The organism is Sphingomonas sp. GW821-FHT02B09 (genome assembly GCF_059421875.1).
Window position 1 is genome coordinate 1 of sequence record NZ_JBWKVV010000005.1, and the last position, 56,111, is coordinate 56,111.

Annotated in this window: 55 protein-coding genes, 4 pseudogenes and 1 riboswitch (1 of these 60 running past the window's edge); of the genes and pseudogenes, 35 read left to right on the forward strand and 24 right to left on the reverse strand. The window is 63.3% G+C overall.

All coding sequences use genetic code 11. The features are described 5' to 3' along the window. The first annotated feature begins 622 nt into the window (after nucleotides 1–622). The 3 genes from AC07U4_RS18100 (at nucleotide 623) to AC07U4_RS18110 (ending at nucleotide 2,467) form a co-directional block, all read left to right on the forward strand. On the forward strand, nucleotides 623–976 hold the full coding sequence (locus tag AC07U4_RS18100; RefSeq protein WP_495196379.1) for a hypothetical protein: 354 nt from the start codon (nucleotides 623–625) through the stop codon (nucleotides 974–976). 332 nt (nucleotides 977–1,308) lie between these two features. Beyond that, nucleotides 1,309–1,563: a hypothetical protein gene (locus AC07U4_RS18105; protein WP_066667205.1), complete on the forward strand. Its 255-nt coding sequence runs from the start codon at nucleotides 1,309–1,311 to the stop codon at nucleotides 1,561–1,563. Between the two features lie 322 nt (nucleotides 1,564–1,885). Further along, nucleotides 1,886–2,467 (forward strand): hypothetical protein, encoded by a 582-nt coding sequence (locus AC07U4_RS18110; RefSeq protein WP_495196380.1) that lies wholly within the window; start codon nucleotides 1,886–1,888, stop codon nucleotides 2,465–2,467. Between the two features lie 183 nt (nucleotides 2,468–2,650). On the opposite strand, the gene AC07U4_RS18115 is transcribed toward AC07U4_RS18110, so the two are convergent. Next, nucleotides 2,651–2,869 (reverse strand): hypothetical protein, encoded by a 219-nt coding sequence (locus tag AC07U4_RS18115; RefSeq protein WP_495196381.1) that lies wholly within the window; start codon nucleotides 2,867–2,869, stop codon nucleotides 2,651–2,653. A 526-nt stretch (nucleotides 2,870–3,395) separates the two neighbouring features. Here AC07U4_RS18115 and AC07U4_RS18120 point away from each other — a divergent pair. The 11 genes from AC07U4_RS18120 (at nucleotide 3,396) to AC07U4_RS18170 (ending at nucleotide 15,528) form a co-directional block, all read left to right on the forward strand. Next, entirely contained in the window at nucleotides 3,396–3,689 is a 294-nt protein-coding gene (locus AC07U4_RS18120) for a hypothetical protein (protein WP_495196382.1), read from the forward strand. Beyond that, nucleotides 3,676–6,006, forward strand: a complete 2,331-nt coding sequence (locus AC07U4_RS18125) for a type IV secretion system DNA-binding domain-containing protein (RefSeq protein WP_495196383.1) — start codon at nucleotides 3,676–3,678, stop codon at nucleotides 6,004–6,006. The genes AC07U4_RS18120 and AC07U4_RS18125 overlap by 14 nt, the downstream gene beginning before the upstream one ends. Before the next feature lie 2 nt (nucleotides 6,007–6,008). Beyond that, nucleotides 6,009–9,269: a MobF family relaxase gene (mobF, locus tag AC07U4_RS18130; RefSeq protein ID WP_495196384.1), complete on the forward strand. Its 3,261-nt coding sequence runs from the start codon at nucleotides 6,009–6,011 to the stop codon at nucleotides 9,267–9,269. Between the two features lie 8 nt (nucleotides 9,270–9,277). Continuing rightward, nucleotides 9,278–10,036: a type IV secretion system DNA-binding domain-containing protein gene (locus AC07U4_RS18135; RefSeq protein ID WP_495196385.1), complete on the forward strand. Its 759-nt coding sequence runs from the start codon at nucleotides 9,278–9,280 to the stop codon at nucleotides 10,034–10,036. Further along, nucleotides 10,033–11,172, forward strand: a complete 1,140-nt coding sequence (locus AC07U4_RS18140; RefSeq protein WP_495196386.1) for a nuclease-related domain-containing protein — start codon at nucleotides 10,033–10,035, stop codon at nucleotides 11,170–11,172. The genes AC07U4_RS18135 and AC07U4_RS18140 overlap by 4 nt, the downstream gene beginning before the upstream one ends. Next, entirely contained in the window at nucleotides 11,159–11,506 is a 348-nt protein-coding gene (locus tag AC07U4_RS18145) for a hypothetical protein (protein WP_495196387.1), read from the forward strand. The genes AC07U4_RS18140 and AC07U4_RS18145 overlap by 14 nt, the downstream gene beginning before the upstream one ends. A 111-nt stretch (nucleotides 11,507–11,617) precedes the next feature. Beyond that, nucleotides 11,618–12,439: a CsgG/HfaB family protein gene (locus tag AC07U4_RS18150; protein ID WP_495196388.1), complete on the forward strand. Its 822-nt coding sequence runs from the start codon at nucleotides 11,618–11,620 to the stop codon at nucleotides 12,437–12,439. 498 nt (nucleotides 12,440–12,937) lie between these two features. Next, entirely contained in the window at nucleotides 12,938–13,273 is a 336-nt protein-coding gene (locus AC07U4_RS18155) for a hypothetical protein (RefSeq protein WP_495196389.1), read from the forward strand. 917 nt (nucleotides 13,274–14,190) lie between these two features. Then, the gene (parA, locus tag AC07U4_RS18160) at nucleotides 14,191–14,880 is read left to right on the forward strand and encodes a ParA family partition ATPase (protein WP_495196390.1); all 690 of its coding nucleotides are present in this window, start codon (nucleotides 14,191–14,193) and stop codon (nucleotides 14,878–14,880) included. After that, complete coding sequence (locus AC07U4_RS18165) at nucleotides 14,877–15,191, forward strand: ribbon-helix-helix domain-containing protein (RefSeq protein WP_495196391.1); 315 nt, start codon at nucleotides 14,877–14,879, stop codon at nucleotides 15,189–15,191. The genes parA and AC07U4_RS18165 overlap by 4 nt, the downstream gene beginning before the upstream one ends. A 52-nt stretch (nucleotides 15,192–15,243) precedes the next feature. After that, a complete protein-coding gene (locus tag AC07U4_RS18170; RefSeq protein ID WP_495196392.1) occupies nucleotides 15,244–15,528 on the forward strand; it encodes a hypothetical protein in 285 nt (94 codons plus the stop codon). A gap of 74 nt (nucleotides 15,529–15,602) precedes the next feature. Here the strand turns inward: AC07U4_RS18170 and AC07U4_RS18175 are convergent, their stop codons facing one another. Together AC07U4_RS18175 and AC07U4_RS18180 are read right to left on the reverse strand one after the other, a co-directional pair. Beyond that, complete coding sequence (locus AC07U4_RS18175) at nucleotides 15,603–15,878, reverse strand: hypothetical protein (RefSeq protein ID WP_495196393.1); 276 nt, start codon at nucleotides 15,876–15,878, stop codon at nucleotides 15,603–15,605. Between the two features lie 342 nt (nucleotides 15,879–16,220). Next, nucleotides 16,221–16,865, reverse strand: a complete 645-nt coding sequence (locus tag AC07U4_RS18180) for a recombinase family protein (RefSeq protein ID WP_495196394.1) — start codon at nucleotides 16,863–16,865, stop codon at nucleotides 16,221–16,223. Nucleotides 16,866–17,134: 269 nt separating this feature from the next. On the opposite strand from AC07U4_RS18180, the gene AC07U4_RS18185 reads away from it, so the two are divergent. Both AC07U4_RS18185 and AC07U4_RS18190 read left to right on the forward strand, forming a co-directional pair. Continuing rightward, complete coding sequence (locus AC07U4_RS18185) at nucleotides 17,135–17,380, forward strand: AbrB/MazE/SpoVT family DNA-binding domain-containing protein (protein ID WP_055818096.1); 246 nt, start codon at nucleotides 17,135–17,137, stop codon at nucleotides 17,378–17,380. Further along, entirely contained in the window at nucleotides 17,377–17,763 is a 387-nt protein-coding gene (locus tag AC07U4_RS18190; RefSeq protein ID WP_055817303.1) for a type II toxin-antitoxin system VapC family toxin, read from the forward strand. The genes AC07U4_RS18185 and AC07U4_RS18190 overlap by 4 nt, the downstream gene beginning before the upstream one ends. A gap of 384 nt (nucleotides 17,764–18,147) precedes the next feature. Here AC07U4_RS18190 and AC07U4_RS18195 read toward each other — a convergent pair whose 3' ends face one another. The 3 genes from AC07U4_RS18195 to AC07U4_RS18205 all read right to left on the reverse strand — a co-directional run bounded on the left by AC07U4_RS18195 (nucleotide 18,148) and on the right by AC07U4_RS18205 (nucleotide 20,626). Then, a complete protein-coding gene (locus tag AC07U4_RS18195) occupies nucleotides 18,148–18,657 on the reverse strand; it encodes a sulfite exporter TauE/SafE family protein (protein ID WP_197977994.1) in 510 nt (169 codons plus the stop codon). 216 nt (nucleotides 18,658–18,873) lie between these two features. Next, nucleotides 18,874–19,146: a putative PII-like signaling protein gene (locus AC07U4_RS18200; protein ID WP_235513449.1), complete on the reverse strand. Its 273-nt coding sequence runs from the start codon at nucleotides 19,144–19,146 to the stop codon at nucleotides 18,874–18,876. Nucleotides 19,147–19,270: 124 nt separating this feature from the next. Further along, a complete protein-coding gene (locus tag AC07U4_RS18205; RefSeq protein WP_055817299.1) occupies nucleotides 19,271–20,626 on the reverse strand; it encodes a voltage-gated chloride channel family protein in 1,356 nt (451 codons plus the stop codon). Between the two features lie 23 nt (nucleotides 20,627–20,649). Then, a riboswitch (Fluoride riboswitch) is annotated at nucleotides 20,650–20,726 on the reverse strand. 163 nt (nucleotides 20,727–20,889) lie between these two features. Between AC07U4_RS18205 and AC07U4_RS18210 the strand changes: the two genes are divergently transcribed. The 4 genes from AC07U4_RS18210 to AC07U4_RS18225 are packed head-to-tail and all read left to right on the forward strand — an operon-like array spanning nucleotide 20,890 to nucleotide 23,974. Further along, entirely contained in the window at nucleotides 20,890–21,255 is a 366-nt protein-coding gene (locus AC07U4_RS18210) for a DUF305 domain-containing protein (protein WP_235528336.1), read from the forward strand. A 37-nt stretch (nucleotides 21,256–21,292) separates the two neighbouring features. Next, on the forward strand, nucleotides 21,293–22,696 hold the full coding sequence (locus tag AC07U4_RS18215; protein WP_354302106.1) for a YncE family protein: 1,404 nt from the start codon (nucleotides 21,293–21,295) through the stop codon (nucleotides 22,694–22,696). A gap of 1 nt (nucleotide 22,697) precedes the next feature. Then, nucleotides 22,698–23,207: an RNA polymerase sigma factor gene (locus AC07U4_RS18220; protein WP_055817293.1), complete on the forward strand. Its 510-nt coding sequence runs from the start codon at nucleotides 22,698–22,700 to the stop codon at nucleotides 23,205–23,207. Beyond that, nucleotides 23,204–23,974 carry an anti-sigma factor family protein gene (locus AC07U4_RS18225; protein WP_055817290.1) on the forward strand — a complete coding sequence of 257 codons (771 nt, stop codon included), beginning with the start codon at nucleotides 23,204–23,206 and terminating at the stop codon, nucleotides 23,972–23,974. The genes AC07U4_RS18220 and AC07U4_RS18225 overlap by 4 nt, the downstream gene beginning before the upstream one ends. A gap of 51 nt (nucleotides 23,975–24,025) precedes the next feature. On the opposite strand, the gene AC07U4_RS18230 is transcribed toward AC07U4_RS18225, so the two are convergent. Further along, nucleotides 24,026–24,538: an MgtC/SapB family protein gene (locus tag AC07U4_RS18230; RefSeq protein WP_056626649.1), complete on the reverse strand. Its 513-nt coding sequence runs from the start codon at nucleotides 24,536–24,538 to the stop codon at nucleotides 24,026–24,028. Further along, nucleotides 24,535–25,602, reverse strand: a complete 1,068-nt coding sequence (locus AC07U4_RS18235; protein ID WP_055817283.1) for a sulfite oxidase — start codon at nucleotides 25,600–25,602, stop codon at nucleotides 24,535–24,537. The genes AC07U4_RS18230 and AC07U4_RS18235 overlap by 4 nt, the downstream gene beginning before the upstream one ends. A 146-nt stretch (nucleotides 25,603–25,748) precedes the next feature. Between AC07U4_RS18235 and AC07U4_RS18240 the strand changes: the two genes are divergently transcribed. The 5 genes from AC07U4_RS18240 (at nucleotide 25,749) to AC07U4_RS18260 (ending at nucleotide 31,043) form a co-directional block, all read left to right on the forward strand. Beyond that, nucleotides 25,749–26,621 carry a LysR family transcriptional regulator gene (locus AC07U4_RS18240; protein ID WP_056626652.1) on the forward strand — a complete coding sequence of 291 codons (873 nt, stop codon included), beginning with the start codon at nucleotides 25,749–25,751 and terminating at the stop codon, nucleotides 26,619–26,621. Continuing rightward, nucleotides 26,618–27,769 (forward strand): TDT family transporter, encoded by a 1,152-nt coding sequence (locus AC07U4_RS18245; RefSeq protein ID WP_495196395.1) that lies wholly within the window; start codon nucleotides 26,618–26,620, stop codon nucleotides 27,767–27,769. Before AC07U4_RS18240 ends, AC07U4_RS18245 begins: the two co-directional genes overlap by 4 nt. 89 nt (nucleotides 27,770–27,858) lie before the next feature. Next, nucleotides 27,859–29,094, forward strand: a complete 1,236-nt coding sequence (locus AC07U4_RS18250) for a molybdopterin-dependent oxidoreductase (RefSeq protein WP_495196396.1) — start codon at nucleotides 27,859–27,861, stop codon at nucleotides 29,092–29,094. Nucleotides 29,095–29,106: 12 nt separating this feature from the next. Continuing rightward, nucleotides 29,107–29,589: a c-type cytochrome gene (locus tag AC07U4_RS18255; protein ID WP_055817270.1), complete on the forward strand. Its 483-nt coding sequence runs from the start codon at nucleotides 29,107–29,109 to the stop codon at nucleotides 29,587–29,589. Between the two features lie 110 nt (nucleotides 29,590–29,699). Then, the gene (locus tag AC07U4_RS18260; protein ID WP_495196397.1) at nucleotides 29,700–31,043 is read left to right on the forward strand and encodes a transposase; all 1,344 of its coding nucleotides are present in this window, start codon (nucleotides 29,700–29,702) and stop codon (nucleotides 31,041–31,043) included. A 154-nt stretch (nucleotides 31,044–31,197) separates the two neighbouring features. Here AC07U4_RS18260 and AC07U4_RS18265 read toward each other — a convergent pair whose 3' ends face one another. Further along, nucleotides 31,198–32,175, reverse strand: a complete 978-nt coding sequence (locus AC07U4_RS18265; protein ID WP_495196398.1) for a DUF6607 family protein — start codon at nucleotides 32,173–32,175, stop codon at nucleotides 31,198–31,200. Nucleotides 32,176–32,186: 11 nt separating this feature from the next. Beyond that, nucleotides 32,187–34,499 carry a TonB-dependent hemoglobin/transferrin/lactoferrin family receptor gene (locus AC07U4_RS18270; protein WP_495196399.1) on the reverse strand — a complete coding sequence of 771 codons (2,313 nt, stop codon included), beginning with the start codon at nucleotides 34,497–34,499 and terminating at the stop codon, nucleotides 32,187–32,189. A 77-nt stretch (nucleotides 34,500–34,576) separates the two neighbouring features. On the opposite strand from AC07U4_RS18270, the gene AC07U4_RS18275 reads away from it, so the two are divergent. From AC07U4_RS18275 to AC07U4_RS18285, 3 genes are read left to right on the forward strand one after another with little or no spacing between them, the layout of a single operon-like run. Further along, a complete protein-coding gene (locus tag AC07U4_RS18275) occupies nucleotides 34,577–35,380 on the forward strand; it encodes a DUF4198 domain-containing protein (RefSeq protein ID WP_495196400.1) in 804 nt (267 codons plus the stop codon). Nucleotides 35,381–35,389: 9 nt separating this feature from the next. Beyond that, nucleotides 35,390–35,854, forward strand: coding sequence for a hypothetical protein (locus tag AC07U4_RS18280; protein WP_495196401.1), 465 nt, complete (start codon nucleotides 35,390–35,392; stop codon nucleotides 35,852–35,854). A gap of 5 nt (nucleotides 35,855–35,859) precedes the next feature. Beyond that, entirely contained in the window at nucleotides 35,860–36,273 is a 414-nt protein-coding gene (locus AC07U4_RS18285) for a hypothetical protein (RefSeq protein WP_495196402.1), read from the forward strand. On the opposite strand, the gene mobF (AC07U4_RS18290) is transcribed toward AC07U4_RS18285, so the two are convergent. From mobF (AC07U4_RS18290) to AC07U4_RS18330, 9 genes are all read right to left on the reverse strand, one after another. Then, a complete protein-coding gene (mobF, locus tag AC07U4_RS18290; protein WP_495196403.1) occupies nucleotides 36,274–39,042 on the reverse strand; it encodes a MobF family relaxase in 2,769 nt (922 codons plus the stop codon). Next, nucleotides 39,043–40,740 (reverse strand): type IV secretion system DNA-binding domain-containing protein, encoded by a 1,698-nt coding sequence (locus AC07U4_RS18295; protein ID WP_495196404.1) that lies wholly within the window; start codon nucleotides 40,738–40,740, stop codon nucleotides 39,043–39,045. It lies immediately after the preceding gene. 235 nt (nucleotides 40,741–40,975) lie between these two features. Further along, nucleotides 40,976–41,203, reverse strand: a complete 228-nt coding sequence (locus AC07U4_RS18300) for a hypothetical protein (RefSeq protein WP_495196405.1) — start codon at nucleotides 41,201–41,203, stop codon at nucleotides 40,976–40,978. Nucleotides 41,204–41,253: 50 nt separating this feature from the next. Beyond that, entirely contained in the window at nucleotides 41,254–41,787 is a 534-nt protein-coding gene (locus AC07U4_RS18305) for an SHOCT domain-containing protein (protein WP_495196406.1), read from the reverse strand. Between the two features lie 234 nt (nucleotides 41,788–42,021). Continuing rightward, complete coding sequence (locus AC07U4_RS18310) at nucleotides 42,022–42,309, reverse strand: hypothetical protein (RefSeq protein ID WP_495196407.1); 288 nt, start codon at nucleotides 42,307–42,309, stop codon at nucleotides 42,022–42,024. A 109-nt stretch (nucleotides 42,310–42,418) separates the two neighbouring features. Continuing rightward, entirely contained in the window at nucleotides 42,419–42,745 is a 327-nt protein-coding gene (locus AC07U4_RS18315; protein WP_495196408.1) for an EexN family lipoprotein, read from the reverse strand. Between the two features lie 411 nt (nucleotides 42,746–43,156). Beyond that, nucleotides 43,157–43,561 carry a hypothetical protein gene (locus tag AC07U4_RS18320; protein ID WP_495196409.1) on the reverse strand — a complete coding sequence of 135 codons (405 nt, stop codon included), beginning with the start codon at nucleotides 43,559–43,561 and terminating at the stop codon, nucleotides 43,157–43,159. 57 nt (nucleotides 43,562–43,618) lie between these two features. Beyond that, nucleotides 43,619–44,353 carry a hypothetical protein gene (locus tag AC07U4_RS18325; protein WP_495196410.1) on the reverse strand — a complete coding sequence of 245 codons (735 nt, stop codon included), beginning with the start codon at nucleotides 44,351–44,353 and terminating at the stop codon, nucleotides 43,619–43,621. 47 nt (nucleotides 44,354–44,400) lie between these two features. Then, entirely contained in the window at nucleotides 44,401–44,799 is a 399-nt protein-coding gene (locus tag AC07U4_RS18330) for a hypothetical protein (protein ID WP_495196411.1), read from the reverse strand. A gap of 264 nt (nucleotides 44,800–45,063) precedes the next feature. On the opposite strand from AC07U4_RS18330, the gene AC07U4_RS18335 reads away from it, so the two are divergent. The 3 genes from AC07U4_RS18335 to AC07U4_RS18345 all read left to right on the forward strand — a co-directional run bounded on the left by AC07U4_RS18335 (nucleotide 45,064) and on the right by AC07U4_RS18345 (nucleotide 47,344). Further along, a complete protein-coding gene (locus AC07U4_RS18335) occupies nucleotides 45,064–45,360 on the forward strand; it encodes a hypothetical protein (protein ID WP_495196412.1) in 297 nt (98 codons plus the stop codon). Then, nucleotides 45,357–46,364, forward strand: coding sequence for a hypothetical protein (locus AC07U4_RS18340; protein WP_495196413.1), 1,008 nt, complete (start codon nucleotides 45,357–45,359; stop codon nucleotides 46,362–46,364). The genes AC07U4_RS18335 and AC07U4_RS18340 overlap by 4 nt, the downstream gene beginning before the upstream one ends. Before the next feature lie 680 nt (nucleotides 46,365–47,044). After that, nucleotides 47,045–47,344: a hypothetical protein gene (locus AC07U4_RS18345; protein WP_495196414.1), complete on the forward strand. Its 300-nt coding sequence runs from the start codon at nucleotides 47,045–47,047 to the stop codon at nucleotides 47,342–47,344. 759 nt (nucleotides 47,345–48,103) lie between these two features. Here AC07U4_RS18345 and AC07U4_RS18350 read toward each other — a convergent pair. From AC07U4_RS18350 to AC07U4_RS18360, 3 genes and pseudogenes are all read right to left on the reverse strand, one after another. Further along, nucleotides 48,104–48,421: a hypothetical protein gene (locus AC07U4_RS18350; protein WP_495196415.1), complete on the reverse strand. Its 318-nt coding sequence runs from the start codon at nucleotides 48,419–48,421 to the stop codon at nucleotides 48,104–48,106. After that, nucleotides 48,418–49,095 carry a ParA family protein gene (locus AC07U4_RS18355; protein ID WP_495196416.1) on the reverse strand — a complete coding sequence of 226 codons (678 nt, stop codon included), beginning with the start codon at nucleotides 49,093–49,095 and terminating at the stop codon, nucleotides 48,418–48,420. Before AC07U4_RS18355 ends, AC07U4_RS18350 begins: the two co-directional genes overlap by 4 nt. A gap of 329 nt (nucleotides 49,096–49,424) precedes the next feature. Then, nucleotides 49,425–49,549 (reverse strand): annotated as a pseudogene (locus AC07U4_RS18360) (IS5/IS1182 family transposase); the annotation flags it as partial. Between the two features lie 56 nt (nucleotides 49,550–49,605). Between AC07U4_RS18360 and AC07U4_RS18365 the strand changes: the two are divergent. Beyond that, a pseudogene (locus AC07U4_RS18365) lies at nucleotides 49,606–50,379 on the forward strand (IS481 family transposase); the annotation flags it as partial. Nucleotides 50,380–50,438: 59 nt separating this feature from the next. On the opposite strand, the pseudogene AC07U4_RS18370 reads toward AC07U4_RS18365, so the two are convergent. Continuing rightward, nucleotides 50,439–53,402, reverse strand: a pseudogene (locus AC07U4_RS18370) (Tn3 family transposase). A 136-nt stretch (nucleotides 53,403–53,538) separates the two neighbouring features. Between AC07U4_RS18370 and AC07U4_RS18375 the strand changes: the two are divergent. The 3 genes and pseudogenes from AC07U4_RS18375 to AC07U4_RS18385 all read left to right on the forward strand — a co-directional run. Further along, entirely contained in the window at nucleotides 53,539–54,117 is a 579-nt protein-coding gene (locus AC07U4_RS18375; protein ID WP_495196417.1) for a recombinase family protein, read from the forward strand. 3 nt (nucleotides 54,118–54,120) lie between these two features. Continuing rightward, complete coding sequence (locus tag AC07U4_RS18380) at nucleotides 54,121–54,903, forward strand: DUF4019 domain-containing protein (RefSeq protein WP_495196418.1); 783 nt, start codon at nucleotides 54,121–54,123, stop codon at nucleotides 54,901–54,903. Nucleotides 54,904–54,957: 54 nt separating this feature from the next. Beyond that, nucleotides 54,958–55,145 (forward strand): annotated as a pseudogene (locus AC07U4_RS18385) (IS481 family transposase); the annotation flags it as partial. Nucleotides 55,146–55,355: 210 nt separating this feature from the next. Here the strand turns inward: AC07U4_RS18385 and AC07U4_RS18390 are convergent. Continuing rightward, nucleotides 55,356–56,111, reverse strand: the 3' portion of a protein-coding gene (locus AC07U4_RS18390) for a cyclic nucleotide-binding domain-containing protein (RefSeq protein WP_495196419.1). It continues 69 nt past the right edge of the window; 756 of the gene's 825 nt are visible here — the last part of the coding sequence; its start codon lies beyond the right edge, outside the window; the stop codon is at nucleotides 55,356–55,358.

Genomic DNA, 56,111 nt, shown 5'->3' on the forward strand with positions numbered 1-56,111 from the left:
TCTTCCCCCCTTTCTTTTTGTGGGGAAACCCCTACGTTCCCCCCCACGCCAGGTGACCGGGCGCGCGCTGCCTGAGGCACGGCCCCGTCGGGCCGCACCTGGTCAGCGCGCGCCCGGTCACCTTCCCCCTTCCGGTATGGCGCTGCCGCAGGTTCGCGGGAGCGGCGGTGATCGCGCCGACCCGGCTCGCCCAGCGGTGAGGGAGGACGGAGTAGAGCGAGATAGCTCGATGTTGGAGGCAGGCAGGTTTGGTGGTTTTCGCGGGGAACGAGCGGGTAGCTGACGATCGCACGATTGGCGTTCCCTTCGGGCCTGAAACCCCTGCCCCGGCACCCCGCTCGCTCGCATCGGTCCGGCCCTTCGGCCTCCCCTTGCTACGCCTCGGCCGGGGAAGCACCAGTGCGGGCATCGAGCCCGCCCCGGCGCTGCTGCCGCGGAGGAATTTGTCTCTCTGTAGTCCCATCGTGGCGGCCGGGGCGACAGGCCTCAAGGACGGCGGGGCCCCACCATTTTGCTTCGCAAAATCGTGACCCCCACCGCCGCTGACGCGGCCGCTACGCGGTCCTTGACCCCTGCCACCCCGACCACCGGGAGGACTTCGTCATCGACGAAGGAGGTTCACGTGCACAACGTCTTGGAAATCTACGGCTACGACCCTGACCCGTTCGGTATCGACCGGATGGACGACGCGCAGCTGAGCAGCCGCGCGCAGTGCCTCACCACCGAGATCGGATCGCTGAAACGTCGGCTCGAGCGCTTCGAGGATTTCCTCGACCGGGTTGATCTGGATGCGCTCGGAAAGGCAACCGTTGAGGAAATGATCGACCGTGCAGGCGGCGATGACTGGCGGTTGCGCGAGGCAGGCGTCGAGCTGGACGACATCGAGCGCTCGCTCTCATGCAGGCAGGCGGCGCAAGCAGAGTCCGACCGCATGGAGGCATGGAGCGACACCAGCGACTGGCTTTGGGACGACTGAGGGGGCCACGCGCCCCCCTTTTCATCGCGCCCGCCGCCCGGCTCGCTCGCATCGGTCCGGCCCTTCGGCCTCCCCTCGCTACGCCTCGGCCGGCGAAGCACCAGTGCGGGCATCGAGCCCGCCCCGGCGCTGCTGCCGCGGGGGGGAACTCTCTCTCAAGTCGTCCCAGTCTGTCGGCCGGTGCGGCGAGCCTCAAGGACGGCGGGGCCCCACCATTTTGCTTTGCAAAATCGTGACCCCCACCGCCGCTGACGCGGCCGCTACGCGGTCCTTGACCCTCACCACCCCGACCGACGGGTGATCTCCGTCATGAAGACAAAGGAGGAACGGTTATGCAGGTTCTGTTGTTTCGTGCTCTGAAGGACGCTAATGTCGAGGATGACAAAGCGGCTGCGGTAGTCGCGGCGATCGAGGAGCACGTGGACGTGGCAGTCGGTCAGGCAAACAAGGCACTTGAGGCGAAGCTCACGGGCATCGACAGCAAGATCGAGACGACGCGGTCGACGCTGACCATCTGGTTCGGCGTGCAAACAGCCCTGCTCGCACTGCTCGGCGCTGCCGCCATCTGGAGCAACTTTCTCAAATAGAAGGGCGGGAGGCTGGACGCTCTCCGTCCCGTCAAAACAAAGGGCCGCTCGGTGATCCGGGCGGCCTTTTTGCTGCTTGCGATCGGCGCATGACCTAGCCGCCTCGCTCGCATCGGAGCGGCCCCGTCGGGCCGCCCTTGCTACGCCTCGGCCGGGGAAGCGCCAGCGCGGGCATCGAGCCCGCCCTGGCGCTGCTGACGCGCCCAATAGCCAAGCGCCAGCACCCTCACCGACCCTTTGCTCGCACCTAGTTTCAAGGGTCCGGAATCATCGCCGGAGAGGAGGGAGAAAGGGAGACGCGGTTTCAACGAAGGAGGTCGAGATGACCATCACGTTCCGCGTCGACGACGGACACAATATCCTGTCCCCCTCACCTGCCGTCATCACCCCCGACCAGCTCGGCGCACTGCGCGATCTACTCGCCGAGCATAACGCCCGGACCGGGGCTCCAATGGTCATGCCGATCCACGGCGAACCAGTCTGCGGGTCGTTCGAGATCGAAGCCCGTGTTTGCCCGCTGGCGCTCGCTTCGATCGCCCGCTGCTTCGACCACGATCCGGCCGTCATTGCGGTGATCGACGAAGCACAGTTTCGCGGTCGGCGCGTCCGCATTTGGCAGGAGGAACCGACCGGCGACATCCGGCTCGGCCTTGGCCTCAATCCCGATGGCGCTCCGGAATTGGAGCTCGCCAGCGGAAACGCTTTCGCCCTCCTCGCGAGCCTTGGACTGGACGAGGAGTCGTGCGGGACGATCCCGATGTCGCAGCTTCGGCAAAGGCTCATGGATCCACGCATTCGCCGACGGCTCGATGAGGACCCGCACATGTCCGGCTACGTCGAGGCCCTGACCACCATGGCGGCCCTGAAACCGACCGAGGGGGAATACCATCTCGCATGGACCTGACGGTCCAGCGGAACGCGCCTAGCGACCCATAGGGACGCCCAGCCTACCGGCTGGCGCGTCCCTTTTTTTGCCTGCCAATCTCAAGATGGCTGCGCCTCTATCCCATTCGAAAACAGAATGGCCGCATGAGGTAGCAGCCCCATGCGGCCATCGCCGTTACCATGGTCGTGAACCGGTTCAGGCTTACGCCGTGAGCCGCTTCTCGACTTCGTCGACGCCCAGCGTCTTCACCGCCTTCATCAGCCCCTCCAGTCGATCGAGTGGGACCTTGAACAGTCCCGCCTTTTCGACTGCTCCGACAGCCGCCTCCCGCACCTTCGCCTGATGCGCCTGACGGCGCTCGGCGAGCTTGCGTTCCTCGGCTGCGATCGCGGCCAGCTCAGCATCCAGTGACTTCGCCATAGTGTGTCCTTTTCGGTACGGCTTATCGGCTCTGAACGGGATCGATATACCGGTCATTGAGGCGCTCTGAAACCCACTAGAACGATCATGGAGCAATCCAATGATTTCTCACCTGACGATGCGTCTCAGATCCGGCGCGCAGCGCCCTTCGGGCATCTGCTTTCCGCCTCGCGGCGGTTGGGGTCCCGGCAGAAACCGGGGACGAACCCAGCCCAGTCCGGAAGACCAGAAGCACCAGAACTATACGGAGGAATCGGGACTACAGTAGAGCACACCCTACGCAAGCTTCGCTTGCCTTTTTCCGCAGTTTTCTGCGGGTTTTGAGCCTTTCTATAGGCGATCCCATTCGACTAGTTTTTGATCCCATCCGATCCCGCTTCAAAAATGGCGGAAATCCTCGCCTTTTTCGGGATCGCCTGGGATCGCTTTTTTGGTTTTCAAGAACGTAGCGATTGCCAACGGCCTACGCTGTCGCGTATACCCATGTGGTCGCAGAGCCCACCAACCTCCCTGCTAGGAGGTTGGATTGAAACGCCCTTACACCCAGCGAACCGTCCGGTTCGACCCGCTCCAGTTTGCGAGAATGGAAGAGCTTGCCGAGGCGCAAGGTCGTTCCATTGCGGACGTCCTGCGCCTCGCTATCGCGCAGTATATCGCGGGCAATCAGATCCTTTCCGAGAGCCAGCAACGCCATCTCCGAGTGACGGAGTTCACGCAGATCGCACTCGATGCGATCATCCGCGAAAACCACCCTGAGCTGCGCGACCATTTGATCGCCCAAACCGACCTTCGGATGGAGCAGTATCATGGCACGCGATGACCCCAAGAACGTGCGTCGTGACATCCGCAACGATGGCCGCGCCATACCTCAGGAGCATCATTCCGCACGGGGCGAGCTACCGCGTAACTCGGGCAACTTCACGCGCGGTTCCCAGCTCCTAAATACCCAGGTCTTGATGTGGCTTCAGGGGGCAAAACTGCCGATCCTGATGTGGCTCGGCGTATTTGCCCTCTCCTACGTCATCATCCTCTCGATCACCTTGGACGAAAACAACGTCCAGCTGATCTGCATGAGGATCCTGGCGGGCCTGTGGAATTGGGTCGCGCTCGACAACCTGAAGCAGGTCGACCTGCGGATGCCCGACAACACACTCCACCGGACGATCATGGGCTATGTTCCCTACGTTCCGGAGGTCGCCCGCGCGTGGGATAAAGCCGTTCGTGGGGTCATCGGTTCGTGCATGATCGCCTCGTGCATCACGGTGCCGCTGGCCATCTGGTACGTCGACTTTTCCAAGCGACGCGGCAAAGCCATGGTGCAGGAGCGGCACGAGCGCGGCGCCATGCTGGTCGACCGGAATGTGCTTTACGCCGAGATCGTCCAGCACAACAAAATCGAGTTCGTGAAGGAGGCTCAGAGCCTCTTCCCCAACAAGACCCCCGAGCAAGTCCTGAAGCTGCCCTTCGGGGCGAGAAAGGCAGGTGGTATCCACCACCCTTACACCATCGCCGGGATCCCCTACCCGCATCGCCTTGAGCAGTCGCATTCGCTGCTTTTGGGTACGACCGGCGCAGGTAAAACGACCGCACTTCGGAAGACGATCGCGCAGATCCGGGAGCGGCAAGATAGCGCCGTCGTGTTCGATCTGACGGGCGCCTACGTAGAGGCATTCTACGACCCGGAACGCGACACCATCCTGAACCCGATGGATGCCCGATGCCCGGCTTGGTCGATCTTCAACGACTGCAGAACCTACAGCGAGTTCACGGCCGCAGCCGCTGCACTGATCCCGTCCGACGGCGGTTCCTCCGAGCCCTTCTGGGCGCTCGCCGCTCGCACCCTCTTCATCGAAATGTGCATGAAGCTCATCGAGAAGAAAATGATGTCGAACCAGGCGCTGGCCGACAACCTCATGACGGCCGACCTGAAGCAGGTCCACAAGCACCTCGCCAAGACGATCGCCGACCCGCTGACCGCCCCCGAAGCTGCCCGCATGGCGGAGTCCATCCGAGCCGTGTTCAACACCAACGCGCAGGTGCTCCGCTTCCTTCCCGACGAGGGGCGAAGCTACTCGATCAAGGATTGGATGACGGGCGAAAAGAAGCCCGGTTCGATCCTCTTCATTACCTCGAATTACACCGATCTGGAGATGAACCGCGCGCTCCTGACGCTGTGGTCCAACCTCGCGATCCACTCGCTGATGACGATGCCGAAAACTCGGTCGCTGCGGACCTGGTTTATGTTCGACGAGCTTGGCGCACTGCATCGGCTACCGGCGATCGAAAGCGGCTTGCAGACAGCCCGAAACTTCGGCGGTGCAATGATCCTCGGGCTGCACTCGTTCGACAAGCTGGTGCAGGTTTACGGCGAAGAAAATGCCCGCAATCTCTCCTCCCTGGCCCGCACCAAATTGATCCTCGCCGCGGCGGACCTCGACACCGCCGAGCAGTGCGCCAAATACATCGGGAACCGCGAAATCCGGCAGATGGATGAGGGGTATAGCTACGGCTACAATAACACCCGTGACGCCTCCACCCTGACCCCTCGCAAGCAGGTCGAGCCGCTGGTCATTCCAGACGACATCACGAACCTTCCGTCGATGCACGGCTTCGTCAAATTTCCCGACGGCTTTCCCGCCGCCCGCATCCAGCTGGAGTGGGAGCACTACCCCAAGGTCGCAGAGGGCTTCATCCCTCGGAAACCGCAGGATCCGAATGCACCCGGCGCTGGTGTTCGCGGAGGTGGTGGAAAGCCAAACGGTAGTGGTGACGACGGCGGGCGTGGGGAATCGCTGGCACTGTCGGAGAAAGAGGTCGAACCGGCCAACGTGGCGAACAATCTCGCTGCAAATATCCTCTCCCAACCCAGTGAGGGTGAGGTCGATAATTCCCGGGATGGCGTGTCGGCCGAAGCCACTGTTGTCAGCGGCGCCGACGCGCGGCCACCCGCCGACCATACGCGCACGAGCGATGACGATCGCGACGATCGCTCCCGCTCGATGAATGGACAGAGCGCCCCTGCCCGCAGCGACGACAGGACGCGTGACGACCCCACGCCGACCGGAGAGCGGCCGGAAGACCTGTCGGTTCGGGAGGCACGCGATGCCTTTCCGGATGACGACGGGATCGGGCTCTAACGATGCACTCGATCGCTACCGTTAAATCCGCCTCCGGCGCGGCGAAATATTTCACCAAGGATGACTATGTCGCTGGTGATTATTACACCGATGAGAAAGCCGGCGACGTCAGCCTATGGGGCGGCGAAGGCGCGGCCGCGGCCGGTCTCAGCGGCCCCGTTAGTCAGGAGGCGTTCTCTAAGGCGCTGCACGGCGAGCTACCGTCGGGAGAGAAGGTCGACCAGCGGGAAGGTCGACGGCCCGGTTACGACCTCACCTTCTCTGCGCCGAAGTCTGTGTCGCTCATGGCCTATGTGGCCGGGGACAAGCGTATCCTCGGCCCTGACGGTGCTCACACCAAAGCGGTCCAGCAGACGTTAGCGTGGATCGAGAAAAACCTCGCTGAAACTAGGATCACCAAGGACGGCAAGACGGAGGCGGTCAAGACCGGCAACCTGGTCTATGCGTTGTTCCAACACGACACGAGCCGAGCGCTCGACCCGCAGCTCCACATCCATGCAATTCTATCGAACCTGACGAAGGGTCCGGACGGAGAATGGCACGCGCTTCACGCCGACAAGATCTGGGCGAACAACACCGTTATCGGAGCGATCTACCACGCCCATCTGCGCAACGAGTTGGAGAAGTTGGGCTACCAGCTGGTGGCAACCGGTAAGCATGGAACGTTCGAGATCGTCGGGGTGCCGAAGAACGTGCTGGAGACGTTCAGCCAGCGCCGGGAGCAGATCCTCGAGAAGGCCGCAGAGCTCGGCATCGTTTCGCCGAAAGGACGTGACGGCGTCACGGTCACCACGCGAGATCCGAAGCTGAACATCGCAGATCGCGATGGCTTGGTGCTCGACTGGATGAAGGACGCGGCAGCTGCCGGATGGGATAGCAAGGCGCTGCTAGAAGGCGCGATGAAGGCCGCTGCAAAAATGGAGCAGCGGGAGAACGCCGGCGCGATCGGTCGCAGCTACCACGCCATTGCGGACGCGGTGAAGGTGGCGAAAGAAACTGTGGCGGACCTAATGCGTTCGCCAGACCCGCTTGTAGACCGTGGCTTCGTGCGACTGGCGCAAAGTGTCGGGGAAGCCAACTCTCAGCTCGCCGTCGCGTCAGCAATCCGAACTTTGGGCCAGCGTGAGGCGGCGTTCGAGAAGAACCAGGTCGCCAAGAAGGCCCTCGACTTCAACCTGAAAGGGGTGACGATCGACCACGTCGAGGCGCGCATCGATCAGCTGACCGAAAAGGGGAAACTGCTCGCTGGCGAGATCCGCAGCAGCGCCGGGATGGTGGCTGCAGTGACGACGCCGGAGTCGCTCGGGACTGAGGAGAGGATCCTCGAGAGGGTAGAGGCAGGCAAAGGCGCGGCGACGCCGCTTGTAGCGCCCTCTGAGGCCCCTGACAGGCTGCAGGCAGCGTCCCCTCATGCCCTGAATGAGGGCCAGCTGGCGGCCGCAACGCTGATAGTGTCCTCACCTGACAAGATCGTCGCCGTGCAGGGCATCGCGGGAGCGGGCAAGTCGACGATGCTGCAGGCCGTGGCGCGTGTTGCAGAGTCCGAGGGCAAGTCGGTGCTCGGCCTCGCCTTTCAGAACAAGATGGTCGCCGACATGAAAGAGGGCATGGCGCGCCCCGACGCGATCCCAAACCGCGAGATGTCGGTCGACCAGATGCAGGACGCCGGGGTGACTGCCGAGACAATCGCCCACTTCATCTGGCATAACGAGAAACACGCTAATAATCCGCAGACTCCGGCTGCTCAGGCGCGACGTGACGAGCTGAAGGACACGATCATCGTCGTCGACGAGACGTCGATGGTTTCTAATCAGGACATGTTGAAAATGCTGACGATCGCCGAGGCACTCGGCGTCGAGCGCATCGCACTTGTCGGAGATCGGCAGCAGCTGCTCCCAATCGACGCCGGCAAGGCGTTCGCGATGATGCAGGCTGCGAATATTGGCATGGCGCGGATGGACGAAAACCTCCGCCAGCAAACGGACCAGCTTCGGACGGTCGCGGCGCTCGCCAACGTCGGGAAGGCGGGACAGGCGCTCAAGGTGCTCGGCGACAAAGTAGTCGAGCACGAAGACCCGGCCGAACGCGCGGCAGAGCTATGGCTCGACCTCTCGCCGGAGAAGCGTGCTGATACGACGATCCTGGCCTCCGGTCGTGAAACACGCGCGGACATCAACAACGCCGTCCAGAAGGGCTTGCGAGATGAGGGCACGCTCAAGGGCGATGGCCTGTTCGTGACCGTCTTGCAGAACATCAATCTGACCCGCGAGGAGCTGCGGTACGCTCAAGCCTATGAGAAGGGGCAGCAGCTTCAGGTGCAGCAGGCAATGCCCGAACTGGGCCTGAGCCGCGGTGTCGCAGAAGTACGGCGCACATTCGCCAACGGCAGGGTCGAGGTGGTCCAGAACGGGCGTGCCATCAAATTCAACCCACAGCGCATCGACCCCATGATCGCCAAGGATCGGATGTCGCTCGCGACCCTGGAGACGATCCGTATCCATGAAGGAGACCGCATACGGTGGACCGATAACGACAAAGAGCGTGGGATCTTCAACTCCTCGATGGGGACGATCACGCGGATCGAGGACGGGAAGGTAACGGTCCAGCTGGCCAACAAGGATGAGGTCACGCTCGAGAACGGTGACCGGATGATGCACCGCATGGATCTGGCCTACGCCCTGAACATGCACATGGCACAGGGCGTCACGACCAATGACGCGATCGTCGCCATGCGCAGCTTCGAGCGTAATCTGTCCAACCAGCGCCTCTTCAACGTCGCCGTTACCCGCGTCCGTTTCGAGCTGACGATGGTCATCGACAACCTCCAGAAGCTGGAGCGCCAGCTCGACAGCAATCCCGGCAACAAGACGGCCTCGCTCGAAACCCTGGGACGCCTCGATATCGACGGCCCCGGCCGACATACGAAAGCCGCAGACGACGCGCTCAGCGCAGCAGCAGCGACGCTGGATCGAGATGATGGCCAGAAGATCGTTTTCGACGCCTCTCTGACCTCGGCTGACGACCTACCGCCTATGGGCAAGTCGGAAACCGATTACTCCGATCTGAAGCAGATGGAACGCGACGGGGTCACGCTCGATCGCAAGGACGACGAGGATCGGCAAAAACGCCCCGACACACGGAAGGACGATGAGCTGGGGATGCGCCCGCTCGACATGGACGACCTGAGCTCCCTGCCAGCCATGCCAGGTCACGGGGACCAGATGCCCGGCCTACCTCAGAAGAATCTCAGCTTGGACATGTGAGAGAGACAATGACCATCATCCTTTGCGGAACAAGCGAAACGATCCCAAGCGATGTGCTGCAGCAGCTTATGGATTCAGCACATGCAGGGAAGGAACGCCTAACTGTCGTTGACGAAGGGAGCCAATTGACGCGCCTGTACGCCGACTTGGACCGGGATATCTTGCTCGATCCATCCCGTGGTAATTGGGACTTCTTCGCTGACCATGTATCTGAGCTTGAGCTTGCGCAAGCAAGCGAAGCAATCCTGCGGTCTACGAAGGCCCCCAAACCCGCCTACCACGGCGCAAGCTGCATTCTCTCTGGCCTACTCTGGGGGGCTGCTGGCCAACCAGGGGCGACGCTGCATGACGTTTCGACCCTCGTCCGAGGCTTGAGCTATGCTCGCATCGCAGAAGATTTGCGCCTTGATCTAGGCTCTAGCGCCGATACGCGGACTGGCTGGTCGGCATTGGCTCTTCTGCAAGAAAACGCGGGGCGGTTCGCGAAACGTTGCCCTACCCTGCCCCCTATCTCCCTACGACGGTGGCTGATCGAGAAACCACGGTCGGTGCTGTTCATAACCGCGGGAGCGGGCGTCCACGATGGCGCATGCAGATCCGTGGCGGGGGCTCTCGCACGGATCGCCACACTTGAAGCCGACGCTGGCCGCGAGGTCGAGGTGGCATGGGATGGCACGAACCAGACGCCGATCTCGGCGGAGTGGATGACCGTTTCCGACATGAGCGCGCATCCAGAACCTAGCCGTGTTGAGAGAATGCAACGATGATCGCGAAGCCATCGACGAAGACGCATGAATGCGACGATCTAAACCTTTTCATTAACTCGCCAGACTTCGACCACCTTACCGACCGCGCTAAAAAGAACGCTCTTGCTCGCAAACGCGGCCTGGAGGGGGAGCGCTCGACGGCACATATTTTAGACCGGCATTTCTATAAAAGCACGGATCACGCACTCTTACATGATTTACGGATCCCGGACGGCATCGGCGGATTTGCGCAGTTCGATCACGTGATCCTTTCGCGCCTGTCCAAGACCGCGGCGGTAATTGAAGTGAAGAACTATAGAGGCCGCCTCTCCAAGAACGATCATAACGAGTGGCTGGTATGGTACGAAGGCCGGCGTCGGCCGATCGATATACCGAACCCAACAGCGCAGGCGCGGCGTCAACGGGAGGTCCTACGAGCGTGGCTAGTCACGCACCGGCACGATGCGGCGTTTGAGAAAATCGCCGCCTACGTCATCATCCCGCCAGACTGTTCGATCGACCGGTCGAAGGTTGGCCACGACGTGCCGATTTACAAAGCAGACAACTTCATAACGGCGTGGACCGAGTTTGGCGGCATCACGAATTTTGGGAAGCTTTTTTCGACGGGCGTTTCTGCCGCTTCGTTGCAGAGCATCGGACGTCAACTCGCAGCAAGCAATGTCGCGGACGAACGAACGATTGCTGAAAAGATTGGTGCAAGCCGCAGCTCGACGATGATCGACGCAACAGCATCGGAGAGCGAGGTCAAGGAGCCCGCCATTGCAGATGCCGTCCTCGTGGAGGTGCCAGCGGATGAGCTTCAGCCAGTGCAGAAGATTCCAGAAATCGAACCGGTCACCGTACTGCCCGACAATAATAACCCGCTTTCAGGCGCCCTGACATCCTCCAAAGCAGGGCAGAAGATTGAGATCGTACCAGGGCTGTTCGAGCGCCAGCTACCAGACGGGCGTATCGCCTTTCTCGCAGGGGCCGATGAGGGTGACCGCGTTCGATTGTCGGCCGCTTGCAAAGGATTGGCTCATTGGAATCCTCGCTTCCGGAACTGGATCGCCGGCGACGAGGAGGCGGCCGCCATCCGGGAGGCGCTCTTCAGAGGCGAGCGTATGCAAGGAGGATCTAGCAATGGCGTACAGTGAGCAGCTCGGAAAAGAGGCGGCGCCTAGGAGTACCGCACTTGCTTTCTCACAGTCCGAACCGGGTCATGACGATCATCGTCCCCCACTCGCAGACGCGGAGTTAGCAGATAGCTTCCGGGAGCAATCCTTCCACCTGATGACAACCCATCCAATCGCCGCGGCCCATCTCGTGCTCGCGGCTGCTTCGATCGCGCCCGAGTGCGAGGACGAGAGGAATGTGGCGGACGAGTTCTCCTACGTGATTGCCGACTTCGTACAGATGCTTGGCATCCTGCATCGGAGGGCGGTGCTGCGTCGAGCCTCCGAACCGGAAGGGTCCGATGGGGATCGCTGATCGAGCGCGCAGACGGCGCCAAGGGCTTTTTGAATTAGGTCGGCCCAGTCACAACACACTGAGATGACCTTAAAGTTATGATACACATTCGCTGAACCAGGGAGGGTTACCATGTACCGCAAATTGGCATTGATAGCATTGCTCGCAGCATCGACATCGCCTGCGCTTGCGCAAAAGGCGGGCAAGGGCGGCATCGGGATCGACGAGAACACGCAAGTGCCACGATGCGAACGACCCTACGGTACGATCGCGCTGGTGGAGGAGCGTGCCGCTGGTGGCACGGCAGAAGGCATTCCCCCAGGTCTCGCGGCGCTGATGCGAATGGCAGAAGCACAGAACGGCGGTAGCCAGCGCGTCGACCCGATCCCTCTCCTGAAGCTTCTGGTTGCACAATCGGGGTGCTTCCAGGTCGTTGATCGTGGTGAAGGTTTCGACGCCTTACAGCGCGAGCGTCAGCTTGCAGCCGGGGGGAGCGTCGCCGGCGCGAACAACCAGGCCACGCTGAAGGCGGCAGATTACCTACTGCAAGCCAAGGTGCTCTATTCCGATTCCGATGCGGGCGGCAGCGGGGGCGGTCTCGGCACGATGTTCCCCGGTGGCCTCGGCTTCAAGCAAAAGGTCAAATCGAGCCAGACGATGCTCACCTTGATCGAGGTGAAAACCGGCATCCAACAGGCGATCGCCACAGGCTCGGCCCGCAAGAAGGATCTATCGATCCTTGGGGGCGGTCTGCTCACCAACGCTGGCGTCGGGGCTCTGGGAGGTGCTTATACCAGCACAGACATGGGAAAGATCACCTCGGTCGCGATGCTCGACGCCTTCGTCAAGCTGACCAATCAGGCACAGACGCGATTGCCCCAGCCAACTGCGAGTTCGACCGCACCGGCACCGTCTCCGGCGCCTCCGATGGCACCACCAGCGCCGAGGCAATAGGCTTTAGAGATGAGAGGGGGTGAGGAAGCGGGCGAAAGCATCGCTCGAAAGCCCCCTCCCCCATCGTCGGCAGGTGCCCACATGAAACACGCGCGCATTCAGCAGCGGGACTTCTTTGATCCTGCCCCCGATTTAGTCATAGAGCCGCTGGACGCGGCCGAGATCGAAGCCACGCGTGGCGAACCGATCGCTATCCCGTGCGGCTTCATGACGAGGAACAACGACCGGTGTCAGAGGCTGGCCCACAGGCCTGTCATGCTCGAGGGGCACCAGATGACTTGTAGAGGCCGTCCGATGCTATTTTGCGATCCTGCCTGCTACGACGCCGCTACGCAGGCCGATGTAGCTGCCGCGGAGCTCGCAGTGGGTCCGACCAGTTAATCGATGCCGACGGCCCCCTCCCCTGCCGCGCCAATCTGCGGCTACTGCGGCCGTGGTTTCACTGCTTGGCCGCCGCGCGCACCAGTCGAGCCATGTCACATCTGCCGACGGCCAACGATGTTTCTTGCCATCCCATGGACCCGACCGCGACGCCTTCTGGTGTCGGGTCTCCTTGATGCCGGAGCGTCGCTTTACGGCATCGCCACGGTATGTCTCGTCGTTGCCTTCGCGATCGCCCCAACATCAGGACGCGAGTTCGTAAAAGTCTTCACCCTCATGCTGTTTGTGATTGGCTCCGTTTTGGCGGTCGACGGCATATTGGCGGTGCGGACTGGGATAGATCGCACATGGTCGGTTCGGCGCACCGGCCGACCCGCTCGGGTCTTGGGCGTAGCGAAGGTGCTGACCTCAGCGGCTGCATTGCTGTTGGTGATGGTCGGCATCCTACTGTAGCGCGCATCTGCGCATCTGCGCAGTTGTGCACAGGTGCGACGGTACGCCACATCGCACCCTCAGATCTCAGCCGTCAACGAGGAAGCCTGCACCCGTGATGGACCGATGACCGGGCTCACTATCGAAAGACAAGCAGCGTTCTTACCGCCAAGTCGCACATGTGCACAATCGCGAGAGCGCATCCGCGCGCGGGTGTGACAGTGCAGCCGTGCGAGCGAGCATCACTTGCAACGGCGTCGTCGAACGACCGAACGCTTAACAACCTCTCTCGTCGAGGTAAGCGGTCCAACGCCGCAAACACCTGCCCAGCCGATCGTCACACCTCTAACCGGATGCGCTAGTGCAGCGGTGCACATATGCACAAACCCACAACTGCACAATCGGACAGCTGCACAGTTTTGATGGACGATCGTCTAACGGCCTGCACCCACGAATGCCCGAGTTGGCGCAGCCAGATGATGCCATAGCCCCGACAGGCTCAGAACCTGCGGGCGAAGTGTGACTATGCACCTTCGCACTCCCGCACAGGCGCACCGTCGCACAGCTGCACAGTCGCACGAATGTGCTGTCGCACCGTCGCCCGTGCCCACGCTGCTTCGACGAGCTTCTGCGAGCAAGCGGCCGTCCGGGCGTGTCGACGAACGTGAGACACGGCGAGTAAATCGCCAAGGGAGAGGCGGACGTTGAATGACGGCCTTCTCGCGGAGCCGGCCAGGAAACGGAGCCAGCCCACGGGACGTTCGACTATACCGAGCTCGGGCGTGGATCAGCTTCGGATCCGAAGAACCAGACGTAGCAGCGCAGAGTCTGTGCGCCTGTGCACAAGCGCGCAGGTGCGGATTCGCGCTTGTGCGACTGAGCGACTGTTGGCATATGTACGCCCGCATCATCGCACGTGTGCACAGTTGCGATCGTTCATGGAAGGCGAGGGGTTTTCGATGCAGACAATAGCTCTGATTGCGCAAAAGGGGGGGGTCGGGAAGACGACCCTAGCGATCCATCTGGCGACGGCGTTCGCCGCGACCGGCAAGAACACGCTCCTCTTGGATCTCGACCCGCAGGCCAGCGCCGCTGAATGGAAAGATCACCGCGCAGACGAGACGCCGGCTGTCCTATCGATCCAGCCCTCACGTCTGACGAAGGTCCTTGAAGAGGCAAAGGCGATGGGCGCTGACGTCGTGATCCTCGACACCGCGCCGCATAGCGAAAGCACCGCTCTCGAAGCGGCGAAAGCGGCAGATCTGATCCTCGTGCCATGTCAGCCGACCATCATGGATCTTCGCGCGATGTCGAAGACGGTGGAGCTGCTCAAGCTGGTTGGGAAAACAGCCTACGCGGTACTCAACAGCGTACCGCACCAAGGGACAGGCGGCCAAGAGGCGGCTGAGACGATCGTATCGTCCTTCGGCCTTCAGGTCGCTGACGCATCGTTCGGGGACCGCGTTGCCTTCAGCCGTTGCATGATCTCGGGCCAAGCTGCGCAAGAGGTCGAGCCCCAGGGCAAGGCGGCAAACGAAGTGAGCGCACTGTTCGATTGGGTAAACGCACAGCTGCACGGACACACACGTGCACCTGTGCGCAAGGCGCGAAAGGGAGTTGCGGCATGAGCAAGAGGGTTGGCTTCGCGGCAGGGCTGAATAAGCTGGAGCAGATAGGCGGTAAGGCGCCAGCAGCCGCGGCTACCGCAACGCGGCCGTCGCCGGTGCCTGAGGCGGGTCAGGGTGACGACGTAAATAGAGATCTGCGGCCCTCTGGCAGATCGGGCAAGGTCAATATCGCCGGCTACTTCGATCCCGCCGTCCGCAAGCAGCTCGCTATGCTCGCTATCGAACGAGACACGGATCAGGTGAAGCTGATGGCAGAGGCGTTGAACCTTCTGTTCGAAAAGTATGGACGCTCACCGATAGCGTCAGCGTGAACGGCCGACAGGAGCCGTTCTTCTGCCTGCGGCAAGGGAAGAGGACGAGGTAATGGTCGAAGGACTGACGCTTAACCAGGACGGGGATGCCAACCTGAGCGACGCCGATAACCGTGAGCTGGTCCGCAAGATCCGAGACGTGGTTCAGGACATCGAGAACCTGTATCGGCCAACACGGGCGTCGATGCCATCAACGAAGGTGCAGACCGATCCGGTGATGCTCGGGCTGTACGCAGCCCGTGACGCGCTGATGGCGGCAGAAGGCGCGATTTTACGGATCCGGATCGATGACCGGCGCCAACCGGCCGAAAAGGATACGCAGGGCGGGACCGACTAGCAGAGTAGGGGGGGGCGCGCTCAGAAGCACAGAGCGGTTCGTATTCCGCTTACAAGGTAAACGAACGCCCGACCTCACATTCGTGCGGTGCAAAGCTCGGAGTTTCGATGCAGGCGCGACCCCAGCACGCGGGTCTCACGCTCCATCTGATCTTCCATCATGGCCCAGATGGTCCGAGCGGCATCACAATAGCCTGATACATCCTCAGCGATTTTCTGGTCCGACCACCTTTCTATGTGTCGATCAGAAAGCAATCGCTTGGAGGTGAAGGCCACGAGAAAATCAGAAAGCGCAGCACGATCATCGCAGTCGGCCGATTCCAGTAATCTAGGAATTACGTGGTCGCTCACGAAGAGCGACCTTTCACGGCTCGCACGCGTAAGTTCTAAGCGTGCCTGAGCTAGTCCTGAACTGTTAGCGCAATCTGTCGCGCAGTGACTCTGAATTAACGCGAGACCAACCCTGATGACTCGGTGGTGCTCCTCCAAACGACGAAGCAGCTCCTTGTCCGTCATGGTAAACCGACGCCTCCCGAATACTGCCGAATGGCAGAAGCTGCTGAACCGTTGGCCGTATCTGGCAAATCAGGTCAGCGATATTCATAACGCTCGTAGCGTGTATTAGATCGTTCGCTAGGACGATTTTTGTTGCGCTGCTGGAACATGGGCCGGGAGAGGGGGCTCCAGTTTGCCTCAGTCGATGGTCTTGGCCTCGAGCTCGGCTTTGCGCAACCGGCGATCGCGAGCGATCTTGGCAAGCAGGGTACGGCTGCATCCTGTCGCGTCCATGATCTCCCGCCAGCTGCGCCCATCGCTCAGCAAGGAGGATATAGCAGCGTTGCGCGTCTTGTTTGCGGGGCGACCCTTGTAGAGCCCTGCGGCCTTGGCCTTCGCGGTTCCCTCGGCCTGGCGACGACGGCGATCCTCATAGTCCTTGCGCGCTACCGCAGCGAGGACGTCGAGCATCATCGCGTTGACCGCTGCGAACATGCGGCCGGTGAACTCGTCGGACGGCGCCGTCAGGGTCCACGATGTGGGGAGATCGAGAGCAACAATTCGGACCTGCTTGGCATCGATCAGGCTACGCAGGCGCAGCCAGTCCGAGGAAGTGAGGCGGGACAGTCGGTCGACCTGCTCCACCAACAGTACGTCGCCGGGTTCGCAGTCGTTGAGCAATCGGAAGAGCTCAGGCCGGTGCAGCTTGGCCCCACTTTCGTTTTCGACATAGCGCGATGCGATCCGCAATCCCTGCTCGACAGCGAAGGCGTCGAGGACGCTGCGGGCCCGTGATGCGTCCTGTTCGGACGTAGATGCGCGGAGGTAAGCCCGGATAAACATGTCTTGGTCTTCGATACGTGGTGCCTATTTGTCCAGTCTTTTTTATGTGGGTAAAACGCCATTAGAGCACTGGTCTAGGACCGGTCCGCGAAAGGCATACGTTAAAAGCACCGGAGATTATGCACGTGGGGCAGCTTCACGTCGATGAGCCATAATCCAAACGGTGTGGTACAAACGAGGCTCGCTGGCATACCGTGGGGACGGTTGCTGCTAAGCCGGGATATCCCTAGAAGATGATGACGATGCTGATCAGAGGTACAGAGGCCGTCATGACGCTACAGATCAACATAACGCCAAACGGGCGCATGAGCCTGCCCGCTGACGTTCGCAAGCGGTTGGGCCTGACGGGTGGCGGTGCGGTATATCTCGACGAAACCGAAGATGGCGTTGTTCTGCGAACCGCCAGCCAAGCGGTGGCAAGGGCGCAGGCGCTGGCCGAGCAATATACCGGCGGTAATCCCGACGCCTCTGTTGACGCATTCCTCAATCGGCGTCGCGAAGATAGCGGCGAATGAGCGTGGTTCTCGACGCCTCGGCTCTCATCGCAATGATCAAGGGTGAAAAGGGATCTACCAAGGTTGCAGCCGGTATCGCCGGTGCGCGAGTGAGCAGCGTGAACTACGCTGAGGTGGTGACCCACTTCATTCATACCGGAATGCCCGAGCGAGAAGTTGATGCCATGCTTGATCCGCTGCCACTGACGGTAGTGCCGGCCGACAAGGCCTTGGCGAAAATCGCCGGGCGGCTGCGCGCCGCGACGGCCGAGGCGGGCCTTAGCCTTGGAGATCGCTTTTGTCTGGCTCTAGCCCGACGGGATGGATTGCCCGCTTGGACCAGCGACCAGAACTGGAAGAAGATCGCGGATGCAGTCGAGGTCAAGGTCGTGACGATCCGCTAGAACTTGGCGGGAAGGGCAGGGGGCAACCACCTGTCGATCCTCTGGAAGCGGAAGGTCTGCATCCTGGTGGAAAACCGCCTGTCCGCTGTTGGGCGGCGTTTCGGCGAAAGCTGCCGGGCGACTTCCGACCCATAGTAAGTCATTCAGGACAACTTTTCTGCTCCCTGAAAGCCGCCGTCCGGCCGCGCGGTTGGCTGCGGCTCAGCTGAACGAGCCGGGCACCGGCTCCTGCGTAGCGACACCGTTAACGCACAGGTTAGCGTGTCGCAGATGTGCGTTGAAAGTCGCGTAATTCCGCGACTGACATTCGCGACAGCTACGCCGTCAGCCGACCACGCTTGAGCTGGTGTAGCGAAACTCAGGATATTCGCGACAATCCTCCCACTAACCCATGACGATCATCTCGGTCGCGATCAGCGCGAGCAGGACCATGACGAGCTGGCGGAAGCGCTCAACGGGCAGACGCTTGATGAGCAAGCACCCCGCCCAGGTGCCAACGATCATCGCCAGCCCCATCGCGATCGCCAGCGGCCAGAAGGTTGGTCCAAGGTCGATCGTCGCGCCGTAAACAATTGTCTTGGCACTGTGCATCACGATCGAGGCGACCGCGTCACTCGCGACATAGGCAAGCGGTGGCAAACCGAGGCTCAGGAACACCGCTGCGCCGAGCGGCCCGGCGCTCCCGACTAGCCCGGACAACAGGCCGGTCACACCGCCCCCGATCACCAGCACGCGGCGCGAGGGTTTAAACGCGATCATGCCCGTGGCCTTCAGGATGACGAACAGCAGGATCGCCACGCCCACGATCCGCGCAACGAGCGCCGTCGGTAGCGACGCGAACGACAATGCGCCCAGCATCGAGAACGGTATGGCAGCGGAGAGGAACAGCAACACGGGCCGCCAACGGATTGGCGCCAGCCCAGCCCATCCCGGCCGGCGCACCGTTGCCGATGATCTGGACGATCGTCAGCAGCGTCACCGCTTCGGTCACGCCGACGACTTAAATCAGCAGCGGCAGCAACAGCAGTGCCCCGCCAAACCCGGCCGAACCCGAGATTGCAGCAGCCGCAAATGCACCGACGATCAGCAGCCCATATTCGATCATTGGTGTCATCGGTCGAACCGCGGCATGACCGACCAGTGTTCCAGCTGCTTGTAGACGATCACCTTGTCGCCGAGCAGGTCGCCATGTCGCCGGCAGAACCGGTCGAGCTGGTCGCGTTCGCCGACGAGTTCGACGCAGATCGTCAGATGGGGATCGGCCGCCTCCGATCCGTTCTCGCGGATCTGGCCGTGGTTGCTGAACCCATAGTGCGTGTGTTGCGCGACGGCATTGATGATGCCGTCTGGATTAGCTCGCGATAGAGCGGCTTGGCAGCCCACAGCGTACGCAGGCTGCGCTCACCAATTCGGTCGGACGGTTTCATGTAGATACGCAGCATGCCGATTTCGCGATGCTGGACGGTGAAACGATTGGGCATGGACAAACCCTCGATTGGTGGGGGGATCAGGAGCGTGGGCTTCGCGAGGCGCGGTGTGCCCGCGCCTCGCGAAGCGTCGCGTTCGGGGTGAGGCCGGTCGCCGGCACCTTCGGCACCGCGACGCGCTGCGACAGGTAGATGCCGTTATGACCGGAGCAGAGGTAGGCGACGAAGCAGGCCACCGCGATCGGCACCGCATAGGCAGCGCCGAACAGTTCGATGCCCATGAAGGTGCAGGCGAGCGGGGTGTTGGCCGCGCCCGCGAACAGCGCGACGAAGCCGAGCGCGGCGAATACGCTGGTGGGCACGCCGAACATGGGGGCGAGTGCGTTGCCGAGCGCCGCGCCGATGAAGAACAGCGGTGTCACCTCGCCACCCTTGAAGCCGGCGCTGAGCGTGACGACGGTGAACAGCAGCTTGATCGCCCAGCTCCACGGATGCGTGTCCGGTCCGAAGAAGCTGGCGATGGTGAGGCTGTCGGGCGTCGCTGCCAACGTGCCGAGTCCGAGATAGTCGCGCGTTCCGAACAGGTAGACGAGCGCGATGACCGCGATGCCGCCAATGGCGGGGCGTAACGGGCCATAGGAGACGATGCGCTTGAGCCACCCGCCGAGCGTGTGATTGGCTTCGGCGAAGGCGAGACCGACCAGCCCGAACGCAACCCCGGCGACGCCCGCCTTGGTGACGAGCAGCGCATCGACCGGCACCAGCGCATCGATCCGGTAGACGCCGTGATGGATGCCCCAGGCAAGGCACGTCCAGTCGCCGACCAGTGCCGCGACCAGGCACGGCACCAGCGCGCGATATTCGACACGCCCGATCGCCAACACCTCCAGTGCGAACACCGCCCCTGCGATGGGCGTGCCGAACACCGCGCCGAACCCGGCCGCAATGCCCCCCATCAGCAGGATGCGGGTGCCGTCAGCATCGAGCTTGAGCGCGCGACCGAAACCGCTGGCGAGACTGCCGCCCAACTGGACGGCGGTGCCTTCGCGCCCGGCCGAACCGCCAAACAGATGGGTCACCACCGTGCCGAAGAAGATCAGCGGTGCCATCCGCAGTGGCACCCCCCCGCCCGGTTCGTGGATCTGCTCGACAATAAGGTTGTTGCCGCCCTCCACCGAGCGGCCGGTCAGATGGTAAAGCAGTCCGACCACGAACCCGCCGATCGGCAGCAGGTAGAGCAGCCAGGGAAAGGCAAAGCGAAGCCGGGTCACGGCATCGAGGCTCCACAAGAAAGCCGCGCAGAGCGTTCCCACCATTGCGGCCATCGGGACCAGGATCAAGGCCCATCGCAGCACCGACATGGCATGGGTGCGGCGATCGCGAATGAACGCTGCCATGTTGAACTGGTCGTAGAGATTGCGAAATGTCGCGCGCACGATTCCTCCTTGCTGCCTTGCGGCGCCTGGTAGGAATCATCGACCCTTGCGAGGGCGGTTCGGCCGAATGGCCCGGCGGAAATCCATCGCCGTGCCGAGCATATGCTGTCCGACGGCGACCTGGTCAACCATCGGCAGGGTCACGATGAGACCATTGTTTTGCTGAGGATCAATAATTGGCTCAACCATGGAATAAATCTCGACGGGCGTCGTCTACGCTTTCGAGACTGATGCGCCGGAGGCTTATGCGTAGACGAAATTGGATGCTGGGTCTGACTGCTTCGGCCATGCTCACCGGCGCAGTCGCGGCCGCCCCCGCCGATGGCTACGCCAGCATGGTATCTGCCGCGATGGACCGGATGATGGCGGGCATGATGGTCAAGCCGTCCGGCGACGTCGACCGCGACTTCGTCGCAATGATGCTTCCGCATCACCAGGGCGCCATTGATATGGCGGTGGCAGAGCTGCGCTACGGTCATAACGAGCAGCTCAAGCGCATTGCGCAGGAGATCATCATCGATCAGCAGCAGGAGATCGCCGCCATGAAGTTGGCGATTGGTCAGCCGCTACCCCCTTCGACGCCAGCCCCGACGCAGGGCGGCGACTACCACAGCCATATGGAGCACTGACATGATCCGGACCTTCCTGCGCTCGGCCGCCTTGCTGATGAGCGCCGCACCGGGCATTGCCATGGCCCAGCAGGCGCCGTGGAACGCCAAGGACGTGCCTGTCAGCCACCGCGACCGCGTCTATGCATCCGAACAATTCTCCAACACGGTGTCGGTGACGGACCCGGCCGACAACAGGTTGCTCGGCGTCATCAAGCTCGGCGATCCGCAGCCGATGAATTTTTCCCCGCTCTACAAGGGGCAGGTGCTGGTTCACGGCCTCGGCTTCTCGCCGGACGGGAAAACACTGGCGGTCGTGTCGATCGGATCCAACGCCGTGTCGTGGATCGACACCGCCACCAACACCGTCAAGCACACGACCTATGTCGGGCGCAGCCCGCATGAGGCGTTCTTCACGCCGGACGGCAAGGAGGTGTGGGTTACGGTACGCGGCGAGGATTACATCGCCGTGCTCGACCCCAAGACGTACAAGGAGACCGGTCGCATCAAGACGCCCGGTGGTCCGGGCATGACGATCTTCTCTCCCGATGGCCGATACGGCTATGTCTGTTCCTCGTTCAATCCGGTGCTGGCCGTGTTCGATGTCTCGACCCACGCGCAGGTCGGACAGGTGGCGCAGCCGAGTCCGTTCTGTCCCAACATCGCCGCGACGCCGGACGGCAAGCAGGTGTGGTTCACGCTGAAGGACATCGGCAAGACGGTCGCATTCGATGCCAAGCCGCCTTTCGCGATCCTCAAGGTGCTGGATACCGGACCGATCACCAATCACGTCAACTTCGCCCGCACGGTCAGGGGACAGTTCGCCTATGTCACGGTAGGCGGGGAAAACGCGGTGAAGGTGTTCCGCACGTCCGACTTCGCGCTTGTCGCCACCATCCCGGTCGGCAAGATGCCGCACGGTGTCTGGCCATCGGGCGACGGCCGGCGCATCTATGTCGGGCTGGAGAATGCTGATGAACTTGCCGCGATCGACACCGCCGGCAACAAGGTCGTTGCCACCGTGCCGGTCGGACAGGCACCGCAGGCGATCGCCTATGTGCCGAACGCTATTCCGACAGGCCTCGGCACCGACAATCTTCAACCGCTCGGTACGGCAGGCAAGGCGGTGCATCTGAACATGGGGCCGGTTCGCGGCAATGGTGCTGCAAGCAGCATTACCCTCTTCGACCAGGGCATCATTCAGGTCGTGCAGAGTGCCGTTACCGGTTTGCAGCCCAAGAAGCCTTACATGCTCGTGCTCACCGCCAACGCGGACGGCAGCGGTGCGGTAGAGCCGCTTGCGAACTTCATGAGCAATCCGGCAGGTGCGGCGATCGTCAACGCGTCGGGTCCGATCCGGCAGATCGTTCAAGGCAGCACCGCGGCACCCCGGCGTTTTCTGGCGGTCGCCGAGGTGGTGAACGGCGCTCCGGGCCGCATCGTGCAGGTGCAGCGCGACTGAGATGGACCCGCTTGCCGCCGCGATCGAGCCACTGATCCCCGGTCTGCGCCGCTATGCCCGGTCGTGGTTGCGCGATCCGGCGATGGCGGATGACGTGGTGCAGGATTGCCTTGAGCGCGCGGTCGGGCGCTGGCGCCAGCGACGGGGTGCGGAGGTTCGCCCATGGGTCTACGCGATCCTGCACAATCTGTTGGTCGACCATCAGCGGCAGCACAGTCGGCGAGGTACGGCGGTTCCGCTCCACCTCGTCGACGACGCTGCGCTCGGCCGCCCGGCCGATCAGGACGTAGGCCTGCACCACCGAGACCTGTTGCGCGCACTTGATGCGTTGCCCGAGGAGCAGCGGACGGTGCTGCTCCTCATTTCCGTCGAAGGTCTGTCATATGGGGAAGTCGCTGCCGTCGTCGGCGTGCCGCTGGGAACGGTGATGTCGCGCATATCGCGGGCGCGCGACCGTCTGGCGACGCTCCTCCGCGAGGGTGAACGGCCACGATTAAGGAGTATTCGATGACCAGCCCGATCGGAGAGGACGATCTGGCCGCGTGGATCGATGGAAGGCTGTCGCCCGAGCGGCAGCGTCTGGTCGACGCTTACCTTGAAGGCCAGCCGGACGTGCATGCCCGTTTGCGGGAGCAGGCGGAGCAGGCGCGAGCCCTTGCGTCCCTGTTCGCTCCCATCGCGGAGGAACCGATCCCGGCGACGATGCGCGTCGCAGCCATCAGGGGACGGCAACGCCAACCGCCTTGGCAACTCGCCATCGCCGCGTCGCTTCTGCTGGCGGTCGGATTTGGCGGTGGTTGGTCGAGCGCGCGGTGGAGCGGCGAACCCCACGCGGGCATCGCGGCGCTGGCCAATGAGGCGAGCGACAATTTCCGTGTCTATGCCGCCGACCGGATTCGACCGGCGGAAATCGGCCCCGACCAGCGCGCCATGCTGATCCGATGGACCTCCAGCCGATTGGGTGAGCGCGTGACCATCCCGGACCTCAGCACAGCGGGTTACCGCTATGGCGGGGGGCGATTGGTCGCGACGCCCCACGGCCCTGCAGCGCTGCTCCTCTATGATGGACCGCAAGCGTCGAAGCTTGCGGTGCTGACGAGGCCCATGCAAATCGACAAGAGCGCAAGCATGACCAGCACGTCCAGCGGGACCATGGGCCGGGTCACATGGGCGGTCGACGGGATCGGCTATAGTGTGGTGGGGGAGCGCCCCGCTGCCGAGCTGCATCCGATCGCCAACGAGGTCCAGCGCCAGGCCGATGCGGCGCTTGTGTCCTGATAGCACCTGGCCAGTTCTCAGCGCCGACAGGCACTGGGCGGACCAGCGGGATCACGGCTTGCGCGCGGCATCGTTCCGGTCGGCCTCTGCCGGAGTCAGCCTGGCCCGTTCGCGAATGCGACGTTCGAGTGGAGCGCCGACGAACAGTACGAGCATCGCAAGGCTCAACCCGCCGATGATGAGCGGCCACACCGCCAACCCTGCTGCCGCGCCGATCGTGGCTGTTACCCAGATGCATGCGGCAGTCGCCAATCCATGCACTTCCTGACCCTGGCCGACCCGCAGCACAGCGCCGGCACCGATGAAGCCGACGCCGGACAGAATGCCCTGCATCGCCCGTCCTGCGGCATCGGCGTTCACATTCGGCAAGCCACTGTGTACGATCGCCTGCACGGCGATGCAGCTCGCCAGACCGACGAGGCCCAGCGTCCGCAAGCCCATGATCTGCCGGTTCTCGCGCGAGCGTTCCCAGCCGAGCACCATCCCAGCCGCGGTCGCCACCACCAGCCGCCCGATCGCATCGATCCAAAAGCCGAGATCCGGTGCCGCTGACGCTTCGATCATTCGACCAGCACGTGCACATGATGCCAGGCGGTGCACAGATAGCCAGCGAAGTTCCACATCGTATCCGGCCGCTCGGGCTGACCCTGTCCAGTGTCGTCGAAGGCGCGCACGACAAGGTGCTGGCGCCCCTTGTCGAGCGTGGCGTCGAGGGTCCAGCGCCGCCAACCCCAGTGCGCCTCCGGATCATCGGTGAACGTCGCCTGTTGCCAGTCGCGACCACCGTTTACCGACACTTCGACCCGAGAGACGCGGCGATCATAGGCGATGGCATAGCCCTCGATCCGCACCTCCCCGGCCGGCAAGCTTTCGCCAGAGCCGGGCACGCAGATCGCGGCGTTGAGCGGCATGGCATTGATGGTCAGACCCTGGCTCCAGTCGACGGTGTCGCTCGTCACATCGGCAGGAAAGAGCTTGTAGTCGTGCGCCTGGATCGGTGCGTCGGATGGCGTCTCGCGCACCTCGATCCGTGTCAGCCATTTGGCGCTCCGCACCCCGGCATAGCCCGGCACCACCATGCGGATCGGTGCGCCGTGTTCGGGCGTCAGCGGCTCGCCGTTCATCGCCCAGGCAATGAGGACGTCGGGTTGCCGCGCCTTGTCCATGGCGATCGAGACCCCGAACAATGCTTCCTCGCCTTCGACGTCCACCTCGTCCGCTCCGGTGAACGCCACGAACAGGTCGGACGCATCCGGCGCACCGACGGCATCCAGTACGTCGGACAGTCGTACGCCGGTCCACTCCGCATTGCCGATCGCGCCCACGTCCCACGGGTCGCCGGACGTTTTTGCGAACTGCTGAAGATCCGTGCGCCGGTTGCCGGCGCACTGGAGAACTGCCGTCACCGTCCGCGTGGCCAACGCGCTCTTCAACTCCTCCACCGAGAAGGAGCGTCTTTCCATGCTCATCCCGCTGACCTCGATCCGGTGATCGGCAGGCAGATCAGGCACCGCACCATGGCTGCGCACGTAGAACAGCGCCTGCGGCGTCAGGAACCGCTCGATCAGCGCGCCGGGCGTCGGCTCGGCGTTGTAGGGCTCGGATTTGCGCTCGATCATATCAGTCATGGACGAACCAACGCCGCAAGCGCGCGGATCGCTTCAAATCTTCAAGACTATCGCAGACGAAGGATTACCGATCGTTCCGATATCCAGATTGAAATAAACGGATCAAACGGTTGGTCGTATCGATAAGATTGCGCGATATAAGCTGCATGACCCTGGAGCAACTCAGAATATTCGTCGGTGTCGCCGAGCGCGAACACGTCACCAAGGCAGCGGAGGTGCTGAACGTCACGCAGTCCGCTGCCTCCGGCGCGGTCGCGGCCCTCGAAGCGCGCTACGGGGTTCCTCTGTTTCACCGTGTCGGGCGTGGCATCCAGCTGACCGAAGCAGGCCGCGGCTTTCTGGAGGAAGCGCGCGCAGTGCTGGGGCGGGCAGCGCATGCCGAGACGATGCTGGCGGACTATGCCGGGCTTGCCCGTGGTTCGTTGCGGATCGTCGCAAGCCAGACGATCGCGAGCTACTGGTTGCCGGCAAAGCTCGCCTCCTTCTACGAACGCCACCCGCAGATCGCGGTCGAACTGGCGATCGACAACACCGAAGGTGCAGCAGCGCAGATCCTGAGCGGCGCGGCGGAGCTCGGTTTCGTCGAGGGCGAGGTGGACGAACCGGCGCTCGCCCTCTGGAATGTCGGGCGTGACCCGATGGTGCTGGTCGGCCATGAGGACGCCGGGCGCGTCGACGAGGACTGGCTTCGCGCTGCACGCTGGATCGTCCGCGAGCAGGGTTCGGGCACGCGCTCGACCTTCGAGGACGTGCTGCGAACGCGCGGGTTTGATCCGGCCCAGCTGACAGTAGCGATGACGCTGCCGTCCAACGAGGCGGTGCGTACCGCGGTCGAGGCCGGTGCCGGCGTCGCTGTGTTGTCGCGATTGGTCGTCGCACGCGCGCTCAAGGCCGGCGATCTGGTCGAGTTGCCGCTTGGGTTACCCGATCGCGCCTTCCACGCGCTGCGCCACAAGGAACGCTATCGCACCCGCGCGGCCGACGCGCTGACGGACCTCATCAAGGAGCAGGTCGCATGACTGCCGACTCACCTTCGGCCCTGACCGGCCTCAAGCCGCTAAGCAGGCTCGATCACCCGCGCGAGATGATCCGCCAGTTCACACCCAACTGGTTCGCCGCGACGATGGGCACCGGCATCCTCGCTCTCGCGCTGCCGCAGGTGCCCAATATCGGCCCCGCGCTCAAACCGATTGGCGAGGTGTTGTGGTTCTTCAACATCGCGCTCTTCATCCTGTTCGCCGGTCTCTATGGCGCGCGCTGGGCGATGTTCGGGCATGAGGCACGGCGCATCTTCGGCCACAACACCGTGTCAATGTTCATCGGGACCATTCCGATGGGCTTGGCGACGATCATCAACGGATGCCTCGCCTTCGGGATCGCGCGGTTCGGTAACGGCATCGTGCCGGTCGCACACGTCCTGTGGTGGATCGACGTCGCCATGTCGCTCGCCTGCGGCGTGTTGATCCCCTACCTGATGTTTACCCGCCACGAGCACAGCCTGGACGGCATGACTGCGGTATGGCTGCTGCCGGTCGTCGCAGCGGAAGTGGCGGGTGCCAGCGGCGGGCTGCTCGCGCCGCATCTGACCGATCCTCACGCGCAGATCGTGACGCTCGCCACTTCCTACGTGCTGTGGGCCTATTCGGTGCCGGTCGCGTTTGGCATCCTCGCTATCCTGATCCTGCGCATGGCGCTCCACAAGCTCCCGCACGAGAGCATGGCGGCATCCTCTTGGCTTGCGCTGGGGCCGATCGGCACCGGGGCGCTGGGTATGCTGGTGCTTGGGGCGGATGCGCCGGCGATCCTCGCGGCGCATGGGCTGGTCGGTGTCGGTACCGTCGCGCAAGGGATCGGCGTCGTCGCCGGGCTCTGTCTGTGGGGTTTCGGCCTGTGGTGGCTGGCGCTCGCGACGCTCATCACCATCCGCTACTGGCGCGCCGGCGTCCCATTCAACCTTGGCTGGTGGGGCTATACCTTCCCGCTCGGCGTCTACACCGTCGCCACCTTCCGCCTCGGTACGACGCTGAACCTAGGCTTCTTCGGTATTGTCGGCACAGTGCTGACGGTCGCGCTCGCGGCGATGTGGCTGCTGGTCGGTGCCAAGACACTCGCCGGAGCATGGCGCGGCAACCTGTTCGTCTCGCCCTGCATCGCTACCCCGAACTGATACACCCTGATGATCGGATCAATCGGTCCGATCACTTGCAGAACGCCGCTTCGAACCGCCAGCGTGGCTGGCCACAGGAGAGCCTTGTCATGGACAATTTTGACGCCGCGCTGGCGAGTGAAACCAGCCGTCGCCGCTTTCTCAGGCGTACGGCGCTCGGCACCGCCGGCCTTGCCGCAGCACCTGCGCTGGCGCAGCAGCTCGTCGACCTGAAGCTGCCTGGCGGCAATGCCGATCGGCCGATGACCAGCGCCTTTCCTGGCAAGGGCAGCATGATCCTCCAACGCATCCATCCTCCGCTGTTGGAGACGCCGATGGACGTGTTCGACAAGTCGGTGTTCACGCCCAACGACCAGTTCTTCGTTCGCTGGCACTGGGCCGACATTCCAACCTCGATCGACGTCGAGAGCTTCCGCCTCAACGTCTTCGGCCACGTCAACCGACCGCTGTCGATTAGCCTCGCCCAACTGCTGCGCCTGCCGCGGGTCGAGATGGCGGCGGTCAACCAGTGTTCGGGCAACAGCCGTGGGCTGTTCCAGCCCCGGGTCGCCGGCGCGCAATGGGGCAACGGCGCGATGGGCAATGCCAAATGGCTCGGCGTGCGCCTGCGCGACGTGCTGGACCTCGCGGGGGTCAAGGCAGGCGCGGTACAGGTGCGCTTTGGCGCGCTCGATCAGCCGGTTGTGGCGGACGCCCCTGACTTCGAGAAGGCGCTCGACATCGACCATGCCCGCGACGGCGAAGTGATGATCGCCTTCGGCATGAACGGCGAGCAGCTGCCGCTCCTCAACGGCTTTCCCTGCCGGCTGATCGTCCCGGGCTGGTATTCGACCTACTGGGTCAAGATGCTGAACGCGATCGAGGTACTGCCCGGCCTTGACGACCAGTATTGGATGGCCAAGGCCTACAAGATACCGGCGACACCCGGCGCGAATGTCGCGCCCGGTGCCAAGGACTTCCCGACCGTGCCGATCAATCGCATGATCCCGCGCAGCTGGATGACCAGCCTGCCCGATGGCCAGGCGATCGCCTATGAGGCGTCGATCCCGGTCGGCGGCATCGCGATGGGCGGCGATTGCGGCGTCGCCAAGGTCGATGTCTCGTCGGATGGTGGGCGCACTTGGTACAAGACGACGCTCGGAGTGGACGAGGGCAGGTACAGCTTCCGTCGGTGGGATGGTCGCGTGCCGCTGAGACGCGGTCCCAACCCGATCATGGTGCGCTGCTGGAACACCAATGGGGTCGCCCAGCCGATGAAGCCGATCTGGAACCCGGGCGGGTTCATGCGCGGCAACATCGAAACCACCACCATCATCGCGGCCTGAGGAGCGAGTAGCATGAAGACCCCGTCTACCGGCATCATGGCCGCTGGCCTGATCGGCCTGACCGGTATTATCCTCGTCTCGATCGGGGCGCCGAGCAGCCGCAAGGCGCCTGCCCCGATCTCCGAGACATCCGAGCCGGCACCGCCCACCAGCGTCTCAGCCCGCGGCTTTTCGCTCGCCTCGACCAGCGTCGACCTGCCGGTCGATGACGTTACCTACCCCGATGGTCCGCACGCCGACGTCATCAACGCCAACTGCACTTCGTGCCACTCGGCCAGCATGGCGCTGACCCAGCCTGCGCTATCGGCGGATCAGTGGAAGGCGACCGTCACCAAGATGCGCGAAGTGTACAAGGCTCCGGTGGCCGAGAAGGACGTCAACGCGATCGTCGCCTATCTCATCGCTATGCCGAGCCACAAGGCGGCACCCGCGACAGGCAAGGCACAGGATCCCGACCCCAAGGCGGCTCCCGATGCCTCAGGTGGAACAGGCTAACCGATCTCCTTCCATAATCCCGAAATACCATCGAGAATGTTGAAAAATGGCTGCTTGCGATGGTGACGAGGGCGTGATTCACTCCTGCAAGGCGGCAGGGGGTCACGGACATGATGGGTCGGCAGGTGGCACAGGGCGCACTGTTCTACGGGTTCCAGCTCGACGACCATGTGCCGGCCGGCCACCTGCTCCGACGCATCGACGGGCTGCTCGACTTCGGCTTCGTGCGCGAGGCGCTGGCGGCGAGCTATAGCACGAGCGGGCGGCCCTCGATCGATCCGGAACTGATGCTCAGGATGCTGTTGATCGGCTACCTGTTCGGCATTCGCTCGGAACGCCGCCTGTGCGAGGAGGTGCACCTCAATCTCGCCTATCGTTGGTTCTGCCGGCTCGATCTGGCTGACCGGGTACCCGACCATTCGACTTTCTCCAAGAACCGGCACGGCCGCTTCCGCGCCTGCGACCTACATCGTCTGCTGTTCGAGCAGGTAGTCGCGCGGTGCGCCGCGGCCGGACTGGTAGCGGGGCGCGACTTGGCGGTGGACGGCAGCACGATCATGGCCGACGCCAGTCGCGAGAAGAGGCTGAAGGGGGCCGACGCCGCAGACGAGCTCCGTGCCGGGGAAAGCATATCGCGACCCGTCGCCGAATATCTGGCGGCGCTCGATGCCGCGTTGCCGCCAAATCCCGATGAACCTGTGTCCGTCGATCCGACCAGCATCTCGCCGACCGACCCGCAGGCGGCGCTCACCTGCAAGCACGGACCGGCGCGCTACGCATACGCCATCAACCCCCTGCTCGACCTCGACACCGACTGCATCCTCGACGTGGAGGCGACGCCTGCCCGCTTCGCAGCCGAGGTGGCGGCGACCCGGACACTGGTGTCACGCGCCGGCATCAGGCTGGGCATCGAACCCGCCAGTCTCTCGGCCGACAAGGCGTATGGTAGCGGTCCGCTGCTCGGCTGGCTGATCGATCGGAACATCACGCCATACATCCCGATCATCGACCGGACCCGCCAGCGGGACGCCTTCTTCACCCGGGATGCCTTCCGCTACGACTGGGAAGCGGATGCCTACCGCTGTCCGGCGGACAAGCTGCTCGGCTATTGCGGCATCAACCGGGCCAAGCAGGTGCGAGTCTACCGAAGCCGGCCGGCCGATTGCGCCGCCTGCGAGCTGAAGCCGCGATGCACCATCGGTCCGAAGCGGGGTGTCACTCGGCTGGTCAACGAGGAAGCCCGCGATACCGTGCGCGCCCTTGCCGGCACCGACGCCTATGTGCACGCACGGCGTCGAAGACAGCGGATCGAGCGCGTGTTCGGCCACCTGAAACGCAACCTGGGGCTACGAACGCTCAAGCTGCGGGGCCTGTCAGGAGCGGCCGAGGAGTTCACCATGGCCGCCGCGGCATACAACCTTCAGCTGCTCGCCCGGCAGGCCGCGCCGGCCTGATACGCGGCGCATCTTCCGGTGTCCGGCGTCACCAGCCATCCGCCACGCCGATTTGGCGCAGGCCTTTTTCAACGGTCTCGAGGGGTTGTGACGCTCAGGCTGGCCGCTTGTCCGAGCAGAAAGGTAGACCTTTCTGCCATCAGACTTACATGATTTATGGTTTTGCGCCCTTTTGGATTAAACCGGTGGCTTCGGCACTCGCCGCTGCGGACGTTGCCTCCGCGGAAACGATGTCTTCCGCCAGCAGCATCAATTCGTGCGTAGTCGACGAACCGACATCGGCGACCTCGCTCAGCGCGAGACCCGATTGGCGGCGGATCGCGACATTCCAATCGGCACGGACCGACGCCCAATAACCTTTGGTCTTTGCCCAATAATCATCTGCGACCTTGATCGGAAAGTCCGTGGCAGGGACGTAGGTATTGACGACATATTCGTGGACGAACGTCGCTGAGCGACCGTCCTTCGTACCGATCTTTGCGTTGTCCTGTTCATGCACCCATCCGACAGGCGTCAGCACATGACGGTTCGTTCCAATATAATGGTCGTAGGGCGGATGCCGGGTAGCATCGCGGCGCGCAAGCGGCCGGCGAGTTTCGTCGCTGGTCCAGCGCGTGGCGCCATCATCGTAGCGCCAGCGGCCGATACCGCCGTAGCGCGGGGAATCATCGGTCTGCCACACTGTCTGCGACCAGGCGCCGCGTCGCTCCGCCTCCGGCACAGTGCGCAAAGTCCAGCGGCCAGGACCGACGTAGACCAGCACGGTGGACGGCTGCCAAGTCCAGTCCTGTCGCCAGTGCTTGACGACCATCGTCTTGCCGTTGCCGTCGTCTACGACCAGCAAGTGCTGGAGGACGATATGATCCGGCGTATCGACGATTGCACGCACCACCTCGTGCCCGCCGCTGACCTTAGCCGGATAGGGCGTGTAACCGGCAACCAGCGACGTCGTCTCACGCATGTCGAAGGTAACCTTGAAGGTTCCAGCCATTGTCAGGATGGCGGCATGGTCACGGGCTCGGTCTCCATATTGCGCCATGGCGGCCGGGGACGAAGCAGTCTGCGCGAGAACAGGCGGCACCGTCAGCGTGGCGAGGCCTACTCCGACGAACATGATATACGAACGGTTCATGGGGTCAGACCTCAAAAGACGAGGGACAAGGAGGCGCCGGCATTGCGGCCCGGTTGCGAATAGGCATCACGGACTATCGACGTGGAGGTGAGACCGCGCACGTCGCTCCACCAGAAGTAGCGCTTGTCGGTGATGTTGAAGACACCCACCCTGATCGTCGCACCATCCCGGATGCGCAGGGAGGCGGTGGCGTCGAACACCCAGAAGCCGTTCGGCGTGAAGCACGATGTCCCTGGCGTTGCCGGCATGGTCGCCGTCCCCGGCCGCGGGGCGACGTTGCAGCTGTTGTTGGTGTCCGACAGGTTCTTGCCGGCGGAATGCGTCGCGATGAACTCGGCGCGGAACGGGCCGTCATCCGGCTGGTAGAACAGGCCGGCGACGACCTTGACCGGCTCCACGCTGTCAAGCGGCTGCGCGTCGGCGACACCATCGGTACGCATCGTGCCCTTGGCGTAGGAAGCGGCTGCGCGTACGCCCAAGCCAATCGGCAGTCGCGCCTCGCCCCTCGCTTCCAGCCCTTCGATCTTCACACGACCGCGATTGATGTATTGGTAGACCGCCGGATTGGCGGCCGTGAACGCCCCCGACACCTGCACCTGGTCGATGAAGTTGCGAAACCGGCTACTGAATGCCGTGCCGCTCAGCGACCAGCGAGTACCGCTCAGGCGCACGCCCCCCTCGATGCTCTTGCTCGTCTCCGGTTTCAGGTCAGGGTTGGGGATCGAACGGTAATTGGCGACGATATTGGCAAAGCCGTTGTTGATCTGGTTGGGCTCGGGCGGTTTGAAGCCCTGCCCGTAACTGGCGAACAGCCGAATGCCGTCCGTCAGCCTCGCTACTGCCCCGATGCGCGGCGTCACCCGCGATCCGCTCTGCCCACGTGGGCTGAAGGTAGTGAACAGCGGATCGTTCTTCGGGTCGAGCCGGTAATGGTCATAACGGATCGCCGGGAACAGCGTCAGCAACCCGTCGCCGATCGCGATCTCGTCCTGCGCGAACACGCCGATCAGCTCGTAGTCGGTGGTGGGAAAGGCACGGGTAGGATAAGTCTCACCCGCGGGCGGCACCGTGCCGTCGCGCACGCCCGTCTGCCGCGTCTTCGAATAATCGGCACCATAGGCGAACAGGTGCGTGGCCGGGCCGGTCACGGCCCTGCTCTCCAGTTGCAGCGTGCCGCCATGGACCTCGTTGTCGAACCGGTTGATGCGGATGCGGTCGGTGCCGACCCGATCTTCCCAGCCGGTCTGCACGGTCCCGCTCTTCTGGTAATAGGCCGCGGCACGCACGCCGCTGACGATCCCGTCGCCGACGTAGCGATAGTCGATCGTGCCGCGGTCGCGTGCCGTGGTGTCGCGCGCCTGGAGGCCCAATACCGCTGTCGTCGACAGTGCACCCGTAGCGGGAGGCTTGGTGATCGCGCTCAGCACGTTCGTCTCCACCACGGAATCGAAGCGTTCGTAGGTCAGTCGTACCCGGCTGGCGTCGCTTGGCGACCAGACGAGCCGGCCCAGTAGCGCGTTGGATGCGATGTCCTGCGGGTTCGGCGTGGTACGATCGGTGTTGGCGCTGTCGTTGGTCCCCTTGTTCTCCAGCTCGTGACCGTCGCGACGGGTATAGGCGACCATCGCCTGGAGGTCGTCTTGCTTCCCGGCGACGACGAAGCCCTTGGTCCAGCTGTCGTCCGATGAGTCGAAGCCGACCCGCGCGCCTCCGCCGACCAGCCTGTCGCCACGCAGGAAATCTTGCGGGTCCTTGGTGATGAAGCTGACCGCGCCTGCCACGCCATCGCTGCCGTACAGCGCGGACGCCGGGCCACGAAGGATCTCGACGGACTTCAGCAGGTCGAGGTCGACGTAATCGCCACGGCCGACCGATTGCGCGCCGAAGCTGAAGGCATCGGGCACGCGCACGCCATCGACGGTGATGAGGACGCGGTTGCCCTCCAGGCCGCGGATGTTGAAACCGCTGTCGCGGTCCCGGCCGGTCGATGAACCCGCTGCCGTGAACCGTGCGGGCGCGCGTCGTACAGCGACGCCGGGTTCGTAGCGGACCAGATCCTTCACGTCCGTCACCAGCCGGTCGTTGATCGTGGCGGCATTAATGACAGAGACCGTCTGCGGCACATCCTCCGCCCGCTTCTCGCCGCGCGTGGCCGTGACCGTAATCACCCGGTCGCCGCTCGCACCCTCCCCTTCATAGTCCTCGATGCGATCGTCCGCACCTGCGACAGGCTGGACGACCGTCTGGGCTACAGTCGCGGTCGGCAGGACGCAGAGGTTCAGGGCCGCGACGGCAACGCCGCGCAGCAGATGTTCGGATATCATTCGTACTTCCCCTTCTCGCCATCATCCGTTAATGCGAGTCACTAGCGTTAGCAAGCCTGCGATCTGGAAGGGCTGGAATGAAGCATATGGTCGAAATGACGAGGTTGGGATCGACGCTGTCGATACTTGCGTTCGTATCGATGTCGACTGCAGCATCTGGCCACATGCCATACATACTGCCCGCCCAGTTCGATCTCGGTACCCGCGCGCAGATCACGCTGGAGGCGTCATTCACTGAAGACGCCTTTCGTCCCGAGGTAGCCATGCGTGACGCGCCGTTCGAGATCACTGCGCCCGATGGAAAAACAACACTTCTAGCCCCTGCGGCACTGGCAGGTGACCGGACGATCGCGGAGGCGACGCTACCGGGGGACGGTATTTACCGGCTTTCATCGGGCCAGCGCACCGGACGATCGGGTAAAATGTACCGGAAGGGGAATGACTGGGTGATGATAGGTGAAGGGACGAATCCCCCGCCAAATGCGACGCTTGTGGAAGTACGCAGCATGACTATGGCGGACGCCTACGTCCTCCGCGGCCGCCCCGGTCCGCGAGGCGCGCTCGCACCCCGGGGCAAGGCGCTGGAAATCCAGCCGCTAGGTGATCCCACCGGGTTCGGCCCGCAAACCGCGGCCGGGTTCGTCATCCTGTATGACGGCAAACCGCTCCCCGGCCAGACAGTAACGTTGTTCCGCGAGGCGGGCCTGTACGACGGCCGGAAGGAGGTCGGCACAGCAACCAGCGACAGTACGGGAAAGGTTGCGCTGACGCCGCCCGACGCGGGACGCTATCTGATGCTAGTGCGCTATCGCACCGCCACACCGGCAGTGGCGGGCGGTTACGCCAGCTTCACCACGACACTGGCGTTTGAAGCCGGGTGAGGATGCGATATGGCCTTCATGGAACGCATCGAACCATCCGTTAGCGACGGAGAACGGACCGTGATCCGGCTATTGCGCCGCTATGGCGCGATGCGCGACCATGAGGACAATGGCTACCAGCTATCTAGCCTCGTCTCACTGGGCCGAACTATGCATATCCCACCTGAGGGAAGCGTCGCGCTGGCAAGCGTTTTTCAATCGACCGAGGCCGTGCTCGGGCGATGCCTGATCACCGAATGCTGCTGCGCGCGTTCCATGAGCTGCGACGAACGGGCGATCCTTCGATTGCTCGCTGTCCGTTTGCCAACCACTCCCGGTACCGGCACACCGGATATTCCTCACGGGTTGCCTGGAGCGCTGGCCTGGGCCGTTCTGAGCGTCAGACGCTTATGCGGGAACATCATCCCGCTAAAGACCCGCCTGGCGTTTGCTGGCGATGCAGGCTGTCCCTTTCCACTCATCACCACAGCCTGACGGACATGCCCTCGCTCTACGACTATCTCGACCGACGCGTATCCGATCTGGGCGATGACGATGTGTTTGTCCTGTCCGCCGTTCGAACATGGGTTTTCGCCGTTCGCAACGGACGCTGTGCTCAAGCAATGTTGCGGAGCGGCTTTACCACCCGCCATGTCGAAGATGCATTGCTGGCTTTCCTTTGCGCCATGACCCTCGTTGATCGGCACGGTTACGGCACGATGCGGTTTGCGCCCTTATGCTGCTCGAACATGACCGACGACGAGGCGAGGATGGTTCATTTGTTCGCCGCTGCGCGAAATAATGAGCCACGAATGATCTCCATTGCTGCTGCCCTCGTCAGCGACGACATGGCTGTTCAGCTGACCGGTGCAGCATTCCAGGTTGGCAGCGCACTGCGTCGTGAAACCAGATGATCATCCCAATCCTAGGCCACGGCCCTTCTGGATGCCACTTTGCTCCGCCGATCGCGTAGATACGATAGCAGCCTGCCGCTCGCCGGTCCGCATCTCGATAGCGTCGGCCAGCTTCTCCTTGCTGTCGGTGTAGATTGCCGCATGCTGCTTGGCCCGGCTGATCGCCACATAGGCGGATTTCGCGTCCACGGTGTTCGCGCGGAAGCTCTCCAGATGCGTCATCGACCGATCGGCGGTCGCGCCCTGGCTGCCGTGCACGGTACCAACCCAGCCGTGCCGGACATGCCTGTCACCGGCATGATCGAGGCTCAACGTATGCTCGCGCCCGCGCGCATCGATCGCGGTCAGCATCCGCTTTTCGGCATCGATCCCGACCACCGCCGCGGTCGCCCCGTTCACACGTCCTACTTCGCGGTCATTACGGGTGAACTGTATCCGGTCGCCGGCTGTGAACTCGCGCGTGACCTCGGCGAAGCTTTCCGACTGCCCACGTCCCCATTTGTCGAGCCGCCAGTCGATCGCCCGACCCTCACGGGTCTGTAGCTCGATACGGTTGGCATCCCGATCGATGCGCGCGATCCGGTAGGCCTGCCCCTTCTCGATCCCATGCCGCTCATAGTCGCGCCGGAACGTCACCACGTCGCCGGCCTCGTAGTTGCGCGCGTGCCGCGTCTCCTCGCGGGTCAGCCCCCTGCTCTCCAACGTAGTCGCGCTGATCGTCTCGCCGCTGAGCGTGCCGTCTCTGCGCAACTCGGCCCGGATCGCCTGGGTCAGCAGCTCGCGCCCTTCCCGCGTCGTATCCATCACCAGCGTGCGGGCGCGCTGGTCCGGAGAAAGCGCGGCATAGTCACGCGCGATGACGGTACGTCGATCGCCGGCGTCGGCGATCTCGGCGACCTTGCCCCCGCCGCGGTCCAGCGCTTCCAACGCCCGCCGGCCGTCGCCGGCGATCGTTGCCTGCACCGCCTCGCGGGTCAGGTCGTTCTCCTGACGAACGATCCTGTCGAGCACGAACGTCTTCATGCCGGCGTCCTGAAGCTGGCCGAACGCCCGCCCCGCCTCCACCGACCCAAGCTGCTTCACGTCACCGACCAGCACCACGCGCGCATTCGCCCGCTCAGCCATGCCCAGCACCCGCGCCATGTCGCGTGCGCTCACCATCGACGCCTCGTCGACGATCCACGCCTCGCGGCCCCGGCTCGCCTCGGTCACGATCTGCTCGCCGGTCAGCACCGCCCTGGCGACCGTCTCGCCCTTCGCCCCGATCGCATCGCTCAGCACGCTCGCCGCGGCCGCCGTGGGTGCAAAGGCACGGACCTCATAGCCGGCGCTGCGCATCCCTTCCGCGTAGGTAGCGAGCACGGTGGTGGTCTTGGCGGTGCCGGCATAGCCCTGCACGCCCGCTACCCGGTCCTGCCCCGTCAGCAGCCCGATCGTCGCCGACTGCTGGCCTTCCGTCCACTTGTGCCCCCGCGCCTCCGCGAAGAATGCCGCAGTTGTGACGATGCGCGCCGCCTCCTGCCGATCGTGCGGCGTGTCGGCAGCGCCACGTGCGCTGTGCTCGATCGCCAGCATCCGGCGCTCGGTCGCGACCGCCTCGCGCGTGGTGAACCCCTGCCCCGCCGCCCCGCGATCCCGGCCGACCAGCTCACCGCCTGCACGCGCCCTGTCCACCGCCGCGGCGATCTCGGTTGCGCTGGCCCGGCCGCCTGCGTGCTCACCGGCGCGCGCCTCCAGCGCCGCGGCGCCGAACACCGCCTCGCGCTCGGATAGCTGACGTGCCGCGGCTGCCACCGCCAGCAAGGCTGCGGCTTCGGCACGGCCGGTATCGGCCAGATTGCGGACCGGCATCCTGGCGGCACGCGCCTCGCTTTCGGCGATGGCGGCCGTCCGCTCGGCCGCGCCGAAGCCGATCCCATCGGCCTGTTCGCGCCAGCCCGGCACCAGCGCCTCGCGCGGGATCTCCTGCTTGGCCTGACGGGTGGCAAGGGTCAGCGTCGCCTTCTCGGCCGCGGTGGCATCGGCGCGGGTCTTGCCACGCTCCGCCAGGGCCGCCTCCACCTGGTTGCCACGGGCGCTGAACTCCTTGATCGCGGCCTCGGGCACCGCGGCCAGCTCGAACATCGATCCCCTGGTTTCGCGCAGACCATAGCCAAGCTCACGCGCCCCTTGCGCCAGCGCTTGCCGGTAGACCGCGCCCGCATCCTTGTAGATGCGATAGAAGGCCAGGCTCTCGACGCTGCGCCAGCTCCCATCCTTGTCCTGGGTAGCGTTGAGGATGACCGAATGGCTGTGGAGCTGCGGGTCCTGCTCGCGGCTGGTGTTGTGGCGGAAGGTCGCCACCGCCAGCTTGCCGGTCTCGACGGTGCGGATATCACCACCGGTACGGATACGGGTAGCGGCGCCGTGCCGCTCGACATAGGCGAGCGCGGTCTTCACCGCCTGGTCATGCGCCGCGATCAGACGCCGATCGCCGGCGACCTCGGCCATGATCGACACCGATTTCGGCGCGGAAAACGTCATGTCCCACCCCGGTCGATGTTCGCGCTCGCCGTTACGGACGGTGCCGAGCTGCTGGCCGTTCGGCAAATCGCCCTCCAGGCCCCGTTTGAAGGCGGCACGGTCGACCTCACCCTCCAGCCCGAGCGCCTTTGCGCCCTCGCCGAACCACGCGCTCGGCGCCTCGCCGCCTTCGGAATAGTAATCGTCGGACTCGTAGTAGCTCGCCGCTTGGCCTGCACTCTTCAGTCCGGCAACGCTGGCGACCACCTACAATGCTCCGCCCGCGGTGCGATCCGTTGCCGGCTCGGGCACAGCCATCGACGACGGGGCGGTGATCGGCCGCGTCGACGATACCGCCAACGGCACGGTCGGCTCGGCGATGTCGGCGCGTTCCATATGCGCACGGTCGATCGAGACGCGCGCGATCGGCAGGCTGGACATGCGCAGGAAGCCGGTCAGCGGCGGTAGATCGCCGATTTCGCTGTCGAGCACGATCTGCTTGGTCGCGCGCATGGTCGATAGCGATCCCTTGTCGCTCCAGGCATCGCTGTCGAGCGAGGCGGAGGAACGGTGCTCCTCGATCTCCGAGCGGCCGAGCAGCTCGGTCGCCCATTTGGTGCTCTCGGGATCGCCCAGCCGCATGACGAGCTGAGTGCCGGCCTGGCCGACGATCGTGCCCGCGGCATTCTGCCCATAGGTGTCGCGAAGCTGGCCGATCGCCTGGAAGGCGATCACCACCGCTGCACCGAACTTGCGCCCTTCGGGCAGCAGCGTGAGCAGTCCCGATGCGCGCGGCAACGCGGGCAGCTCGTCCAGCACCAGCCATGCACGCGGTGCTCCGCGGATCGGCCGGTCCAAGATCGCGGCGACCGCACAATCGAGCCAGCAGCCGAGCAGCGGTTTCGCCGCGGCGAAATTGCGCTTGCGTGAGGCGAGGAATATCCACGGCTTCGCGCCCTCGACGGTGGGCAGGCCCGCATAGAAGTCATCGAAGCTGATCTTCTGCCCGTCCTCCGGCGCCGGCTTCAGCGTGCCGACAATCTTGGCTGCCTCGGCGAGGCAGAACAGCACGCTCGCGGTCGCCTTGTCGGCATCCTTCTGGAACACGCGCGCGGCCTCGGTGCCCTTGGTCAATACCGCCAGCTCGTCGGGCGTCATATCGCGCAGCGCACGGGTCAGCTCGGGAACATTGCCCCTGCCCTGCTCCCACAATCGCCGGATGACGGCCGCGACGACAAGCCGGGCCTGATCGTACCACACGTCGTCACCGGTCGCGTTGCCGCCCGGCTTGGCGACGATGAACCCGGCCAGCCGGTCGGCGTCGGAAGGCGAGCGCACGTCATCGAACGGGTTCCAGTAAGCGCAGCGGGCGTCGAACGGGTTGAGGATCAGGTCGCCACGCTCGGGCCGATAGTAGCGCGCGACATAGCCTCCATCCACGTCGTGCACGAACGCATGCTGCCCGCGTCGCTCTACCTGATCGAGCAATGCCCAGATCGCGGTCGTCTTGCCGGTGCCGGTGGCGCCGGCGAACAGGAAATGCCGTGCCTCCTCGCCTTCGGGCACGGGCACGCCCCCGATCGTCACCGGCCGCTCGGCGGGAGCGATCCGGACCATGCGGGCAAGCTGCGCCGCCTCCACCCGCTCGGCGCCGCGCACCGTCCGGTCGCGGCCGGCGCGCTCGCCTTCCTTCAGCCAGGCCCCGCGACGCCATCGGTAGAGCGGCATACCGACCGCGATGCCGCACAAGAACGCAAAGAAGCCCATCCGCCATAGCAGCCGCTTGAAGCCACGGGCGGCAGGGCTGTCGGGGTCGAGGATCTGATCACGGATGTTGACCCGCATTCCGGCGGCATAGGTGTGCAGATTACGATCGAAGGGGTGCAGCAACTCGGCACCTTGCACCTTCAGGTACAGCGCTGCCGCGCGCCGGGTTAGGTCGGGTGCGGTCTTCCAACCGGCCACGGCGCCGACGCCAGCGCAAAGGAGGAACAGGAGCGCTGCCACCTGGGCACGGGCATTGATCCCCGCCCAATGCCGATTGCGACTCGCCTGACCGCGGGAGAGCGTTTCGGCCCGGCTAGCCATCGTGTCGAACCTTCATGGACATGCCAGCGCCCCCGTCGCACCGATAACGCGCTGCTACCGGCTTCCTCGGGTCCGCATCCTTCCATCACCTCCGACGAATGACAATCCAAGCTTAGCGATGTCGCTCGATTACCCTTCGAAGAACGGTCAATGCCTGTTCGGTGCCGTGCGTCCTGTCGAAACCCGCTTCGAGAAGCCGAGCGCGAATAATGCTCATCAGCAGGTCCATGCTGATCCCGACCCGATCGCATTGGTCCAACATCTTGCGAAACTCAGGCGGAAGCACGTCCACCGGTGCCGACGACATCGCCTCTGCCTGATTGTCGTTCGACGCGTGCATGAACCGGCCTCGTGCTAGGTTGTACCGCAGAAAGAACAGCTCCGCCCCCCCTACCGGCTCAACAGCTTGGCTTTCTGCACATCAAATTCCGCCTGCGTGATGATGCCTTTGTCTTTCAGTCCGGCCAGCTTTCCCAGCTCTTCCGCAACGCCGGTCTGGCCTGAACCGGCGAGGGTCAGGGCAGGCGCATCCTTGAGTTCGGGTTGAAGTTCGGCCCTCTGCCCGGTGTCACAGGTCGACATGGTCTTTCCCTGCTCACCCATGCTGATCGTGCCGTTACCGTCGCTCATGATCCAGAAGCCTGACGCACCGACATAACCACCCATGCGGTTCTTGGCATTGAGCGTGCCGCACGCAATCCAGCCCCAGGTGCGGCGACCGATAAGCGGCTTCGCATACCCCCATTGGAAACCGTCAGTGTAGACGATCTGCGCCGATGACGGATCGAACAAGTTCGACTTCAGCGTCGCTTCCCCCGTCTGACGTACCTTGGCGAAATCAGGCTGCGGTGCCGGAGGCGGATTATCTTTTGCCTGCACAGCACTGCCGAGCAGCAAGCCTGCCAAAATCAATGTCGTTTTCATACATCCCCCTGCCGCGCCCCCCGACGCGCGTGCGCTTTCAAGCACGAGGATCGCAGTGCTGCAAGGCTCTGTCATGGGGTCCGCTGCGACCCGAGGAAATCGAACGCACGGTCATCAGCCGGTAGGGATGACCGTATCGCTTTTCGTGATATGCGATGATTGTCCCCACCGAGCGACGGCTTGGTGGGGACAATCATATCGATCGACCGCCTCTATGCTATCGGCGCCATTCGATCAGTTGGTTTTGACCGTGGCCTTCCGATCGCCGTTCGAACTGACCGCGGTTTCGCGAACCGTCTGATGCTTCACGGTTTTGTGCCCGACCTTCACGCCCAGAACCTTCTTGGGCCGACGCGTCTTACGCTTGGTGGTTTCGGCGACCTTGGTTTTGGTCGTGGCGACACCGTTCTTGACGCTCGTATCGTGATCGACCTTGGTCTCATGCGTCGTCTGCGCAACAGCTGGAGCGCCAGCAAGCAGGACGACGGCAGCAGCAAGGGCCGCGATGTTCCGGTTTTTCATAAAAGCTGCCTTCCATTCAAATCGTCCAAATGACGACCGAAGGATAACCCCACACCCCGTCGCCGGGTTCACCGCACCGTGCCCTCGCATGGATACTACGGCGGTCCCCTTACCTTGGTGCGGCGCTACCAGCTTTGTGGCCCAGACGCTGTTGCAGGTACGCGTTCCGGGCAACTTGCTGATCCGCGACCATAGCCGTCCCACATTCTTCCGACTGTGCTGCCGTCATACTCTGTGCGCTTTTGCAGGCCGCGAGTACCGAGTCACGTTCCGACTTATGTGCGACGAAATAGGCGATCGTCCGCGATCGTGCCGGCGATGGCGGGGTCTGGGAACATGCGCTGAAGGCCAATGCTGGGAGGACGATCAGAGCTGCTTTCATCGAACAAGCGTAGCGGGAAAAGCATTCCCGGCAATCGCGAATCACGCCTCCCATCGCGATCTCCAGCCAACGTCATCCTTGCCGGCTGAAGTGACCGGATCGAACGAGACACAAAAAAGGCCGGTCGAAGCCGGCCTTGAGTTTTTAGGAGAGGATGCCTGAAAGGCAGGACGATGCTCGACCAATCTGTGCTGCGATGCAAGCTATTCTTGTGCGGTGCAGCACGGGCTTTCGGGCAGAAGTTCGTGCTATCGAGGAGGAATAGGCGGCACGGCTCTGCCGTGCCTGCGCACCTGCTCGGGCACGTTCCGCCTGACCTGCCAGCTCGTCCCACCGCGCCGCTGAATGGAGCGCCCTGTTCCTGACATTCGGCAGCGTCGTATCAGCCGCAATCGCCCGCTCGGCATCTGCCCGTTCTCTATACAGTTTTGCCTCGTCCGCCATCGTACACCTGTCCCTCGAACGTTACCGTGCCTTTGCCAGCAGGGGATAGAGGACCCGCTTTTCCCAGTCGATCCGGGTCTGCATCATCGTAAGGATGTCTGCCGCATCGCGTCGAAACCCTTGCCAGTCGCGCGGGACGTTAAGCGCGTTCCATTTGCCGACATGCGCCGACGAGCGTGCCCGATCATGCGCCGCGTCCGCCCGTAACTGACGGACCTGCACGGCATCGGCACCGGCGACCGTATCAAGCAAGGCAGGGTAAACGGTATCCGTCAGAAACCTGGTCCGGGCGGCGCTGGCCTTGCTCAGTCCGAGCCGGGTCCGGGTCACCTCGTCGCGATCGATCGCATCATGCGCGATAAGCTTCCGCATCGTTGCCATCAATGCCAGCAACTCAACGTGCCGCTGTTCCAGTGTCGTCAGCACCTGTCGTCTTCCCTGTCGCTCATCCGATACGCAGTAATGCGTCCTGACCCGGCGTCGTCAGGCGGCATGCTCGATACGGGTGATCGCCGCGCATAGCTCGTCAGCCCCACGACGATCCGCGTCGAACGGAATGACGGAGGTATAGACCGAGCCGTTCCGCTCGAGCTGGTAGCGAATTTCAAGAAATGCCGTTTCGATCGTTCTAGTGGTCGAGCGCGAGCGTCCGCCGGTCGTGTACCCGCCGAACAGGCCACCGCTCGATACCCCGCCAAGCGTGAAGCGGCCACTGTGCTTGGTGTTGGTGATCTGGGTCGCCTCGCGCTCCACGCTGACGTTCACGATCTGCCCCGTTCCCAGCCAAAGATGGGAATAGTCGGTCGACCGATCGACGATGACGAGGTGGCCATCGCGCGTGATCGCCAGCGCGCCTGGTGCGCCGGTCCACCATGACCGCCATAGGTTCGTCGGTACCGGCAGCGACTGCACTTGAGCCGCAAGCTTCGTTGCCGCTCCCTTGTAACGAACGGTCTGCATGGGGCGGATCACCAGCGCGTTGACGATACGAATGACAAAGCCGGCGACGATGAACATGATGATACCACCGAAGATCGCCCCGCCGAAGGATCCGCTAAACAGGCTGCTGACCACGGGCAGACCCACCAGCACGGCCAGGATCACTAGCGGTGTCAGCCGTGCGATCTTTTCCATCTGATCGACGGTGGCACGAACGTCGTCGTTCGGCGATGAGATGCGCTCGACCTGGCTTGGCTGGCCTTCCGTGATCGTGTTCATGCTGTCTCCCTGTATTTGCGTGCAGGCACTTGACCGGTGCCGGGTGGTTATTTCTCGCGTGCGATGACGAGCTGTCGATCGAAGATCCGGTCGGCCTCGTAGGTGATCTGCCCCTTGTGTTCGGCGCTGGTGCCTGGCCCCGCCATTGCCGCGGCATACGCCGCCCCGGCCGCATAAAGGGTGCGCTGGGTCAACCGGTCGCTTAGCTCGGCCCTATGCGTCAGCCGATCGATCGCCTCGCGCAACGCGTCAATCTCGCCGGCGGAAAGGCTGGCTGGCGCCGCCTGAGCAGGCTCTGCTCCGCGGCCTCCGACCAACATCGCGATGCCGAGTTCAAGCGCGCGGACGGTGGCCTGGTAGAGCGGCAAACCGGTCTCCGCCGCGTAGCTTTTCAGCGCCGCGGCCTGGGTATCCGTCACTCTGCCGGTCAACATCACGCGCGCCATCGAGAAGTCCCCACCGTATGCGCGAGAGACTACGCTGTTTTTGGCCCAAGTATAGCGTTGACGAACGCTTTGTGGTGTGGTGCCATCCTCTTATACGCCGATGCGACCACGCATCGACCACGCTTTGGGGGCTGCACGCGTGCGTACGGTGTGGACTAAACTGAGCGAGACATCGTCTCGCCTCTTCTTGCCATCTGCTTTCTTCTGGCGGGTGCTGTCATGGGCTTAAGCGGCTTCGCCTCGGGAGCGCTGGTGGCGGCTCCCGTGGCGGCCGTGCTGACCTGGCTGGCGGTATCGTGGCAGAGCCACGTCGACGTGCGGGTCGAGCGCGATACCGCCGTCGTCCGTGCCGATCGCGCTGCCTTCAATGCCGGCTTCGATCGGGATTGGTCGGCCGCCTCCGGCCAACCCCGCGCCGGCTGCGATCCGAACGCAGCAGCGGAGATTGCCCGGTTGCGCAAACGCGCCAGCGACCTGGAAGCCAGGCTCGCCGGATCGACCGCCGAGCTGGAGCAGGACGCGGCCGAACTGAAGAACCTGATGGTGGAGGAAAAGCGATGATCCGATGTCGTCTCGTTACCCCTTTCGCACTCGCCCTGATGCTGGGCGCATGTGGTGGAGGCGGCTCGTCCGTATCTGGCTCGGCATCCGAAACCGCCGGCTCCAGCTCCGGGCTGTCGAGCTTCTGGGAGCGGGTGAAGAGCCTCGGGATCGAGACCGGCAAGACCTATGAAATGCCGGCGCTCGGGATCATGGCGGAGGCCTTCATGACCGACACCAATTCCCGGCGTGTCGCTCCCGACGCAATCCCGCAATTCGTCATGCAGCGCCGGGACGGGAATATCCCCCGCTTCGATCAGGCGATCGACGGCTTGGTCGAGTCGACACGCAAGGAGCTGGCCTCCATTCCTGCCGCTGAGTTGGCGAAGGCCACCCCGTTCGATGCCGCACACATGATCTACGCGGGCCCGATCGTCGTCGCGATGCAACCGCGCAAGGGCTGGGAAGTCGATGCGATGAAACCCCAGCCGATACCGGCGGCACTCGATACGCCGTTTTTCCGCCGCAACCGCCCACCGTCGACCTATGACGAGGATGTGCACGTCCGCTACATGGAGATGCTGGCGATCTCGGCGATCTACACCAACACCGTGTTCGGGATGATCGACGAGAAGATGGGCACGGCTCGCTTAGCAGACCTGGGTGCTGCACGGCAGCAAGTTCTGACGGCATTCCAGGCGATTCCCGCCGCCACACTCAAGACGGCACTGGCGGATGCCGCTAAGCAGGTGATCGGAGGTGATTTCAGCACTGATCTGACCGGCTCGGGCAACATCCACTTCACCCATACGCCTGCCGGCGATTTCGTGGCGGACCCTCGCGGGCTGACTTGGACCAGAGCCGGCGGCATCTGGTTCGGTGATGGCCGGATCAACGGCCAGACGATCAATCTGCGCCTCGCATCGACCACGTCTCTTTCGCAGCGCCAAGCGCAGTCGGGCACGCAAGGCACGAACGCTGATGCCAAAGTGGAAGGCACAGGCAACATAGGACCCAAACAATGAGCTGGCTTAACCCTTGGGTATCGCGGGCGGGCATCGTATCTCGGGTCGAGGTGACCCGCCCGGTTCTACCAGGCGGCCCCTTCACCACACGCTTCCGAGTAGATGGTCATGCCGTCCATTATCTCGGCAAGCCTGCGCTCCTCTGCGATGGTGATCATGCGGTTGTCGTGGGATGGCGGTATAAGGGCGAGCTTCGGGCTTGTTTTCTGGCAGTGCCAGAATGGGGCTGGTTCTTTCGGTCGCATTCGGCCGTACCGGCGTTCGCTTGGGCCGTGACGACGCTCCTCCTTACCGCCTTGATGCTCGCTAAGTTTTCAGTCCTACTGGGATGCGTTCTGGCTGGGATTGCTGCCATGTCGGTCTTTCATGCTGTTGCGTGGCTCGATGGCGAGAATTTGACACGGAGGGTCATTCTGGCAGAGCTGGAGACTTCAAGCCGGCGCATGCCTCTAGAGCAAATAGGTCAGCGCTAATAACGGTTGAGTTCGTCCAGCTTGGGAGTAGGCCTTGCGCAACTTTGTCTGGGCCACAGGCAAACTTGGTTCAACGATGCAGTAGCAGTAAGCTCTCAACGTGGATTGGGTAATACGGCCGCTGAACGCGAGAGGCCTACCACCCTGACCGGCTACTTGCCCGGCATGGGGGTATGGCTATCTCCCTATGACTCGATATTCGAGTGGATGCTGATCACCGCGATCGTCCACTCAATCTACCCCATCGCGACCAAGCGCTGGCACATCGGTGAGAAGTTCGTCGGGCCGACGCTGTTAATCTACCTGCCAATGCTCGTGGTCCACGTCGTGCTGCTGATTTTTCTAGGCTGGGCGATCCGAATGGCCGACCTCCTCGCACCGTCAGCACTGGGGCTACACCAAGCAATATCGGCTGCTGTAAGACTGGCAAGATGCCTGAGGCCGCTCAGCGCGCTACAGGGTTTGTCAGGCCTCCTGCTGGCCGGCACCCACGGTAGCACTTATTGAGATCCCACGGCCCTAAACCGCAGCTTGGGCATTTGCCCAGCTCCAACGCCTCTATCCGGCCGAGCTATGCGACAGGAGCCAGTTGCTGGCGCTAAGCTCGGGGACGACGTCGCCTGCCCTCGCTGCCCCCAGCACCGGCTCACTGTAGCCAAGCTAGCGGCGTCGAGAACCGCTATCACTCGCTTTGCTCCTCAATCCTGACGGTTCGCGGCGGCAAAGACCCAGCAAGCCGGTGGTTCGCAGTACGTTCTGCTTTGCAAACTGCTGGCGCACTGTAATGCGAATTAGCATGACAAGCTCAAGCGCTTGCCCAGCACCTTAAAACTCTCGCGTCGGCTGCTCATTGCCTCATTTAACATCGTCCGTGTCATATTCGCATCGCCGAGACGAACGATATGTGGAAATGGACGACGGTCGTGCAGCAGGACGCACGATCGCCCGCAGCGTCGAACAGGTAGCTTATGGGGATGTCATGGGTTGTGGCTGCCCGTCGCAGGTCGCCGACCAATTCCCCTGTCGTCTATATTCCGGTCCCGATTTCACCCGATCGGCAAACCGAGCTGTTAGCGACATGCACCCCAGCCGAAGACCGCGAGGGCTATACGTAGCCTACGCCTCGCGGGTCGCCCGACGTCCTTTGCTCCCGCCCTTTGAGAGACAAACGACCAAGGGTAAAAGACACGGTGGTGACGCGCAATACAAATCGCAGTACAAGAGCAATGCATTTTGCTTTGCACTTTGCTTGCGTTTGATAGATCTTTAATCTTGCGAGCGCGTCTCTAGGTCAAGCAGCCGATCGAAGGCGTCCGATTGTGACAATTGCTCTCTGTCGCAGAAGTCATCGAAGCGGATGAACGTCGACGGCTTGATCCGCATAGTGAGCGTCTTGCTTTTCGTCTCACGTACCCGGCGACGTCGAGCGCTGGGCGCTGCTTGATAGTCGTCGGGGAGGCTCATCGGAGCGCTTGGTCGCGCCGAAGGCGTGGCCCGGATGTCCGAGAGATCAAGATCGCTTGGGGCAGGGGAACGGTCCGCTCTCGCGAACTTCTTGGGCCCGGGTGCGGGGGTGTCGCTCATGCTTGTTGTGCTCCTTTGATAATGGCGACGATCTCACGAAGCAACGACTGCACCTGCTGGCGCGCACGCTCGGTGCGAGAGAGCTCGTGAGCATCCAGCTCTTCCAGCGTCATCCGATAGAGGAACATGGCCTTGTAGGCGTCCCCCTGGAAAAGTTCCGAAGAGAACACCTCCACCGCCTCCCGAGTCTGGTCCATGATTTCCCGATCAGCGCGCGACATGATCGCCGCACTACGCTGGGTGAAGACGACTCGGTGGGGCAGGGGCCTTCGGCGTGCGCTCTCGATGAACTCCATCTGATCAAGGAATTCGATCGAGCGCTCGAGGTCTGCTGCAGAAGCCCGCTGGGGAATGACAAGGAGATCTGCTTGACGGGTTGCGTGGAGAATAGCCTCGTTCATGGCGCCTTTGACGTCCACAATGACGAACGGATGCTCGCGCGAAGCCTCATACACCGCCGTTTCCAGCTGCTTCTGCGACATGCGATGGCCGTCCTCAACTACGATCCGATCTTTCAGCTTCCAGTCCTCGTACCAGCGATAGAGCGAGTTCTGGGGGTCCGTGTCGATGATATGGACCGTCTGCCCGGCCGATCGGATCTCCGATGAGAGCGCAAGGGCAGTGGTCGACTTTCCAACCCCCCCCTTGATCGATCCGACGAGTATGACCGGCATGCTATTCCCCGCTATCAACCGCAACAGCTAGAGTGCAGTACATTGCACTGCGCATTGCGCTCCTATGTACGTCGTATGACGCAGTGGGAGGCACTTCGCAATGTGCATTACGATCACATTACAAATCTCCAGCTATTAGTACTGCAGATTGCACTGCATCATGAGCCGCGGTCGAGCACGGAGCTTGATCGTAGAAGGTGGTCAGCGGCCATTTTTTCCATCGATGCAAGAATAGCCTTTCAGAAATGCGATTGGCCTTGCAACCCACGCGAGGATCTCGTCGGCCTGACACGGGCCGTAGCGCTGCGACGTCATAGTAAACCAGTTCGCCTGAACCAGTCGGCATCGTAGCACGGTCGCAGAGCAACCACTTCGCTTTTGGCAGGTCGTCCAGCAGCGCTGCCGCGCCGGTGTAGTCGCTGACTTGGCCCGCGGTCATGAAGAAGCTTAAGGGTGTTTGATCCCATGGTTTGATGGTGCGATCCTTTCGCTGGAATGGAAGGAAGCCGTATGGGACAAGTTCGTCACGGGAGCGCCACGACCACGCACGCCGTCCGAGCAGCAATACAGCGATCGCAAGCTTCGCTCGCGACGTTGAGCCGGGAGCTGGGGATCAACCCGAAGACGGTTGCTAAGTGGCGGAAGAAGGCGACGGTCGAGGATTTGAAGACCGGGCCGAAGGCCCCCCATTCGACCACCCTCACTGAAGCCGAGGAGGCGATGGTTGTGGCGTTCCGGCGCCACACGCTGCTGCCGCTCGACGACTGCCTCTACGCCTTGCAGCCATCGATCCCGCACCTGACACGATCAGCGCTGCATCGGTGCCTGCAGCGGCACGGCATCTCACGATTACCGGATATCGAGGGCGACAAGCCAAAGCGGCAGAGCTTCAAGCATTACCCCATCGGTTTCTTCCATATGGACATCGCCGAGGTGCAGACCGCCGAAGGCAAACTCTATCTGTTTGTCGGCATCGACCGCACCAGTAAGTTCGCGGTCACCCAGCTGGTCGACAAGGCTGATAGGCGGACAGCGTGGGAGTTCCTCGAACACCTGCTGAAAGCCGTGCCCTACCGGATCCACACGATCCTGACCGACAATGGCATCCAGTTCTCCGAGCAGCCCCGCAACCGTAATACCACCTGGTCGCGCCAGATGCGCTTCGACATGATCTGCGAGGCAAACGACATCGAACATCGCCTGACCAAACCCAACCACCCGTGGACGAACGGTCAGGTCGAGCGGATGAACCGGACCATCAAGGAAGCGACCGTCAAACGCTTCCAGAGGGCAGAGCGCTGGTTTGACGCTAAACAACGGCAAGGCAGAACATTTGCGAACAGTCAGCCGGCATAGCGGGCATCCGCGATATTGAGGGGTTTGCGGCGGACGGTTTCAGCTGCGCGATCCCACAGGAAGTCGCCGGAGAATGCAATATGCTCCCACCCGACCGGGGACGTGTGGGCGAGCAGTGCGGGATCAGGTGCCTCGCCGATCGACCGGAGATGCTGGACGGCATCGGCGATGTAGGTGGAGTTCCAGTAGACGATCGCGGCGATCACCAGGTTCAGTCCGGAGGCGCGATATTGCAGCGTCTCGTGGGTCCGGTCGATGATCCGGCCCTGGCGGAACGTGCAGATCGCCTGCGTGAGGACGTGACGCTGCTCACTCTTGTTGAGGCCGGCCTGGCAGCGCCGGCGAAGATCGGGGTTCTCCAGCCAGTCGAGCATGAAGAAGGTCCGCTCGATGCGGCCGATTTCCTAGAGGGCGAGGTCGACCTGGTTCTGGCGTTCGTAGGCGGCCAGCTTGCGTAGCATCGCCGATGGCGCGACATGCCCCGCCTTGAGCGAGGCGACGAGACGCAGGACCTCGCCCCAATGCTCGCGGATCGTATCGGCCTTCACACGCTTGCCGATCAGCGAACCGATCGTCGGGTAGGAGGCCACGGGGCCGAGCGCGGCCAGACGCCGGTCGGGAAAATCCCGCAGGCGCGGACAGAACCGGAACCCCAGCAACGCGCAGAGTGCGAACACATGGTCGGTCGCTCCGCCCGTGTCGGTATAATGCACTCCGATCTTCAACGACGAGCCGTGATGAAGAAGGCCGTCGAGGACATAGGGCGCCTCGTGCGTCGCCGCGGATATGACGGTGACATGGTACGGCGCGTGTTGATCGGAGACATGGGTGTAGAAGCTGAAGCCCGGATCGACGCCGTATCGGGCGTTGATATCGCCGACCGCCATCCTCTTGCCGCCCCGGAAGAACTGCCCGTCCGAACTCGATGTAGTGCCCGTCCCCCAGGTCGAGGCGATCGGCAACCGGGAATGCGCGTCGACCAGGATGGCAAGGGCGCGATGATAGCTGTCCTCCCGGACATAGGCGTCCTTCGTCCAGACCAGCTGGTCGCGGGTCACGCCCTGGCTGGCCGCGGCCATGCGCGCGAGGCCGAGATTGGTGCCATCGGCGAGGATCGCGGCGAGCAGCGCATTGGGGTTGTCGCTTTGCCGTCCGGTTCGCAGGTTGGTGAAGCCGGCAAGGAAGCCAGTTTCGCTGGCGACGTCGTGGAGCAGTTCGGTGATCCTGATCCGCGGCATCAGACCGTCGATGCGGTTGCCCAGGGCCTTGGCCTCGACGTCGGTATCGGTGCGAACCGGCGTGATCTGCAATCGGCCATCGATCAGCCGGACGCCTTCGAGCCGACCGTTCGACAGGTCGTGGACGAAGCGCCTCAACCGAGAATCGAGACTGGCGGTTCGCTCGGCCAGCCAGGCGTCGGCGGACGGGGGAAGGTTCAATCCTGCGACGATCGGCGGGCTCGCCTCGCTCGAGAGAAAATAGCTGTCAAACCGGCGATAGCCCGAGGATCGCTCCACCCAGATATCCCCGGATCGCAGCTTGTTGCGCAGGTGCGCCATCGTCGCGGTTTCATAGAGGCGGCGGTTGATCCGGCCATCCGTGCCCATCACCAGCCTGCGCCATTCCTTGCGGAACGGCATCGGCGCATCGGCCGGTACGTCACGTTTGCCGGAGGCGTTCAGATCGCGCAGCATGTCGATCGCCTTCACGCTGGCGGCACTGCCGCGTCCCGACTGGAAGTCCAGCACCTCGATCAGCAGCGGCGCGAACTTGCGCAGCGTCGCATATCTGTCTGCGGCGGCTAACAGCGGATCCTGCTCGACGGTATCGGCGATCTCGCCCACCTGGCCCCGCGCTTTCATGAGCGCCGGCCATCCGACCGCCGTTTCCAGCGCCGCGATCGGGTCGCAGCCCTCTTCGTCGGCTTGCGCGAGGGTGTCGATGGTGATGCGGAACAGGCGCATCAGCCGCGCCACCTCGCGCGACGACGCGGTATAGCGCCGCTGCTGCATATTGGTGGCGCGCCGGAACATGCCGCCGATGAGCTTGTCGGCGATGTCGAGCGCGGCGTCGATCAGCCTGGCTTCCAGATCGACCAGCAGCGCGACGAGGATCGCGCGTCGCCGGGGCAAGGTGTAGCGCCGGATCAGATAGGCGAGGGACAGCCGTCCTTCCTGCACGAACTGGTGACGCCGGTTGGGATGGACGCCGGTTCCCGCATCGTGGGCGATGCCGATCGCCCGCACGACGCGCAGGCGCTCGACGATATCGCGCACGCTGTCGGTCTTCGTCGCGACCGGAACCATCTTCAGCCAGCCCAGGCGTGCCCCGTCCTGTTCGTCGAACAGCGCATCGATGCGACCGATCTGCACCGGCGACAGGTCGGCGACCATCATGCGCGTGGCGGTCTTCCGCGCGCGGGCGCGGCCGGCGATCCCCGCCCGTTCGATCGTCGAGGGCATCGGCAACAGGATATTGGCCGCACGCAACGCCGCGATGACGGCGGTCGCGATGGGGAGCGCGGCATCGGTCGCCGCAGCAGCGCGTTCGGCGCTCGCGATCATCAACGCGATGTCACCACGCACGGGCGGACGCAGGCCGAGCGCCGCAGCGATCAGCGGGGCGTGATCGGTCATGGTCTGCGGGCGGGTCGCGTAATCGGCGAGAACGCAAGGATCGAGCGAGAGCTGACGGGCGACGAAGACGGCGAGCGCGTGTGGCACGCCGCCTTCGATCTGCATCACCTGCGCAAGCGTCATCCCGGGATAGCGGATCAACGCGAACTGCAATGCCATGCCCAGTCGATTGCGATCGTGACGACGCTGCCCGATCAGGTCGAGGTCGGGCTTTTCGAGGGTGAAGCGACGCGCCAGCGCGTCCGGGTCGGTCGGAATCCCGAACAACGACGCCCATTCGGTATTGCTGAGAAGAACATGCTCGCGTGCTGGCATTCGACCGTCCATGAAACGTCCTTGGCGCGCGTAGACAGCACGGGTTAAAGGGACGTAGTTTGTGGACGGGTTTCGGCAGATCGGCGATCAGTCGGCTGGATCGTCCATGGAACGGTCGTTTGGGAGACACAGGGCGATGGGCGGTATTCTGGGCTACGCCCGCGTCAGCACCGGCGACCAGGATGTCGCCGGCCAGCGGATGCGGCTCGAACAGGCTGGATCGATCCGCGTGTTCACCGACGTGATATCGGGCAAGAGCATGGAGCGCCCTGGTCTGGCCGAACTGCTCGATTATGCCCGCAAGGGCGACACGCTGGCGATCGTCAGGCTCGACCGGCTCGGTCGGTCGCTGGGCGAGCTGCTGGCCACGGTGCAGATGCTGCGCGAGCGTGGCATCGCGCTACTCAGCCTGGAGGAGAAGATCGACACTTCGTCCGCAGCGGGCGAGCTGATCTTCCACGTCTTCGGTGCCATCGCGCATTTCGAGCGACGGCTGATCTCCGAGCGCACGCGCGACGGCATCGCCGCGGCGCGGGCGAAGGGCAAGCTGCCCGGCCGGCAGCCGCTCGACACTGACAAGGTAAGCGCAGCGCTCAAGCTGGTCGCGGCGAGCGTTGCTCCCGCCGAGGCGGCCCGACAGCTCGGGATTGGCAGGTCGACCGTCTACCGCGAGATGAAGCGGCTCGGCATCGCCCGGCCGGCGCAGGTTGGCTGAACCATGGCTACGCAGGATCCAACAACCTTGAACGAGCGGGAGAAGGAAGCGCTTCGGCTGCTTCTGGTCGGCCACGATGCCAAGTCGATCGCAAACACGCTTGGCTTGTCGGTCTACACGATCAACGACCGCCTTCGGGATGCACGGCGCAAATTCGGGGTTTCCAGCAGCCGCGAGGCGGCGCGGCGTCTCGCCGAAATGGATGGGGCAGCACCCAATATTGTTGGGGCCAAGGAAATTGGGAAAGCCCAAGCGACCGTCGCGGTGGAAAGGACCGATCCGCCAGCAGCGCCGCAATCGGCGGTTCATCGCTGGGTATGGCTTGCCGGAGGAATGCTCATCATGTCTATCATCATCGCGGCCGTGGCGCTCTCGACCATGGTCGGGTCGCACAACGACGCACAAGTTCCTGCCCAAAATGTCGCGTCAGCCGCCTCGCGTCCCGCCGAGACGGACGCCTCGTCGGCAGCCCGCTCATGGGCTGCTCTTCTCGACGGTGGGCAGTGGGATGCAAGCTGGCGTGCTGCGGGTTCCATGTTCAAATCGCAGCTAACATCGGCACAATGGGCGACGACCATCCAGTCCGTCCGACAGCCGCTCGGACGCGTTTCGTCACGCACTTTGCAGAGCGTGGTGCAGACGAAAACACTGCCCGGCGCGCCGGCAGGCGACTATCAGGTGCTTCAGTTCCAGACCCGCTTCGCCACCAAGCCGGACGCCGTCGAAACCATCGTGCTCGCTCGCAAAAATGGAAGCTGGCGTGTCAGCGGATATTTCATCCGCTGACCTCAGGGCGGGGGCGCTTACCGTTGTTTAGCGTTGGATCAGCGCCTTGCCCTCTTCCACTACGAGAGCCACAACCAGCTCCGGCCCCACCTCGCCGACTTCATCGCCGCCTATAACTTCGCCCGCCGGCTCAAAACGCTGAGCGGCCTCACACCCTCCGATACATTGCCAAGATCTGGAGGTCAGAGCCAGACCGATTCATCGTTAATCCGATCCACCAGATGCCGGGACTAAACACCTAGATCCTTGCGCCTCGCATCGCTTGAGGTCTGGCGATCCCGTCAATACCGGGATGATCTGCGACCTTGGACCAAACGTAACGTGCCGATCGCGGCGACACAGAAAACGCATGCTTCTTTTGGAAGCATCGCGTCGCGAAGCGGCGCATCCCTCGCTGTGTCACTTGGTTTGGTTGATTTGGTGGAATAGGCTCCATCTTCTCGGTCGTGCCGTTAGGAGTCAGCGCGTTGGCCGACTAGGCCAACTCCTTTTTCCATTTGAGTATAAGAATCTCGGAGTGGTTGACCATTATTCTGAGACTCTTTCTCGATCGTGATCGCCATGCTGTCGAGGATAGCGCGCAGCTCAGGATCGGCAACATCTTCGGCAATCATCTGGCGCGGAGTGCGCCACGTCCGCCAATGGTCAATCTGTTCGACGCGGTCAGCCTCAGCCTGGGTCACGTCGTCCGGCAACGGCACGGGGCGGAGCCGACGTGGCAGGAAAGCGACCAACCGGTTAGGGAAGCGCATCCGATAGACGTTCGAGGTCTGGGCGTTGCGTGCCTTCGGCCGATCGGCCGGGGGATCGATCGGGACGCATCGGCGCTGCTTCTCCAGCATCCCCATCGTGGCAAGCGCCGATAGCGCCCGCCCGACGCTCGCGCGGGAGACGCCGGCCGCGGCCTCTATCCATTCCCACGTCGGGAATACCTTGCCAGCGCAAGTCCGCGCGAGCGTGGTCAGCTCCTTGAACACGCGCAAGGCGGTGTTGGTTATTAGGGTGGCGAGGCGTTCATCCTCGGTCAGCTCGCGCTCTTCGGCACGCGCGAGACGCCGGACGGCGTTCTTGCGCTTCAGCAACTCGGCCGCCTGCTTGTAGAGCCGGTCGGGCTCGCCCTGGGCGTAGCTGTAGAAGAAGTCATCCTCGAACGTGCCAGCTCGCCGGCTGCCGGGATGGACGTGCGCTCGGGTCGGGTTGTGTGACCC

Coding starts and splice junctions, on each gene's coding strand:
- AC07U4_RS18350 (WP_495196415.1), bottom strand. CDS start 48,421: ATGAGCGACACCCCCGCACCCGGGCCCAAGAAGTTCGCGAGAGCGGAC.
- AC07U4_RS18345 (WP_495196414.1), top strand. CDS start 47,045: ATGCTGATCACCGCGATCGTCCACTCAATCTACCCCATCGCGACCAAG.
- AC07U4_RS18105 (WP_066667205.1), top strand. CDS start 1,309: ATGCAGGTTCTGTTGTTTCGTGCTCTGAAGGACGCTAATGTCGAGGAT.
- AC07U4_RS18315 (WP_495196408.1), bottom strand. CDS start 42,745: ATGGGAGGCGTGATTCGCGATTGCCGGGAATGCTTTTCCCGCTACGCT.
- AC07U4_RS18125 (WP_495196383.1), top strand. CDS start 3,676: ATGGCACGCGATGACCCCAAGAACGTGCGTCGTGACATCCGCAACGAT.
- AC07U4_RS18115 (WP_495196381.1), bottom strand. CDS start 2,869: ATGGCGAAGTCACTGGATGCTGAGCTGGCCGCGATCGCAGCCGAGGAA.
- AC07U4_RS18230 (WP_056626649.1), bottom strand. CDS start 24,538: ATGATCGAAGCGTCAGCGGCACCGGATCTCGGCTTTTGGATCGATGCG.
- AC07U4_RS18255 (WP_055817270.1), top strand. CDS start 29,107: ATGAAGACCCCGTCTACCGGCATCATGGCCGCTGGCCTGATCGGCCTG.
- AC07U4_RS18245 (WP_495196395.1), top strand. CDS start 26,618: ATGACTGCCGACTCACCTTCGGCCCTGACCGGCCTCAAGCCGCTAAGC.
- AC07U4_RS18310 (WP_495196407.1), bottom strand. CDS start 42,309: ATGAAAAACCGGAACATCGCGGCCCTTGCTGCTGCCGTCGTCCTGCTT.
- AC07U4_RS18380 (WP_495196418.1), top strand. CDS start 54,121: ATGGCTACGCAGGATCCAACAACCTTGAACGAGCGGGAGAAGGAAGCG.
- AC07U4_RS18180 (WP_495196394.1), bottom strand. CDS start 16,865: ATGTTTATCCGGGCTTACCTCCGCGCATCTACGTCCGAACAGGACGCA.
- AC07U4_RS18170 (WP_495196392.1), top strand. CDS start 15,244: ATGGTCGAAGGACTGACGCTTAACCAGGACGGGGATGCCAACCTGAGC.
- AC07U4_RS18135 (WP_495196385.1), top strand. CDS start 9,278: ATGACCATCATCCTTTGCGGAACAAGCGAAACGATCCCAAGCGATGTG.
- AC07U4_RS18190 (WP_055817303.1), top strand. CDS start 17,377: ATGAGCGTGGTTCTCGACGCCTCGGCTCTCATCGCAATGATCAAGGGT.
- parA (WP_495196390.1), top strand. CDS start 14,191: ATGGAAGGCGAGGGGTTTTCGATGCAGACAATAGCTCTGATTGCGCAA.
- AC07U4_RS18185 (WP_055818096.1), top strand. CDS start 17,135: ATGACGCTACAGATCAACATAACGCCAAACGGGCGCATGAGCCTGCCC.
- AC07U4_RS18150 (WP_495196388.1), top strand. CDS start 11,618: ATGTACCGCAAATTGGCATTGATAGCATTGCTCGCAGCATCGACATCG.
- AC07U4_RS18330 (WP_495196411.1), bottom strand. CDS start 44,799: ATGGCGCGCGTGATGTTGACCGGCAGAGTGACGGATACCCAGGCCGCG.
- AC07U4_RS18220 (WP_055817293.1), top strand. CDS start 22,698: ATGGACCCGCTTGCCGCCGCGATCGAGCCACTGATCCCCGGTCTGCGC.
- AC07U4_RS18260 (WP_495196397.1), top strand. CDS start 29,700: ATGATGGGTCGGCAGGTGGCACAGGGCGCACTGTTCTACGGGTTCCAG.
- AC07U4_RS18300 (WP_495196405.1), bottom strand. CDS start 41,203: ATGCACGCGTCGAACGACAATCAGGCAGAGGCGATGTCGTCGGCACCG.
- AC07U4_RS18280 (WP_495196401.1), top strand. CDS start 35,390: ATGGCCTTCATGGAACGCATCGAACCATCCGTTAGCGACGGAGAACGG.
- AC07U4_RS18305 (WP_495196406.1), bottom strand. CDS start 41,787: ATGAAAACGACATTGATTTTGGCAGGCTTGCTGCTCGGCAGTGCTGTG.
- AC07U4_RS18145 (WP_495196387.1), top strand. CDS start 11,159: ATGGCGTACAGTGAGCAGCTCGGAAAAGAGGCGGCGCCTAGGAGTACC.
- AC07U4_RS18375 (WP_495196417.1), top strand. CDS start 53,539: ATGGGCGGTATTCTGGGCTACGCCCGCGTCAGCACCGGCGACCAGGAT.
- AC07U4_RS18355 (WP_495196416.1), bottom strand. CDS start 49,095: ATGCCGGTCATACTCGTCGGATCGATCAAGGGGGGGGTTGGAAAGTCG.
- AC07U4_RS18265 (WP_495196398.1), bottom strand. CDS start 32,175: ATGAACCGTTCGTATATCATGTTCGTCGGAGTAGGCCTCGCCACGCTG.
- AC07U4_RS18140 (WP_495196386.1), top strand. CDS start 10,033: ATGATCGCGAAGCCATCGACGAAGACGCATGAATGCGACGATCTAAAC.
- AC07U4_RS18250 (WP_495196396.1), top strand. CDS start 27,859: ATGGACAATTTTGACGCCGCGCTGGCGAGTGAAACCAGCCGTCGCCGC.
- AC07U4_RS18270 (WP_495196399.1), bottom strand. CDS start 34,499: ATGATATCCGAACATCTGCTGCGCGGCGTTGCCGTCGCGGCCCTGAAC.
- AC07U4_RS18215 (WP_354302106.1), top strand. CDS start 21,293: ATGAGCGCCGCACCGGGCATTGCCATGGCCCAGCAGGCGCCGTGGAAC.
- AC07U4_RS18325 (WP_495196410.1), bottom strand. CDS start 44,353: ATGAACACGATCACGGAAGGCCAGCCAAGCCAGGTCGAGCGCATCTCA.
- AC07U4_RS18340 (WP_495196413.1), top strand. CDS start 45,357: ATGATCCGATGTCGTCTCGTTACCCCTTTCGCACTCGCCCTGATGCTG.
- AC07U4_RS18240 (WP_056626652.1), top strand. CDS start 25,749: ATGACCCTGGAGCAACTCAGAATATTCGTCGGTGTCGCCGAGCGCGAA.
- AC07U4_RS18110 (WP_495196380.1), top strand. CDS start 1,886: ATGACCATCACGTTCCGCGTCGACGACGGACACAATATCCTGTCCCCC.
- AC07U4_RS18210 (WP_235528336.1), top strand. CDS start 20,890: ATGCTGGGTCTGACTGCTTCGGCCATGCTCACCGGCGCAGTCGCGGCC.
- AC07U4_RS18285 (WP_495196402.1), top strand. CDS start 35,860: ATGCCCTCGCTCTACGACTATCTCGACCGACGCGTATCCGATCTGGGC.
- AC07U4_RS18225 (WP_055817290.1), top strand. CDS start 23,204: ATGACCAGCCCGATCGGAGAGGACGATCTGGCCGCGTGGATCGATGGA.
- AC07U4_RS18235 (WP_055817283.1), bottom strand. CDS start 25,602: ATGACTGATATGATCGAGCGCAAATCCGAGCCCTACAACGCCGAGCCG.
- AC07U4_RS18275 (WP_495196400.1), top strand. CDS start 34,577: ATGAAGCATATGGTCGAAATGACGAGGTTGGGATCGACGCTGTCGATA.
- mobF (WP_495196384.1), top strand. CDS start 6,009: ATGCACTCGATCGCTACCGTTAAATCCGCCTCCGGCGCGGCGAAATAT.
- AC07U4_RS18165 (WP_495196391.1), top strand. CDS start 14,877: ATGAGCAAGAGGGTTGGCTTCGCGGCAGGGCTGAATAAGCTGGAGCAG.
- AC07U4_RS18155 (WP_495196389.1), top strand. CDS start 12,938: ATGTTTCTTGCCATCCCATGGACCCGACCGCGACGCCTTCTGGTGTCG.